Source organism: Blautia sp. 210820-DFI.6.14, assembly GCF_020558815.1.
GTDB lineage: Bacteria > Bacillota > Clostridia > Lachnospirales > Lachnospiraceae > Blautia_A > Blautia_A obeum.
Genome location: NZ_JAJCKS010000027.1, coordinates 1 through 46177, shown reverse-complemented (window position 1 = coordinate 46177; position 46177 = coordinate 1). Strand labels below are relative to the sequence as shown.

Below are 46177 nucleotides of genomic sequence, written 5' to 3'. Positions count from 1 at the left end.
TATGAGTCATTGGGACAGGTGGCTTAAAAGTTTCGTGAAGAAAAAGTGTAAAGGAATATTGACAATATCACACCTCATATCCGGCTTCCGTCAGCAGCTTTTCAGCCAGCGGATCGCTTTTATCCTCTCTTTCTCCTGCTGCGCCCTTGTCACTTAATGTAATCACAGCCGCCCGGAAAGGCTCTTTTCCTGTTTCTGGCAATACCTGGATTGTATCTCTCACGCTGATCTCTCCTTCCTGTAATACCCGGGCAAATATCCCATTGGACGGCATGATACATTTTCCCATCTGGTAATAGATCGTACAGTGGCTGTGACAGTCCTTGCCAATCTGTGTGACCTCCAGCAGCACGCTGCCACATTGCAGCCTTGTGCCTACCGGAAGTACTTTCAAAGGAATGCCCTGTACAGCCAGATTTTCTCCAAAGGCTCCCGGATAGACATCAGCGCCTTCAGCTCTGAATGCATCGATTTCTTCCTGCGACAGCAGACTTACCTGTCTGTGCCAGTGACCAGCATGCGCATCACCCTCGATTCCCTAGTCCGTACGCAGCCTTGCGGTATCCAACGTTTTTTTCTGCGTGCCTCTTTTTTCGCTGATACAGATGGCTGTAACTGTGCCTGCCTGTATTGTCTGTTCCATCACTATCCTCCGATCTGTACCATCTGTTTATTTTCTGTGATTTTTTCTCTTGTATCAAAGCAATGCATCTGTGGTTTTGCAAGAATCACACGCTGCAGTAGCTCACGGATCTGCTCATGATTTCCCGCCCGCAGGATCTCCCGCCCGTCTATACTCTCACCATAGCACAGGCAGGGCTTGAAATGACCGTCTGCTGTCATGCGGATCCGGTTGCAGGCCGCACAGAATTTCCCATGCACGGGGCTGATGAAACCGACATTTTTCCGGAAGCCCGGAATCTCGTAGTATACGGCCGGGCCATTGCCCTTTCGCTTCTGTACAGGCTGTAACTCAGGATACAGCTTACACAGCGCATCCAGTATATCCTTATTTGCTATCCCTTTATGTGATTTTCCCTCGCCTATCGGCATGAGTTCAATAAAGCGGACGTCTGCATAGCCTTTCTCTGCCAGAGAAAGTACCTGCTGCCATACGGCATCGTTGATGCTCTTCGGCAGCACTGTATTGGCATGAACGGGAATATCCAGTTTTTCTGCCTGCAGGATACCGGCCACTACCTTTTCCAGTGCATCCTGCCCGGTGATCTGCCGATACAGCCGGGGATCCAGCGTGTCCAGACTTACATTAATACAGTCGACACCTGCTCTTTTCAACGCCCCTGCCTGTTTCTCCAGCAGTACGCCATTCGTTGTCAGTGTCACCTGCTCCACACCGTTCAGAGATTTTATCTCGCTTATAAGCTGTACACAGTCCTTTCGTACCAGTGGCTCGCCACCGGTAATCTTGAACCGGGTAATACTAGATGGAAAAGAAGGAAAAGCAACAGAAACAAAGCTGGAGAAAGGTAGAAAGCTGATAAGGGAATTGCTTGATGATAAAAAAGAAATTTCCATCAGGGAATTAGATGAAAAAGCAAAAGAGCAGAGAATATCCGGACGAACAATGCGTGATGTGAGAAGCCGAATGAAGAATGAGTTGGAGTATCGAGTAAATGAAAAACAGGAAAACAGTATTCGATTAAAAGAATGATGGGTGGCAGAGTCATTGAAGAAAATATAAATTTTTATAGATACCCTATCTGCCACCTGCCGTCTGCCGATGTATGAAATTACGAAAATAGATTGCGAATCGCATGCAACTTGCAATCAAACAAGATATAATGAAGAAAAAAGAGGAGGCGATATTTATGGCCAGAACAGCAAATGTATTTGCACGTGTTGAGCCTGAAGTGAAAGAACGGGCAGAGCAGGTGCTTGATAGACTTGGAATTCCAATGTCCAATGCGGTAGGAATGTTTCTGAGACAGATTGTACTCCAGAGAGGAATTCCTTTTGAGATGAAACTTCCAGCTTATGAGGAGCCTGTGGCATATGGCTCTCTGACAAAGGAACAGTTCAATGCAGAAATAGAAAAAGGCATGGAAGATATTAAGGCTGGCAGAGTGTATTCAGCAGATGAAGTTGAAGCAGAAATGAAACAGGAATTTGGTATATGAAATATAAAGTGATGTATACAGCAGGAGCAAAGAAAGATCTGCGAAATATTTTCAGATATATTTCAGAGGAACTGTTAGCACCAGAGAACGCTGCCGGACAGACAGACCGAATTATGGCTGCTATTCGAAAGCTGGACACCATGCCGAATAGAAAAGGCGAAGGAAATCAGCGTGCATCTGTTGTGACAGATACACAAAAAGAAGCGATAAATTTGGGAAGAGAGATATCCAGAAATCAGAGAGGAGAATTATTTATCCATGGTGTAGATGGAAAAATTAGAGCACGTGATTCTCATGGGAATGATCCGTATCCACCAAGAGGGTAGGGAATGAAAGAAAAATGATTAAGATGCTGTTTGCGGAGAAAGTAAGTTTTCTGTAAGCAGCATTTTTAGATAACTTTACTATTGCGGTAGATTACGGTCAAAGTGACAGAGATGCTAAGTATTATAAGATGGCGGAATGTCATAAGCTTGTTAAAATTCATCAGTTAGGGCAAATGTTTCTTGCCAAAGCGTAATATTCAATATGCATAGATGTCACTTATCAATATATGATTTTTCTAAGCGTATAGGAATAAGTAAATTTGGATTGACAGAAAATATAGAAAAGCGTATTATAATAGCAAGAGGTGGGATTTCCCACGTAAATACTTGCATAGGAGGTGTTGGTAATGGAAGCAATGAAAGATTATGTTGCCCATCTGGATAACAAAAAAAGAATTACGCTCAGAGGAGCTGCTTATCAGTATTACAATGTAAAAGAATATGGAAATGGCTGCATTATTCTGGAACCTCGGGAACTGGCAGTGCCAGAGAGCATTTCAGCCAGAACCCTGGCAGATATGGATCGTGCAGTAAGTAACTTTAAAAGAGGAGATGTTTCTCCGGCTATTGACCTGTCAGATTTTTAAAAGGAACAAAGAATGAACTTTAATATACGAATGGGAATCCCTGAAATGCAGGAACTTTGGCTAGATCTGCAGGAGAAATATCGTTCTGGGAATATAAAAAAGAAGGAAGAACAGTTGTATAAAAAATGGGGAAAGGCTTTAAAGCTGTTATCGGCAGATCCAGGGTATCCAAGTCTTCAAACCCATGAGATAGAGCCATTGTCCAGACGTTATGGAATGAAAGTGTGGCAATCATATCTGGAAAATAAAACCAGTGGCGCAATGAGAATGTACTGGGTTTATGGACCAGACCAGAAAGATATTACAATTATCGGATTGGAGCCACATCCGGAAGATAAGAAAAATGGCGCATATGACCGAATTTCACTGTCGGATTTGTCGAAAAAATCTTATTGCATAAGCAGTGGTAGTAAGATTATAATAAATGTAAAGGAAACAAAAGATAAGCTATGGAGCTATAGATTATAACAAGTGAATGAAACATTGGATAATTTGAAAGGAGGAATTGTCGATGGGAGCAACAGCAACAGTGAGAAAATCAGATTTTATAGATGCAATGGAAGAAAATCAGAAAGATGTTCGTAAGATGGTAATGGACAGTTACCACGATATTGAAAAAGGCAAAGGCAGAGATTATAAAGAGTTTTTTGCAGAATTAGAAAGCAGGTATAGGAATGCGAATGTATAAAGTTCTGATTCTTCCTCTGGCAGAGGAAGATATCATGAATAATACGGATTATATTGCGTTCGAAAAAAAGGCACCTGAAACAGCGTTAGAATTGGCAATGGGTTTTCGTAACACCATTGCCAAAATTGAATTTATGCCTAAACAGCATGAATTAGATGAAGATGAAGAATTGGCAGCGCGAGAAATCCGAAAGTGTTATTATAAAAATTATAAGATTTATTTCTTTATAGATGAAAGAAGTAGTACGGTATATGTGCTGAGAGTTTTACATATGTTGGTAAATGCAAAACCGTTATTGCTGAATATGAGGTTGTGATTTTGTACCAATCATGTACCAATTTTGTACCAATCCATTAGAAATATCGTAGAAATACAAAGAGCTACATGGACTGAGAGAATCTAAAAAGTATAGAAAAACAGGCATTTGTAGGATATAGCAAGGATATATAAAGAGATGTTCTGACAATCCCGACAATGAAGTCCTTAGATGGTGTAAATAAGAAAAATGATGTAAATAATACAGCTTCTGAAGCACCTGAAAAAAATGTAAAAACTGAGTCTGAAAAGATTGATTTCTCTAATGTGAAGATTGAGCCAATCTTTGAAGAAATGGTAGATTTCGATACATTTGCAAAATCCGATTTCCGTGCAGTTAAGATTTTAGCTTGCGAAGCAGTACCGAAGTCAAAGAAGCTTCTGAAGTTTACATTAGATGACGGAGAACGCAAAGACCGTGTGATTTTAAGCGGTATTCACGACTATTACGAGCCGGAAGAACTGGTTGGAAAGACAGCAATCGCTATCGTAAATCTGCCACCGAGAAAGATGATGTAAAGATGTACCGTTTTACAAAATAGACGGGATGTACTTCATTTGATAAAAAACTAAAAAAACAGCGATTTACATCAAACTTACATCAATTGATGCAGAAATCGGTGCAAGCAAGAAAAAATCGCATAATTAGCAGAATGAATGGGCAGTCCTGAAATCGGGATTGCCCATTTTAAAACAAACAGGAAAAAAGGAGAAATAAACATGGCAAAGAAAGAAGAAAGATTTGAAGTTACATTTAGAGACGGAAGTCAGCTTAAGGATGAAGGAGTTCGCCAAATCCTTGTAGATAAGGAGACTGGGGTTAACTATCTTTGTTGGAAATCTGGATATGGAGCGGCTATTACACCTCTTCTGGATTCAGAAGGAAAAGTCATAGTGACAAAGTAAAAATCGCATTTGTTCATTTGTAAAGTAATTGTACACAATGGGGCTGTCCTGAAAACGTAGTTCAGCGATAACCTATGGTTATTGCTATAAGCCTCTATGCAGAAAGTTTGTCAGGGAATTGTGTTTATTTTTTGAAATGAAATATATTGCCTATTTTATTCCTGGAAATACCAAAAAAATGAGAATATAAGCACAAAGAAATATAATATAAATACATTTTATTTTTTATATTCAAAAAGTAAAATATATTTAACAAAATATTTTGGAGGTGTGAAACATGGCAAAATTTTTAAGTATGGTCAGTCCGGATGATGTTGAAACTCAAATATTAGATTGGGGACAATTTCAATGGCTAAATGAACCAAGAGTAACAGGAGCACAGAAGCAAATCCTTGGATTAGGACGTATAAAACCAGGAAAAGGACACACACGGCATAATCATGAAGATAGTGAAGAGTTCATTTATTTTCTTGAGGGAAAAGCCAACCAGACTATTGAAAATGAAGATGGCGTACAGGAAAAAGAATTAGGCCCCGGAGAAATGGTTTATATTCCTCAGGGAGCATATCATTCAACCATTAATGTGGGAGATGGAGATCTTGTATTCTTATGTTGTTATCTGAATGCCGGTTCAGAGCTTGCAATCGCTAAAGATGCAATAGAGATTTTACCTCCTAAGAATAACTGGAAAAAAGAAGAATAGTATGGATAGTAAAAAAGGGTAGGATTGTTGGAAAATCAACAGACTATCCTTTTTGACTATGCTTTTGTCAGAATTATTGATTCTTATAATTGAAATCAGGGAATTGAATGGATATAATAAAAAATAAAAAATGCGTGAGTCAAGAGAGAACAAGATATGGATAGAGAATATATTTTACGACTATTACATGCACAAGTAAATATTAATGGACATATTGTTGGAGCTGCTGTCGGGTCTGGAATGACTGCCAAATATGCAGTGATGGGTGGGTCTGATTTTGTGATGGCACTCAGTGCCGGTAAATATCGAGTCATGGGAAGAAGTTCTTATGCGAGCTATTTTTGTTATGGAAATAGTAATCAGACAGTGATGGAGCTTGGTACCAGGGAATTACTTCCGGTGATTCAAGAGGTTCCGGTGTTATTTGGTTTGTTTGCATCAGATCCGGAGATCCATTTATATGAATACTTGAAAATGATTAAAGAAAATGGTTTTTCGGGAATTGTAAATTATCCGACAATGTCTTTGATTGATGGAAAGTTTCGAATTGCGTTGGAAGAAGAGGGAAATACATATCAGAAGGAAGTAGAAGCAATCCGTCTGGCACATTATTATGATTTGTTTACGGTTGCATTTGTGACGAATGCAGAAGAGTCTGAACTGATGATAGAAGCCGGAGCGGACGTTATTTGTGCACATTTGGGATTAACAAAGGGTGGTTATCTTGGGGCCAAAAATGTTCTTTCTATTCAAGATGGAAAGAAATTGACTGATGAGATATTTGAGGTCTGTATGAAGAAAAATCCGGATGCTTTGCGCATGATCTATGCAGGACCGGCCAGCACTCCGATTGATATGCAGTATATGTATCAGAATACTGCATGTCAGGGATATATTGGAGGTTCAACCTTTGAAAGAATTCCCGTGGAGCGGGCAATTTACAATACGACAAAGGCTTTTAAAAGTTACGGCAGTCTGGATGAAAACGATCCAATGATGAAGATGATCAATGGAAACTGGAATCCCGGAGATTATACGGAATTTGTAAAAAAATATATCGAAGAACATTATATGAATGAAATAAAGTTAGCAGATCTTGCGTTAGTCGCACACGTTACTCCTTCGTATCTTAGTACAAAATTTAAAAAAGAAACAGGAATTTCTTTTACAGAATATCTGGTGAGACACCGGATACGGAAGGCGAAGAAATTAATAAAATCTGGAAATAGTTCGTTTAAAGAAGTGGCCGATGCAGTTGGGTATCATGACTATGTACAGTTTAGTAAGATGTTTAAAAAATACGCAGGTGTTGCTCCCAGTATTTATAGACAAGCTAGTTTTAAAACAGAATGAATAATATAAACACAAGAATACTTAATAAATAAAATAGAAAGTAATAATATAAACACAATAATAAGAAAGATAAACACATTTACTGTGTAATCAATAAGAGGTAGAATCTAAGCATAGACAAGAGGTTCTACCTCTTAATTGTATTCACTGGCCGGTGGAAAATGTAAAAGATGGAGGGAGTGGACAGATGAGCAAAACAATAGCAATTGCCGGTACCTTTGATACAAAAGGAAAAGAATTTTTGTATGTAAAAGGTCTGGCAGAAGAATTAGGAATTACTCCATATATGATACACACAGGCGTATTTGCACCAGCCTTTGAAGTAGATGTGACGAACATGGAAGTTGCAGAGGCAGCGGGATATGATATTGAAGATATTGTGAAAAAGAAAGACCGTGCATTGGCAACAGAAGCTCTGTCAAAAGGAATGGAGATTTTAATTCCGAGATTGTATCAGGAAGGTAAATTTGATGGAATCATTTCATTTGGTGGATCAGGGGGAACTTCTCTGGTTACACCGGCAATGCGTGCGTTGCCAATTGGTGTCCCAAAGGTCATGGTTTCCACGATGGCATCTGGAAATGTTTCGCAGTATGTGGGAACGAGTGATATCATTATGATTCCGTCAATCGTAGATGTAGCGGGACTCAATAAAGTATCAAAAACGATCTTCCGTAATGCGATTTTAACAATTGCAGGAATGATCGGCATGAAAGAAAAATTAGGGGATGAAAAAGAAGACAGTAAGCCGATGGTGGCAGCTACAATGTTTGGCGTGACAACACCTTGTGTGGATCGGGCAAAAGCTTATTTAGAAGAAAGTGGATATGAAGTTTTAGTATTTCATGCGACGGGAACCGGTGGAAAAACAATGGAAACATTGATAAGTGCGGGATTTTTCCAGGGAGTTCTGGATTTGACAACGACAGAATGGTGTGATGAGCTTGTTGGAGGTGTGCTCTCAGCAGGAAGTACAAGATGTGAAGCTGCAATCAAATGTAAAATACCACAAGTAGTTTCTGTAGGTGCCTGCGATATGGTAAATTTTGGACCAATGGATACAATTCCTGAACAGTTTTCATCGAGAAATCTGTACAAACACAATCCAACGGTTACATTGATGCGTACAACTGTACCGGAAAATCAGAAAATAGGTGCGATGCTGGCATCCAAATGGAATCAGACAGAAACAGATATGGCAATTTTACTTCCAGAAAAGGGTGTTTCCATGATCGATGCAGAAGGACAGCCGTTTGATGGAGTGGAAGAAAGAAAAGCATTATTCGATGCAATTGAAAATGGAATCGATAATGGACATGTAGAGATTATAAAATTGGACTGTAATATCAATGATAAATTGTTTGCAGAGACTGCAGCCCAGAAGCTGATTGATTTAATGGAAAAGAAATAAAATCATAAATATAAACAGGAGGATTTGATATGTTAAGAAAAACCAGAAGTGAAATTATGGACGATTTTAAGGCACAGGTAGCACAGGGTAAGATTTTAGTAGGTGTAGGTGCCGGAACAGGAATCACTGCAAAGTGTAGTGAAAAGGCGGATGTAGATATGTTAATCATCTATAACTCAGGCAGATTTAGAATGGCAGGACGTGGTTCTTTGTCAGGACTCTTATCCTATGGTGATGCAAATGCGATCGTTCAGGAGATGGGACAGGAAGTATTACCGATTGTAAAGAAGACACCAGTTCTTGCAGGAGTATGCGGTACAGATCCGTTCCGTGTAATGGATATTTTCTTAAAACAGTTAAAAGATCAGGGATTTAATGGAGTACAGAATTTCCCTACCGTAGGATTGATCGATGGTAAATTCCGTGCAAATCTTGAAGAGACCGGTATGGGATATGGATTAGAAGTAGATATGATCCGTGAAGCCCATAAATTAGATCTGCTTACATGCCCTTATGTATTTGATCCGGATCAGGCAAAAGCGATGGCAGAGGCAGGCGCGGATATCCTGGTTGCCCATATGGGACTTACTACAAAAGGAACGATCGGTGCAGAGACAGCGGTTACCTTAGATGATTGTTGCGTAAAGATCCGTGAGATTATCAAAGCGGGACGTGAAGTGAATCCGGATATTATGGTTATCTGCCATGGTGGACCGATCGCGGATCCGGAAGATGCAGCTTATGTGATTAAGAATGTACCGGAAATCGATGGATTCTTTGGAGCATCTTCTATTGAAAGACTTGCTTCAGAACGTGGAATGACTGCACAGGCAGCTGCATTCAAAGCAATTGAAAAATAGATATTCTGAAAATGAACAATAAAAAATATTAATAGAAGTGAGGGGCTATCGGGAAATAGATAGTTCTAAAACAGGGAGTGCATGACTCACAACGAGTCATACACTCCCTAAAATTTATCTGAAAAAAGAAAAAAAGATGGCTAACGACAACCATCTTTCTCTCCATTACATGTTATAATGTAACTATGCTAACAACTAATTATTATAACGATTTTTTTGAATTAGGGAAACAGAAAATTAACTTTAGTTTCTTCGAATTGAGTTTACCTGACGACGATCCAGTCTATACCCTTAAAAAAGTGATGGAGGAATTAGATTTTTCTGGGAACTTTTTATTGACGGTACAAAGATCGAGGCGAATGCGAACCGTTATACTTTTGTATGGCGCGGAAGCATCAATTACCATCTTGCAGGCCTCCTGGATTCTATCGACCAGCTTTTTGAAAAATATAATGCTTTTTTGCAGGAAAATGATTATGGGGCAAAGTATGGGCTGGGAAATGCACAGATGTTTGTGATCGAAGGAATGGACAAGGTCCGGGAAGTGATCGAAAAGAACAGAAAACGAAAGCTTGTAAAACATAAAAAGCTCTCCAATAACCGTATTATAGAGATCGATAACTGTTCTCCGCTTGAGATACGGAAACTTCAGGACAATCTCACGATGATCGCAGTCAGCGAAGGGATCAGATTCGTTTACGGAAAGGGGAAAAGAAAATCTGTGCTCCAGCAGCTGCATGAGGAACTGGAACAATGCGGAAAACGACTGATGGAATATAAAGAATGTTTTGAGATCATGGGAAAAATTTTATCGTACATGGATATGTAAGCAGCGACCGCACCGATTATAATACCCTGATCCCGGTCCTTGAAAAACATAAGAATGCTTTCGGGCGTATTCTGGAAGAAGTAACTGCAGACAGCGGGTACTGCAGTGAAAAAATCTGCTTTATTTAAAACAGAATGAAATATCCAGTTATATAAAGCTGCAGGATCACGAGAAGCGAAAAACACGCGCTTATTCAGAAGATATCAGTAAATATTACAACATGAGGACAGGGATCTTTGAAGATGAACAGTTCTATATCTGCCATGACGGACGTGAACTGCGGCATCTCAGGACAGAGACCAAAGAGCAGGATGGATATACACAGATCTTTGAGGTATATGGCTGCGCAGACTGCAGCGGATGTGAACACAAAGCCCGCTGTCTGTATAAGTATGATGCGGAGAAAGATGCCGAAAAGAACAAAGTCATGAAGATCAATGAACAATGGGAGGAACTGAAAGAAAGATCCCATGCCAATATCCAGAGCGAACGGGGAATCCTGAAACGCCAGACACGTTCCATTCAGACGGAAGGACATTTTGGAGATATCAAGGAAAATGAGAACTTCCGGCGTTTTAATTACCGCTCATCAGATAAGGTATATAAAGAATTCATGCTGTATGCCATTGGAAGAAATATAAATAAATATCATCGTTTTTTATACGAAAAACTGAGAAAATTTGAGGGAAAAACTGCCTAGAAAAAAATGCGGCCGTAAAAATCCAAACAAGGATTTTTTACGGCCAAAAATAGAAAGTATTTATCAAAGTAAAAATATCCTGAACAAGTTGCAGAGCCAGAATGCTCTGTAACTGTCAGGATATTTTTGTTTGGTATTGTCAGCTCTAAAAAACGTTATTTACCGACAGCCACATTGTAAATGGCGGTTTCTTGTTAAAAACTCGAAAATCGTTATAATGAGTTTACCAAATAATAAGGAGGACTCAAAAATGAATTTAGGAGAAAAAATCAAAGAATGCAGAAAGCAGGCAGGTTTTTCACAGGAGCAGCTTGCTGAAAGACTAAATGTATCAGGACGAGCAATTACAAAATGGGAAACTAATAAAGGTATAGCTTGTGCCGGTTCGATTGGAACCATGCAATGATTATGGGTAAAGAGTTTGCTGGAAAAGTAACTCCCAGGCGGGTATGGGATAGCATTACACTTTGGACATTTCAATCTAAATTTCTGAATAAGGAACGTAAATTGATGACCATGCTCAGTTGCCCGAAATGCGGGATACTCAAGCAGGGTGTTCCCGATGATATAGACAAATATGCGGATGAAATTTTAGATAAAATGTGACTTAAATGCTATAAGCATAGAAACACAGATATTCAAGCATTTGCTTTAGGGCTTCGATGGGAAGACACACATTTTGTACAAGGCTTTGTGAAAGAGAAACGAACTTGAAAATAATCCAGTCGATCATGGGGCATAAGGATATTCAGACCACTATGGATATCTATGCAGAAGCGACAGAGGAGAAAAAACAGGAAACATTTGAAGGCAAAATCACAATGAAAGAAGCACAGAGCCTTATTGATAGTTGCTATGAAGAAAGACCAGTGCATTTGTCTGATGATGAGCGTACCGAAGAAGCAGATAAGGTTTCGTCCCGTATTGTTGAAATTCTTTCTGAAACAGCGTTCTCATTTTCTCCGAATGAGTATATTGCTATCCACCGTAAACTATTTCAGGGGATTTATAAACACGCCGGAAAGATTCGAGATTACAACATTACAAAGAAAGAATGGGTTCTTGATGGGGCAACTGTTATGTACGGTAGTGCATCCGAATTGAGAGCCACACTTGAATATGTTTTTTCGCAGGAGAAGGATTTTAGTTATAAAGGACTGTCAATGGACGAGATTATCCATCATCTGGCGGTATTCATTTCAAGGCTATGGCAAATCCATATCTTCGGGGAAGGCAATACGAGAACAACGGCGGTGTTCTTCATCAAATATCTAAGGACACTTGGATTTTCTGCAACCAATGATATTTTTGCGGAAAATGCGTGGTATTTCCGAAATGCACTTGTCCGTGCAAACTATACGAACCTGCAAAAAGGTATTCACGAAACAACAGAGTATCTGGAAGCGTTTCTCAGAAATCTACTTTTGAACGAGAAAAATGAGCTTCATAATCGAAATCTTCATATAAGTGGACTTTTGAATGAAGAAAAAGTGGACATTGGAGATAGAAAAGTGGATATTGAGAATGAAAAAGTGGACATTCAAGACAAAAAAGTGGATATTGAAAGTGTACTTTCCCAAAAAGGTAGTGACTTCTCAGTAAAAACGACGGTTCATATCCATAGACTCTTTGAAAAGTTTGGCTTTGATGAGGTGTTTGGAAGAAGTGCAGTTATGGAGATTCTTGAGCTGAAAGGTTCAGGTGCTTCAAAACTTCTTTCCAATTTGGTACAGGCAGATATTATTGAACCAGTATCTGGTTATGGAAAAGGAAAATATAAATTTAAGAATTATCCGTGATTGCAATGATGAGCAGCTTTTGCAAGGGTATTATTCATGAAGAATGTACTGGGTTTATGGACCAGACCAGAAAGATATTACAATTATCGGACTGGAACCACATCCGGGAGATAAGAAAAATAGCGCATACGACCGAATTTCACTGTCGGATTTGTAGAATAAAACTGAATATGGAACTAAAACACGAGCAGTTAGTCTAGGAAAAATAGGTTAGCTGCTTTTTTTATGCAAAAAGGAGATGCCGTGTATGGGATATGCACGTAAAGATGTAGAGAAGACAAAGAAAATAGCAAAGAAGAATTGAATGTAAAACTCCGTACTGGTCTTGTAGAAAACTATGATGCAGTGTATGTGGAAAGAAAAAACCAGAATTGTCTTTGGCTGAAAGGATTTATCAGAGAAATGTCAAAAATTCAAATAAAAAAATATAGATTTTTTATCCGACATTATTGACGCATAAATAACTTTATGATATTTTATTTTTGGAAAAATGTAAATTATTTAAAGGCAAACCTGCTGAAAGGTAGGGACGCAAAGCGAGAAGGGGCACTGACATATTTTGGCAGGTGTCTTTTTTGTATGCAAAAATGAGTACGAAAACTGGCAGGGACAGGTTCTCTGTATACAAATAAAAGTAGGATGAAGAAGGCATAAGACGAAGAGAGGATTTTTACAAAATGGGAAATTATGAAGACAAAATATATTTTTTAGGTGATAATGAACCGGGACAGACACAGACCATGTCACAGGCCGTACAGAAAACACTGGAAAATAATGGCGGGGTAGGTATAATGACAGGATCTTATGACCAAAACCTGTCTATTTTGTCTGTGGATAATCTGCTGTTGCATAGTACAGGATATACATTCGATACTTTCATGGAACAGACAAAAGGCTCATTGAGAAACTTCTTTTATGACGAGGAAGATATACTGGAGCGAGACCGTTTTTTGCAGCTTCACGGAACAGGGGAAGCACAGATCCTTGCAGCAGACGGTACAGTGAATAATGTACGGCTTTGTAAAGAGGATGCGACAGATGAGGCGGGCAGACAGATCTGGGTTATGTCCGTACAGGTCAACTGGGATCATGTAAATCTGGCACTGCTCAATGAGGCTATCTATTCCGGCTTCTGGTATTTTGACTGTGACGAAAACAGTGAGATTGTGAATGCAAACTGGAGTCATGAATTCCGAAAAATGCTTGGCTATCATGACACTCTGGACTTTCCGAATAAACTGGAATCCTGGTCAGATCTTCTGCATCCACAGGATAAAGAAAGAGTAATGGTGCAGCTTCAGGCGGCAATTAAGGATAAGACGAACCAGATAAAATACCAGGTAGAGTATCGTATGAGAATGAAGGATAATCAATACCAGTGGTTTCGGGCATCGGCAGAAGTAATACGCCGTCTGGATGGTTCTGCCAGCAGGATTGCCGGGATTTTTATTAACATTGATGGGGAGAAAAAAGAAATCATGCAGGCACAAAAATCTGCTGCTTTCCACCGGGCTTTTACGAAAGCAGATTTGTGCGAGTATTATGTAAATCTGGAATCGAATACTTTTGATACCTTTAAGGTTGAACCGTCCCTGATGACCGTCTTTGAACAGAGTTATACGTGGGATGAATTGATTCGGCATTTTGTGGATTCCTATGTTGTGGAGACAGATAAGAAGGCGGTATCCTCTTTTTACGACCGTGGTTATATTGCACAAAGGCTGAAGGGTCTGGAAACCGAATTGGCTTTAGAGTGCCGTATCACTCTGAATGGAGAAGAACGATGGGTCCGCAATGTGATCATACGAGGCGAAATAGAGGATTCAGAATATGCCATGATCTTTCTGCGGGATGTCACGGAGGCAAAGGTAGAGAGCGCACGGCATCTACAGATGGCAGCGGACAATGCTTCCATGGAGCTGCTGATCCAGAGTATTGTGCGGCTGGTTGACCGTTTTGTTGTTTGTGATCTGGAAAATGACAGATATGAATTCTATAACCTGAATGGTCAGATGATATATAAACCTCTGGGATTCTATCATGATTTCCAGATGCAGGTTCTTGAAAAGTATAAGACACTGGAACCATTGGATGCTCTGGATATCCTGACAGCACCGGAAAATATCCGGAAGAATCTGAAAAGTGAAAATGATATTTATAAGTTTGAGTATTGCAGCCTGGATGAAAAGACTTATAAAATCGCTTCTTATATTCCCTTGGAATGGAAGAATGGAAAGCTGGAAAAGGTATTGCTGGCATCCATGGATGTGACACAGGAGAAGAAAGCAGAGATTGAATCCCGTGAGGCACTGAAAGAGGCTTACTGGTCCGCAGAAAATGCAAATCGTGCGAAAACAGAATTCCTTTCCAATATGTCCCATGATATCCGGACACCGATGAATGCCATTGTCGGTCTGACGGCAATCGCAGGAGCAAATATTGAGAGTCAGGACAGAGTCATTGAATGTCTCAGCAAGATTACAGAATCAAGCCGACACCTGTTGGGGCTGATCAATGAAGTGCTGGATATGGCACGTATTGAAAGTGGAAAAATGACGCTGGCACAGGAGGATTTCAATCTGCCGGATTTGGTGGATAATCTCATTACACTAACAAAACCGGTGCTTGATGAACATAAACACAATTTTGATATACGCATTAATCACATTGAACATGAGGATGTCTGTGGTGACAGCCTGAGGATCCAGCAGGTGTTTGTGAATCTGATGAGTAATGCAATCAAGTATACACCGGATGGTGGGAATATTACTTTTTCCATAGAGGAAAAGCCAAATGGATTTTCGGAACTTGGATGCTATGAATTTACGATTGAGGATAATGGGATCGGTATGTCACCGGAATTTCAGAAAATCATGTTTGATCCTTTCAGCCGTGCAGATGACCACCGGACAACTAAGGTTCAGGGAACTGGTCTGGGAATGGCAATCAGCAGAAATATTGTGAACCTGATGAATGGCAATATTAAAGTGGACAGCACCTTACACAAGGGAACTAAAATTACAGTAACCATTTATCTGGAGCTTCAGGAAAAAGAAAAAGAACAGGACAGAAATCTGATGAATCTGCCTGTTCTGGTTGTGGATGATGATAAGACATGCTGTGAAAGTACAGTTGCTACACTGAAAGAAATCGGTATTACAGGTGAATGGGTTCTCTCTGGCAGAGAAGCTGTTGAGCGCTGCTATGCACGTCATGAGCTAAAAAATGATTACTTTGCTGTCATCCTGGACTGGAAGATGCCGGACATGGATGGCATAGAAACAGCCAGACAGATCCGGAAACGGATAGGGAAAGAGATTACCATTATTGTACTGACATCTTATGAATTCAGTGAGATTGAAGAAGAAGCAAAGGCTGCAGGCGTAGATGCTTTTATTGCAAAACCGCTGTTCCGTTCTAGGCTGACGGCTACATTGCGGCAGTTTACTTCAGGAAGAAAAGAAAAAACAGCAAGAAATTATCTGGATGAACTGTCAGAATCAGACTACACGGGAAAAAGGATTCTGCTGGTTGATGATAATGAGTTGAACAGAGAAATTGCTGGTGAAATTTTGCAGATGACAGGGGCAGAAGTGGAAACAGCAGAAAATGGGAAAATCGCAGTTGAAAAAGTGGAAGCTTCTCCGGAAGGATTGTATGATCTTGTTTTTATGGATATCCAAATGCCTGTCATGAATGGTTATGAGGCAACTGCAGCAATCAGGAGCCTTCCGGGTGAAAAGGGAAAACTGCCTATTGTTGCCATGACTGCCAATGCTTTTGCAGAAGATGTACAGCTGGCCAAAAATACAGGCATGAATGGACATATCGCAAAACCGCTGGATATGAATAAGCTGAATGATGTTCTGGAAAGCTGGCTGTAATTGCTTTCCAGATGTATAAAAACTGGTGGAGAGGGGCACCGAAACGATTGTTTTATTGGATAAGGCAGAGATAATTGTGGAGGCAGGATTAAATATGCAGAAAAATGTTTGAAAGAACATAAGGAGAACGCAAAGAAAAGCTAAGTTTTGTGTAAAGAAAAAAAGTTTGCTGTTAATTGTCGGAATCGTGTGGATGATAGCGGGCGTTATGTTTACAAGAAATTATTTTTTATATAATCAATTGGTAGAAGAGGAGCAGAATTAAGAATGAAAGAGAATACGTATAAACCACAGATTCCGGACATGATGGAAGCAATATTTGATGCAGCGTATCTGACTTTTGATCTGGTAGCCGCAATTTTGTTTTTTATATATGCAAAAGGAAACACATTATTTGTACTTTATGGAATTCTGACATTGACGCTTTGTGGAGGAGATGCTTTCCATCTGGTGCCAAGAATTATCAGAGCAGTACGCGGAACCAGCGATAAGATAAAAAGACAGCTTGGTATAGGATTACAGGTATCGTCGATTACAATGACGGTGTTTTATATTATTCTGATGTATATCTGGAAGTTTACATTCCCGGAATTTACGCTACCGGTAACAATTGAGGCCATCGTCTGGATATCGGCGGTTGTCAGAATTGTGATATGTCTGTTCCCGCAGAATAACTGGTGCACAGATGAAGGAAACATGAAATTGTCGATCATCAGAAATACAGTCTTTGCAGTGACAGGGATCGGAGTCATTATTCTGTATGCGATTTCTGCAAATGCAAATGGATATCATATGACAAGGATGGTTGCAGCGATTATTATTTCATTTGGTTGTTATATTCCGGTAACGTTATTCAGCAAAACAAAACCGAAGGTTGGATTGTTGATGATTCCAAAGACATGCGCCTATATGTGGGTTATAGCGATGGGACTCCAGCTTTTGTTTTAAAGCGGTAAAATTATTTATTTGCGTTATCTGCATAATTTTCGCTTGGATCAACAGGAAACTATATGGTATTGAACAACTGTGCGTTGCATTCTCGTTACTTCAGTGATGAGTTAGACGCACTATTTTTTTGAAAAAAGGCAGAACAAATGTTTGCGAAATGTTCTTGCATATGGTATAATAAAAACATGGAGGAAAATATGTTTAATATCAATAATAATGAACTTTCATATGGTAGAGGATATGTGTATTCCCTGCAGTATCATCTGGTATGGTGTACAAAATACCGGAAAAAGGTTTTAAAAGATGGTATTGATACAGAATGCAAAGAAATGCTCTATGACCTTGCAGAAGAATATAAATTTCAGATTCTGGCAATGGAGGTTATGCCGGATCATATCCATCTGCTTGTAGATTGCAGACCACAGTTTTATATCTCTGATATGATCAAGATCATGAAGGGGAACATTGCCAGACAGATATTTCTTGCTCATCCAGAACTGAAGAAGGAACTTTGGGGAGGGCATCTGTGGAATCCATCTTATTGTGCAGTAACGGTGAGTGACAGGAACAGGGAACAGGTATGTTCTTATATCGAGGGGCAAAAAGAAAAGCAGTAACCTGAAAGAACCCGTATTTATATTTGTAAGAAAGAGGAAAAAGATGAGGACAGTATCCAGTTATGGTGTAGAACTGCGAAAACAGAATATTCCGATCCGCCAGACACTGGATATTTATCGTTCTGCGGTCAGTTGTCTGATTGAGATCTATGCCCAGACATGGGATGAACTGGCAGTGATCACGGAACCTAAAAAACGTTTCAACACGGCAGAACATCTGGTGCATACCACCAAAAAGAACCAGGCAAGGTTTGATTTTGACCTGCGATTTCCAAAGATGCCTTCTTATCTCAGAAGGGCAGCTATCCAGCATGCCCTGGGAAGTGTATCCTCATATAAGACAAGGCTGGAACTGTGGGAAAAAACGGATCAGAAAGGCGGCAGGCCGAAGCTGGTGTGTGATAATCATGCCATGCCGGTATTCTACCGTGATGTGATGTACCGTGAGGATACAGAAGAAAAAGATAGAGCGTGCCTGAAACTTTATGACGGTCATGACTGGAAATGGTTCCGGGTCAGCCTCAGCCATACAGATATGGAATATCTCAGAAAGAACTGGGCAGGAAAAAGAGCAACAGCTCCCGTGTTGGAAAAAAGGCATCGTAAATACTTTCTGCGTTTTTCTTATACAGAAGAGGTGCTGTTTACAAAGACACCTGTAAAAGAACAGGTCATCTGCAGTGTGGATTTAGGACTCAATACGGATGCAGTCTGTACCATTATGCGGTCAGATGGAACTGTCCTGGGAAGAAAGTTTATTGATTTTCCCAGTGAAAAAGACCGGATGTACCGTGTGCTGGGACGGATAAGCAGATTCCAGCGCGAGCATGGCTCCGCACAGGTGAAAAGCAGATGGGCCTACGCGAAGCGTCTTAACACAGAACTTGGAAGAAAGATTGCAGGAGCAGTCACAGGATATGCAGAAGAAAACCATGCGGATGTGATCGTGTTTGAGTATCTGGAAATAAAAGGAAAGATATCCGGAAGAAAGAAACAGAAGCTGTACCTGTGGAGAAAAAGGGATATCCAGAAAAGATGTGAACATCAGGCACATCGCAGAGGGATGCGGATTTCCAGGATCTGTGCGTGGAATACCAGCAGACTTGCCTGTGATGGGTCGGGAACGGTTGCCCGCGACCCGGGCAATCATAGTTTATGTACATTCCAGAATGGAAAAAGATATAACTGTGATCTTTCAGCGTCCTATAATATTGGAGCAAGATATTTTATACGGGAATTCTTAAAACCCCTTCCGGTAACGGAAAGGTCTTTGCTGGAGGCAAAAGTCCCTTCAGTAAAGCGTAGGATCTCATGTGTATATGCGGACTTAAGAGAACTATTTTCAGAAATGGAACTCTTAAGAGCAGCATAAACACAGGCAGATATACAGCGGATTACCTGTGGTGTGGGAACCTGCCATATCTGGCATGGAAAAAAGCGCATGACTGCGCATATCCTAAGTTACAGGCGTATCCGCCGATATTTAGCCTTGTCGCTTAAAGCGACAGAGGAGCATGTGACTTTAGTCATGTGGGATCCACAGAGAACGTAACACGACATTAAGTCATATTGATGGCAGTGGCATTGGAATGGGCATTACAAAAAAGCTTGTAGAGCTCATGGATGGCACAATAGAAGTGGAAAGTAAGCAGGGTGAGGGTTCCACATTTACAGTAACTATTCCTTGCCGAAAAGCGTCAGAAGACGATTCTCTGGTGAAGAAAAACAGTAATCTGTGCAATAAGGATTGCCTGAACGGTGTTCGGATTTTGTTGGTTGAAGATAATGAGATCAACACTGAAATCGCAACGGAGTTATTGACGGAAGAAGGATGTATTGTTGAGACTGCCAATGCTTTCGCAGAAGATATACAAAAGGTTCTTTCTGTTGGAATGAATGCTCATGTTGCAAAGCCTGTTGATATGAATATTCTTGTCCCAACAATGATGAAATGTTTAAAAGAATAAAACAATCTGGAGATATACATCAGACAGAGAACTAAATAGAAACAAAGGAGCAGATATTATGAAAGCATGGGAAAGACTGATCAACTATGTGACAGTGCGTACGCCGAGTGATGAAAAGAGTGAGACAGTTCCGTCTTCTGTGTGTCAGTTTGATCTGGCGAGGAAGCTGGAAAAAGAAATGAAGGAACTTGGCCTGACAGAGGTAGTCCTTGATGATAAGTGCTATCTGTATGGAAAACTTCCGGCGACGGAAGGAAAAAAAGAGATTCCGGCACTTGGATTTATCGCACATATGGATACAGTTTCTGATTTTTGTGATCATGAGATCCGACCGATGGTTACCGAAAATTATGATGGCGGGGATCTGGTACTTGGCACAAGCGGACTGGTATTGAGTCCGAAGGAATTTCCACATCTGACAGGGCTAAAAGGACGTACACTGCTCACTTCGGATGGAACAACGATTCTGGGAGCAGATGACAAAGCAGGAATTGCAGAGATTCTGACTATGATTGAAAGAATCCAGACAGAAAATCGGCCGCATGGCACGATTTGTGTAGCATTTACTCCGGATGAGGAAATTGGAATGGGAGCGGAACATTTCAATCTGGATCAGTTTGGCGCAGAGTATGCTTATACTCTGGATGGTGACAGTGAAGGGGAGATTCAGTACGAGAATTTTAATGCCTGCAAAGCAGAATTTGAAATCAGGGGATTTAATGTTCATCCGGGTGAAGGAAAAGATACGATGATCAATGCCAGTCTGGTTGCGATAGAGATCAACAACTGCCTGCCATCTATGGAGACACCGAGAGGAACCGAAGACTATGAGGGATTTTATCATCTGATCAGCATGCAGGGGGAAGTCGGTGAAGCGAAACTTAATTATATTGTCAGAGATCATGACAAAAACGGATTCGAAGAGCGGAAGAAGACTCTTCGACTGATAGAAAAGAACTTAAATGCAAAGTGGGGCGAAGGGACGGTAACGCTTAAGATTACTGACCAGTACCTCAATATGAAAGAAATTGTAGAAGAGCACATACATCTGATCGACCATGCGAAAAAGGCATGTGAGGCAGCAGGTGTGGCACCATTGATCCTTCCAATTCGTGGAGGAACCGATGGATGCCAGTTAAGCTTCAAAGGACTGCCGTGTCCAAATCTTGGAACAGGTGGACATGCTTTTCATGGACCATATGAGCATATCAGTGTGGAAGGAATGGAGAAGAGTGTGGAGCTCCTTCTTGCCCTGATTCAGGAATATACGAAATAATCTACGGAGTTGCAATAAAACGGTTAACATGCTCCATTGTGGCTTTTATAATCGAAAGATCTGCCTGTACATCGCCGGTCTCCAGAGAGTGATTGGCATTTGGCGTAAGAAAAAGAGGGACTTCTTTTTGTTCAGCCAGTGTACGGATAGAGTCTGTTTCTGCCCATGGATCTGCAGTACCGTGAAATGCAATGCTGCCGGGACGAGCAAAGGAAAAAGTGTCAGTCAGAGGTGTGAACAGGATGCTTTTTCCTTTTATATTATGTCTGGAAGCATAAGCGGAAGCGATAACTGTACCGATGCTTTTGGAAATAAAGAGAATGCTGCCATAGGAATTCCAGTCGATATCCTGCAGAGCCTGTTCTGTTTGTTCATAAGCAAGCTCAAAAGCCTGCTTCATTTTTGCGTGATCACCCTTGACATTCTCAGGGAGGGTTCCATAGGATACAGCGAGAATCTGATACCCATAATGTCTGGCAAGACGGCTTGCATAATACAGGAGTGGTTTGTCAGCAGTATAGCCGACTCCCGGGAAAATTACTGCCAGTTTTGGGGCGCTTTTATCAGAATCATAAGTATATGCAGATGCTTTGTCATAGAGCATTTGCTGATGAATTTTTTCCTGAAGGTCTTTTAAGGTCACAGAGATTGTATAAGGCTCTTCCGGGAGATAATCATAACCGGTGAGAACACCGTTTTCTTCCATGGCATAAACAATGTGCAATGCCCCCATAAGTTCCATATCGTCTTCAATATCAGAAAGTAATTCTTCGTATGTTTTCATCTTGATTTGTTCCTCGTATTTATATTTTATAAAATTCAGTCATGTGTATAAAAACAAAATAATTATTGCATGTTTTATTAAAACGGGCAAGGAAAATTGAAAAACTCCTGTCAGTTACCTGGTTAAGGTGTCAATAAAATTGGGGAATAGCTTGCAAATCACGATCAAATAAAATATGATATAGAGATATAAAATTATACAATGTAAGGAAAATATATGAAAAACAGAAACAAAGGTTTTACACTTGTGGAACTTGTGATCATCATTGCAATTCTTGCGATTCTTATAGGTGTTCTTGCACCGACTTATACCAAATATATAGAAAAAAGCAGGGAATCAACTGATCTTGCAAATGTCAGGACGGCGTATGACAAAGTGGTGATGGAAACGGGAATAGAGGGAAATGAAGATGTAAAGGAGATCGTTCATCTGAAGCAGAAAATAGACAAATGGCAGTCTTCAGATACGGTGACAATTGCGGGAATCTCTCATTCCAATGATGATCCTGATACTGTTAACTGGAAGGGATATCCCGTTGCGGACGGAATATGCGAAGTGTCCATGAATCCTGAAACCGGTATTTTATTTGACTGGAAAACCGGAAAAGGAGACAGTGTAGAAAACGATGAAGTAAAAGAATACTGGTTTAACCTGGAAGAAAACTTCGACAGAGTTCTTCAGGAAAGTAATGCATTGAACGGTGTAACTGGCATCTTTGAAATCGATTCCAGATGCCAAAAATCTACTATGGTTCCAAGGATAGAGACGAAGATGGCATCTGACAGTCTCCTTAAGAAAGGAACCTGGGCATATTATGGAAAGGCGAAGGATGCTAGAAAACGTGCTTTGCTCTGGACTTCTGTTAATACAGATGTTGTCGGTGCGAACCAGAAGATTCCTGTGATTGTCTGTACGGCAGATAATAAATATTATGTAGCAGAATCTACAACCGCCAAACGTACAGGATATGGCCCTGATTACGTTGCGATTGCAGCGCAGATGAGCACAGGCACTGCAAAAAAAGAGCTGGATGAGACCGCAGTAAAATATGACAGTCTTCAGGCCGCATACGACGCATATAAAAAACTACTCACAGATGGAAAATATAAGCAATATAAAAATTCGTTGGATTTTAATATTCATTGGTGAAGGTAACTGGTGAAGATGGTTATTCCTTTGCAGTTTACTGGTTGCTTTTATTTCTCCGACAAGCTATACTAATCTGAGCGACAAAGTATGGATTGGAGGATTTTTATAATGAAAATTGCAGTAACTTATGATAATGGAAATGTTTTTCAGCATTTTGGAAAAACAGAAAACTTTAAGGTTTATGAAGTAGAAGATAACAAAGTTGTTTCAAGTGAAGTGATCGGTTCTAACGGAACTGGACATGGTGCCCTGGCCGGACTTCTGGCAGAACAGGGGATTGATGTACTGATCTGCGGTGGTATTGGAGGAGGTGCACAGACTGCACTTGCGGAGGCAGGTATTCAGTTATGCTCCGGTGCACAGGGAAATACAGATGAAGTAGTAGAAGCTTATCTGAAGGGCGAACTGGAATCAGCAGGAACAACCTGTGACCATCATCATGAAGAAGGACATTCCTGTGGAAACCATGAGGAAGGGGAGTCCTGTGGAAGCAGCTGTGGCGGCTGTGGTTCACATAAACCGGCATTTTCCGGACCGAATGTAGGAAAGACATGCCGTACACATTACAAGGGAACATTCAACGATGGAACACAGTTTGATTCTTCCTATGATCGTGGACAGCCGCTGGAGTTTGTCTGCGGAGCAGGACAGATGATCAAAGGCTTTGATGCAGCTGTTGCAGACATGAAGGTCGGAGAAATCAAAGAAATCCATCTGATGCCGGAAGAGGCTTATGGACAGCCGAATCCGGATGCGATCTTTACTCTTGAGATTGAACAGCTTCCGGGTGCAGAGGACCTGACAGTAGGTCAGCAGGTATATTTGTCTAATCAGTATGGGCAGCCTTTCCCGGTCAAAGTTACAGCCAAAGATGAAAAGACAATTACATTTGATGCCAATCACGAGATGGCTGGTAAAGAGCTGAACTTTAAGATCGAGCTTGTAGAAGTAAAATAAATGTCGAAGAAGTGCGGAGTTTGTCAATAAGTTTCGAACTCTTTTGATGGACGTACACAGTGCGGCATGCTAGTATGGAAGAAAGAAAATTATGTAGCTGTCTGGCGGCATTAAAGGACAGTGATATGATTCGTTTCTGCTTTATTCTGTGCGGCATGCCGCTTCTTTTGTTCTAAGACCGTTCTGGTTGAGAAAGGGAAATCTCCATGTTTTACTTGCGTTGTCGGGCGAAATTTCCATGTGTAATGAATAGGATATGATGAAAAAAGACCGGAATGCGTTGTTTCGGTCTTTTTATGTGGTGGAAACTGATCTATCAGGGCATTCTTGAATTATCTGAATTCCACGGCATGTTTTCTTTTCCAGATGGGAAATAAATTTCGCTGGCAGACGTAATTCTTCCGTTGTTCAATGCTTATGGAATGGAAGAATGTTTTCCACATATCAGTATATTCATCTTCATAAGATTCTGTCTTTTGTAATACCGAAAATTCATCGTCCGTCAGATAGCGCAGATAATTTTCACCATCTTTTACATGTACACAGGCAGTTTTGCGGTTATCATCGATGATCATCCAGTGTTCGGAGGGCATACGGTTGGCAAAATGGTTGCCAACCAGCATGATTACATCATTCCGGGGCTCCAAATGACTGACATAGACCTGGTTTTCCAGACTTTGAAAACGGGCAAATTCCCGAAAATGATGCGCTTCATTTGATACCTGGCGCCGGAGTTCGAGAAGATTCATTACATGTGGATTCGTATATTGCTCGACTACAGTACTGCCAATAGCAAACCCCACCCGAAGAAAGTCATAGATTGCCTGCAGAGCGTTCTCATCCGCAGATAATGAGGCGTAGTAGATGTTCATGTATGCAGTTTCAGAGATGCTTCTCCGAATGGAGCGTATAACCTTTTCTGCTTTGGAAGGATCACCATCCACATGGATATATTCATCAAACATTGTTTGTTGAAAGATAGGTTCTTTCTTTAGTCCAATCTGGTTATGACCGACTTTCAGGGCTTCTGACCAGGCATCATAGATGCAGGTCATGATATCCGTTAAGCGGTCCTGGCAAGTATATATTTTCATATTTTTATTCCGTATTCTGATCCTATATGTAAAAGTGGCTGGAAACTGGCAGAGGGAAGTTTAGCCGATCCCAAAATCAGCGAGAGTCATCTGGGAATAAGATTCATTGGAATGTTGTACTTTCCAGGAATCTTTTGCATCTACCTGAACCAGCTGTCGGGTGATATAGGCTTCTTCAATGGGAGTACGATACATTTGTCTGCCACCGCAGGTGATAAAATAATGTGCGCGTTTCAAAACTACGCCCATTCTTTTCAGATTGTCAAAATTCAGACGGCCATATCGTCTGGCATAAGTGATCCGGCTGGCTGATTTTGGCCCGATTCCGGGAACCCGAAGCAACGTGGCATAAGATGCTTTTTCAACTTCCACTGGAAAGTGTTCCAGATGGCGCAGCGCCCAGTCGCATTTGGGATCCAGCAGTTCATTGAAGTTGGGCTGAGATTCGGATAACAGTTCATCTGCCTGGAAGCCATAGAAGCGTAGCAGCCAGTCTGCCTGATACAGGCGATGTTCCCGCAGAAGTGGAGGTGGAGTTCCAATCTGAGGGAGAATGGAGTCATCATTTAACGGAATATATGCCGAATAGAAGACTCGTTTCAGATCAAAGCCCTGGTACAGAGCCTGGCTCGTCTGTAACAGAGTATAGTCACTTTCGCCAGTGGCACCGATGATCATCTGGGTACTCTGCCCTGCCGGAGCGAAATTCCGTTTCAGATCGGACATGTCAAGAGGTGCCAGCTGACAGGCATTTTCCCATGTCAGGATATGTTTCGTGAATTTATTTTTATCACGGGAGATAAGATTCGGATCCTCTTTTTTGAGGGGAGGATTGTTCCCGGGTTTTGCATCGGTATTCTGCATATTGAGTTTTTCTCTGAAGGTTTTCTTGGAATCGTCTGAGAAAATACCATTTCTTAAAAACTGATTTCCCCGGCTTCGATCCATATATGCAGACTTTCCAGCAGCTATCCGGTGAGAGGCAATAGTACTTTGTACTTTTCCCATGGGCTTCAGGATATTCTGCATGGTTTTATTGGGGGCAAGAGAACGCAAAGCTGTTTCTGTCGGAAGTTCCAGATTGACACTGATGCGGTCTGCCAGATATCCGGCCGCGGCAAGCAGCTCGTCAGAGGCCCCGGGAATTGTTTTTACATGAATGTATCCGTTGAAATGGTACCGGGTACGGAGGAGCAGCAGTGTCTCACACATTTTTTCCATAGTATAGGTCGGATTTTTTAAGACACCGGAGCTTAAGAAGAGCCCTTCGATATAGTTCCGTTTGTAAAATTCAACGGTTAGTTCACAGATTTCCTGTGGCGTAAAGGTGGCGCGGCGTACATCATTGCTGGTACGGTTGATGCAATATTTACAGTCATAGGCACAATGATTTGTCATCAGGATCTTGAGAAGGGAAATACATCTTCCATCAGCGGCAAAACTGTGACAGATGCCACATGCCTCTGCATTGCCGAGCTCTCCTTTCTTTCCGCGTCGGCTGGAACCGCTTGAAGTACATGCGACATCATATTTGGCTGCATCTGCCAGAATCTGTAACTTTTCCTGCGTTGTGTAATTATTATTTGTAATCTGTGTGATCATATATCTATTATACAAACATATGTTCGAAAAAGCAAGAGGAACATTTGGGGAAATTGTTAAAATTATTAAGCCGTTGCTTGACCGACCAGAAGCAGGGTGCTATACTTGCCGCAAACAAAAGAAACCGCAAAGATTGTATTTTCCACATCCGTAGAACACAGAAATCTGCTTGTGAGTTGATTTTTATGGAGATACTGCAAATGAACAAAAATAAGATAAACGGAATATCCATGATTCCATTCGGGCTGCTGGCCGGTTTTGCAGATGATAAAGAAATCCGGCTCATTGAATTGGCAGAAAACGGGTTTAAATTCCGGCTGCAACAGGAGATTGCGGATGTCGGACAGTTTCGAATCTGTTTTTATAACAGTAATGATTCTGCGTATCGGGAGATTCAGGTAAAGGAATTTTGCATACAGAAAGAGCAGCAGGAACAATTTTATACGGTGTATTCTGCATTTACAGAGCAGGAAGATTTCAGAAAAGAAGTGCAGGGACTTGTCACCCGTTACAGCAGATATATTCGCCTGAAAACAGAATGTGATGATGCAGAACTGGCTGAAGAACTGACCGGTTATCCGGCAGAAAAAGATGAAATTTTTGCAGAAAGTCTGGATCAGCAGAAGAAAGAGTGGTTTCAGGATGTGCCGGTAAATAAACTGGCAGAAGCTATAAATTGTGTATCGGAAGTCGCGTTCGAGCTGGACCACCCGGAATTGTATCAGGCGTATCTGAAAGAAGATATTTCCGCATTCATGGAAAATTACTGGATTCAGAATGGATTTTCACAGGCAGTGTCAGATATCGCCCCAGACAGATTGTATATAGGAAATCAGTTCTGCCATCTGTTGTTTCCAGAGGAGAGATGTCTGTTTGAAATGATGGAAAAAGCACAGAGAGAAAATATTTCCATCACACTTGCATACACATATATCCGTGAGGATATGTTGAAAACAACGGACGAACTGCTGGCAAAAGTGGATAACTGGTGCAAAGAGCGACAGACCACAGTAGAGGTTGTTGTCAATGACTGGGCAATGGTGGGAATTCTGCGAAAGTATCCGAAACGAATGACACCACTTCTGGGAACGCTTCTTAATAAACGAAAAAAAGATCCACGGATGGGTTATAAAAAAGGCGGCCGGATTTTATATGAGCAGAACAGTCTGAATGCAGAATTTTACAGGAAATTTCTTGGAGAAGAATGTAATATTTGGCGTTATGAATGGGAATCCTGTGGATATGCACAAAACTTTCCGGGCACTTTGAATGAAAAAAACAGTCTGCATTTTCCTTTTTATCAGACCAATACCTCCCAGTACTGTCCATTGTACGCAATCTGTACGGATGGTGAGAGAGGAAAACAGAAACTGGTGACGAACTGTCCTTATTTCTGCGAACGGAATATGGTGCTGTACCCAAAACATCTGCATATGACGGGAAGATACAATTCACTGTTTGGAGTAGATACGGAAGTACTGAAACATCCTGAAAAACTGGAAGCATATGTAACAGCAGGAATCGACCGGCTGGTATTGGGACTGTCATAAGGGGTGTCAGACCAGATGGACAGGAACAATAAAATAAGATAACGATGAGGAAAATGCGAATGAAGATTACAGCGGGACTGGGATCGGTGGAAGAGTACGAGCGTTTTGTGAGGGCAGGAGCGGACGAATTTTTCAGTGGGTATGTGCCTTATGAGTGGGCAAAGAAATATGGGACAGTTATGCCGCTCAACAGAAGAGAGGTGCTGGCTTATAATGTACAGATTGGTTCATTCAGTGAAATGGAGATCCTTTCTGCTATGGTAAAAGAATACGGCAGGCCGGTACATCTGACGTTTAATTCTCTTTATTATATTCCAGAGCAGTATCCGGAGATTGCTGAGATCATAAAGAGGTGTATGGAGATTGGGTTTCATAGCTATATTATTGCGGATCCGGCGCTGATTCTGTATTTAAGACGGAACAATATCGACTGTGAAATTCATCTTAGCGGGGAAACAGCGGAAGTAAATCGGGGCATGGTGGATTTCTTTCAGAAGCTGAAACTGAAACGTGTGATCTTTCACAGAAAGAATACGATAAAAGATATGCAAAGTATTATCGCATATCAAAGAATAACAGAAACGGAGCAGTCAGGGCATGTACAAAATGTAATGCCGGAACAGAGCAGGGTGGAATTTGAAGCATTTATTTTAAACGAGCTCTGCCAGTTTACCGGAGCATTCTGCAATTCCCTTCATTGCGATGAGATGGGATATCTGTGTCGTGTACCGTATCGACTGGGAGCTATGAGTACGAGAAAAGTACAAGAATCGACAAAATTCGACAAGTGGAAACAAGAAAAAAACCAAGAAACAATTGATTTTACCGGAGAGGAGCTGCCGGAAAGTATTTCACAGGACACCAACGGTTATCTCTGCGGCGAGACGGGCTGCGGACTGTGTGCGTTATATCAGTTGCAGGAAGCAGGGATCACACACCTCAAACTGGTTGGCAGAGGAAACTATACAGACTTTATGGAAAAAGATATTCGGAATCTTCGGAGAGCTCTGAGTATTCTGGAAGTATCTGACTCGAATGTTATCTACTGGCAGAATCTGAAAGAAGAACTTTTTCCATATGGATGCAGCGAAAACTGCTATTATAAAGAAAATTTCAAATATAAATAGGAAATAACTGAACTGCGGCAGAAGTCGAAAAAATTAGTGTTGCACTCGTAAAAATACAATATATTGATAAATAGTTTCAAAAAACAACTATAAATTGTACAAAATTAAAAGCATGCGTTAATTAATTGACAAGGGTACTTCCTATAGTGTACACTAGCAGCGTGAGAGAGGGAGATCTCACGTTACTATTAATAAGATTTCGGTCTTATTTTTCTTTTAGGAGAAAAGTTAGACGGGACATACGCGGAATAAATTCTATTTTAGAGAGGTGCAAAAATGAAAAACTTTTCACAGTGGGAAGGTTTCAAAGGAAACCGTTGGAAGGAAAAAATCGACGTTCGTAACTTTATTTCAATGAACTACACACCATATGACGGAGATGCTTCCTTCCTGGAAGAACCTACAGAGGCTACAAACAAACTGTGGGGAAAACTTCAGGAACTTCAGAAAGAAGAGCGTGCAAAAGGCGGCGTTCTGGATATGGAGACAGAGGTTGTTACATCTCTGACAGCATATGGCCCGGGATACATCGATGAAGACCTCAAAGATCTTGAAAAAGTTGTTGGTCTGCAGACAGACAAACCGCTGAAACGTGCATTCATGCCATACGGTGGTATCAAAATGGCAGAGCAGGCATGTGAGACTTACGGATACAAAGTAAGCGACAAGATCAAAGACGTTTTCCATAACTACGAATTCAAAACACACAACCAGGGTGTATTTGATATCTACACACCAGAAATGAAAGCAGCCCGTCACAACAAGATCCTGACAGGTCTTCCGGATACTTATGGACGTGGACGTATCGTTGGTGACTACAGACGAGTAGCACTGTACGGTATCGACGCTCTGATCGAAGGAAAACAGAAAGACTTCGCAGCTTGCGACCGTCAGGGTATGAGACGTTATGACTTCCAGCTTCGTGAGGAAATCGCAGATCAGATCCGCGCACTCAAAGGCATGAAAGTTATGGCTGAAGCTTACGGATATGATATTTCACAGCCGGCTAAAGATGCAAGAGAAGCATTCCAGTGGCTGTACTTCGGATATCTTGCAGCAATCAAGACTCAGAACGGTGCTGCAATGAGTGTTGGACGTATCTCTACATTCCTTGATATCTATATTGAAAGAGACCTTGAGAACGGAACTCTTACAGAGAAAGAAGCTCAGGAGCTTGTTGACCACATGGTAATGAAATTCCGTATGGTTAAATTTGCACGTATTCCTTCTTACAACCAGCTGTTCTCCGGTGACCCGGTATGGGCAACTCTGGAAGTTGCAGGTATGGGACAGGATGGACGTACAATGGTAACAAAGAACGACTTCCGTTTCCTGCACACTCTGGAAGACATGGGACCGGCTCCGGAACCGAACCTTACTGTTCTGTATTCTTCAAGACTGCCGGAAAACTTCAAGAAATATGCAGCTGACATCTCCGTACTGACAAGCTCTATCCAGTATGAGAACGATGATGTTATGCGTCCGGTATGGGGCGATGACTACAGCATCTGCTGCTGTGTATCTGCTACTGAGACAGGTAAAGAAATGCAGTTCTTCGGAGCTCGTGCAAACCTTGCAAAATGTCTTCTGTACGCTATCAACGGTGGTGTTGATGAGAAGACAAAACAGCAGGTAGGACCTCAGTATCAGCCAATTACTTCTGAATACCTTGACTATGACGAAGTAATCGCAAAATATGACAAGATGATGGACTGGCTGGCTCATCTGTATGTTGGAACACTGAACATGATCCACTACATGCATGACAAATACTACTATGAAGCAGCAGAAATGGCTCTGATCGATACAAAGGTTGACCGTTCCTTCGCAACTGGTATCGCAGGATTCTCTCACGTAGTAGACTCCCTGTCCGCTATCAAATATGCAAAAGTTAAAGCAATCCGTGACGAAGACGGAATCACAACAGATTTCGTAGTAGAAGGTGACTTCCCACGTTATGGTAACGATGATGACAGAGCAGATGAGATCGCAACAACACTGCTTTCTACATTCCTTGAGAAACTGAAACATATCCATACCTATCGTGATTCCAAACCTACTACTTCTATCCTTACCATCACATCCAACGTTGTTTATGGTAAAGCTACAGGATCCCTTCCGGATGGAAGAAAAGCAGGCGAGCCGCTGGCACCTGGAGCTAACCCGTCCTACGGCGCAGAGCAGAACGGACTTCTTGCTTCCCTCAACTCTGTTGCAAAACTGGACTATGAAGATGCCCTTGATGGAATCTCCAATACTCAGACCATCAACCCGGATGCTCTGGGACATACAGAAGAAGAACGTACAGAGAACCTTGTTCATGTACTTGACGGATACTTTGACCAGGGTGCTCATCACCTCAATGTTAACGTATTTGGTAAAGAAAAACTGATCGATGCTATGGAACATCCGGAAAAAGAAGAGTACGCAAACTTCACAATCCGTGTATCCGGATATGCAGTTAAATTCATCGACCTTACAAGAGAGCAGCAGCTGGATGTTATCGCCAGAACCTGCCACGACAGAATGTAATAATGAGTGAAGAAATCAAAGGATATGTCCATTCTCTGGAAAGCTTCGGATCAGTAGACGGACCGGGCGTCAGATATGTGATATTCCTGAGTGGATGTGCAATGCGCTGCCAGTTCTGCCATAATCCGGACACCTGGAAAATGGGAGAGGGGCAGCAGTACACCCCGTCTCAGCTTCTGAAACAGGCTCTTCGCTATAAGAATTACTGGGGTAACAAAGGCGGGATCACTGTGAGTGGAGGAGAACCTCTTCTCCAGATTGATTTCCTGATTGAATTTTTCCGTCAGGCAAAGGCAGCAGGAGTTCATACAACTCTTGATACCAGCGCCAATCCTTATACAGAAAAAGAACCTTTTTATTCCAAATGGCTGGAGCTTATGAAGTATACTGATCTTGTTCTTCTCGACATCAAGCAGATTGATGAAGAAGAACATATCAAGCTTACAGGACAGTCCAACAAAAATATCCTGGCAATGGCACGGAAATTGTCAGATATAGGAAAACCGATGTGGATCCGCCATGTACTTGTTCCCGGAGGCAGCGATAAAGATGAGTATCTCCACAGGCTTGCAGATTTTATCCATACTTTAAAAACAGTGGAGAGAGTCGAAGTGCTTCCGTACCACACCCTTGGGGTATTTAAATGGGAACAGCTGGGAATTTCTTATCCGCTGGAAGGCGTCAGACCGCCATCCGAAGAACGGATCAATAACGCCAGAGAAATTCTGGGAGCGATATAAACCGGTCAGAAGACTGGAAATAAAAAAGATCTCAATGCCAGTGATGGCAGGGGGATCTTTTTTATGAATATAGTGGTCGGAAATGCTTTTTCTACTTGACAATCCATGCAGTTCATCATACTCTTTTGTAAGATGTTTTGTTATGTAAATTCATAAGTTACAAAGGTCAAGGGAAAATACACAGGAAGGGAAAAGATACAGATGAAAAACTGGGACAATGTAGTTTTGGTGCCGGAGTTCGATGAGCAGGGTGTTGCCTGCTATCGTCTGGAAGGCGGAGATTATGAAAATGAGTATTATGTTATTTCTGAAGCAGAATCAAGAAAGCTTCTGAATACACCGGAAATAGTAGGTTATGAGGTATACAACTGCCTTGTTTCTTCGACTTCTCAGATGCTTTATTATCTGAAGGAACAGAAGAAGGTTACGACAGCAAATATTCTTTCTATTCTTAGAGGCGCGCTGAACTATCCTCTGGAAGAGGCATGCTACAGAGAGCATATCCGTGTTCATGATATCAGCTTTCTTTCCAGTGAGCGTGTATTTGAAAAAGAAGAGATCGCAGGTCTGGAGATCAAGTACAGCAAACTTACTATGGTGCCGGACAGCACACTGATGATCGGTGACATCATTGCAAGTGGAGAGACTCTGATCCACTGCCTTCGCTATGTGACTGATTTTTACAGAGATCATGGCGCAAGACTCCGTAATATCATTATTTTTACAATCGGCGGAACCAAGGGAATCGATATCCTTGAGAAGCTTACTGCAGAGATCCGTGAATTCTGGCCGGAGTTCGAAGGCTTTATCACTGTTTATTATGAAGGAATCTTCAGTACCTATCAGGACAAGGGTGTTTCCGGGATCAACCTTCCGGACGTGGATTTCTACTGGAAGGGTGGTATCGTTGCGCCTGAATTCAGAAGAGAGACACTTTCCATGTGCAGCCCTCTTTTTGAAAAATGTATCATCTACGATGGTGGTGCAAGACGTTATGAGATCCATGAGCATGTAGAAGAGGTTCTGGAATTTTGGGAAGGAATCAAAGAAAGAGCTGACAAGATCGATTTCAAAGAGCTTCTGGATGAGAAACTTGGTTATCCTACTCCGATCAGCTATGAAGACTGGATCAAGGCAAACCACTATCAGAAGGTTCGCCCGGCAGATGCAAAATGGCTGTATCGTCAGGAACTTGGATACATCGAAAGTATGAAAGATATCACATTAAAAGAACTCGCAGAGCAACGTATCGGTGAATTTACGGGCGCACTGCGAAAATATATTTTAGATTAAGGAAAAACGGGGAGAACAAATGAGTGAAAAAATGACAACAGCAAACAGCGCAGAGCAGGGAAAGGTGGATATTGACTTTGCAGAGTGCGCGGTTCCGAAGTGGAGCAGACGCCGATTTGTGACAATGTTTATGATCATGCTTGGATTTACTTTCTTTTCTGCAAGTATGTGGGTAGGCCAGGAAATGGCAGCAGGACTGGACTTCTGGGGATTTATCAAAGCCCTCCTTCTGGGTGGTGCGATCCTTGGTATTTACACAGGTCTGCTTGGTTATGTAGGTGCAGAGACAGGCTTAAGCCTTGACCTGCTTTCCAAGAGAGCGTTTGGAGAAAAAGGTTCTTATATTTCTTCTGCGCTGACAAGTTTTACACAGATCGGATGGTTTGGCGTAGGTATTGCAATGTTTGCAATTCCGGTAGCACGTGAACTTTTTGGCGGAAGCACTGCGGTAGAATGGGTGCTGATCCTGATCGCAGGAGCATGTATGACTGCATCTGCATATTTTGGAATTAAGTCTCTTACCGTGATCAGTTATATTGCCGTACCGCTTGTTGCAATTCTTGGAACAGTGGCAATGATCATGGCAGTTAAGCAGGGAGATGGAACGATCGTTGATCAGTTTGCTAAATCCAGCGGCTCTCTGAGTGTCATCGGCGGTGCAGGACTTGCAATTGGTTCTTTTGTATCAGGAGGAACTGCAACACCGAACTTCACACGATTTGCAAAAAATGGTAAACAGGGAACGATCGCAACAGTAGTTGCCTTCTTTATCGGAAACTCCCTGATGTTCTTCTTCGGAGCAATTTCTTATATTTTTGTTGGCGGAAATGATATTTTTGAAGTAATGATTCGTCTGAATTTGTTCTATCTTGCAATCCTGGTTTTGGGATTAAATATCTGGACAACAAATGACAATGCTCTGTATACAGCAGGACTTGGTCTTGCAAACATTTTCAATAAGAGAAAGAAACCGATGGTTCTGATCTCCGGTGTTATCGGAACACTGCTTTCTGTATGGCTATACTACAATTTCTGCGGATGGCTGAACATCCTGAACTGTACACTGCCGCCGGTTGGTATCATCCTGGTAATCTCTTATTTCATGAACAAAAAGGCTTACGATACAGATACCATTAAGATTGTAACAGTCAACTGGTTTGCAGTTGCCGGAGTTATTCTTGGTGCGATCGTGGCAAACGTAGTGACATGGGGAATTGCATCCATCAATGGTATGGTTGTTGCAGCTCTGTGCTATGTGGTCGGAGAAATGGTTAATAAAAATAAATAATAATTAAAATATAATGACAGAAAAAGATTACCGAAATTGTAAAAGGTAATCTTTTTTTGTTGGAAAATATATAGTACAATAAACAGATAGATGTTCGACTTGAATTGAAACGGAGAGCTCAAATGGCAAAAAAAAGAAGAAAACCGAAGATGGAGTTCCGATATTACCAGATGTCAGCGGGAAGTCCGATCCTGGCACTTCTTGGACAGAAGTGGGTCCAGAATTACGGGAATGATGTGGATTATCTTCATTTTCATAATTATCTTGAGATTGGATACTGCTATGGTGGTGACGGATTTATGGTGCTGGGTGAAGAGGAAAAGCGCTTCTATGGAGGTATCGTTACAGTGATTCCGCCGAACTATCCACACACAACAAACAGCGATATCGGGACGGTCAGTAAATGGGAATACCTTTTCATAGATGTAGAAGGTTTTATGAAAAAATTCCTGGATAATCCGGTTAAGGCAGAAAAGGTGATTCAGCGAATCTATTCCAGGGCTTTGTTTTTTGAAGAGAAGGAGAATTTGTCTATCTCGAAAAAAATCCACAAGATTCTGGATATCATGAGAGATGGTGAAGAATTTTTTCTGGAGGAAGCAAAGGGAGTGCTTGCGGCACTTCTGGTAGAAATTGCCCGGTTAAACAGAGATTCAGGAGAGGATAAGGTTGCGGAAAATGCCGGTAAGCTTACCAATATGATCACCAGTGTGCTGGATTATGTATCATATCACTACATGGAGGATATCAAAGTAGAGGATCTGGCGAATATCTGTCATATCAGTGAGACACATTTCCGGAGAGTTTTTACTTCCTACATGAAGATGAGCCCATTGGAATATATTAATACCGTACGTGTCTACACGGCATGTGAACTTCTGGAGACCACAGATGCCCCGGTTGCGGATGTTGCTCACAAATGTGGGTTTACGACAAATTCGACATTCAACAGAAACTTTAAACAGCTGATGGGAGTCACTCCTCTCGAATGGCGGAAACGTCCGGAAAGCTATGAACAGCAGCTTCTGCGATTTGATATTCATTCAGAAAAAGGATGGTAGAAAAACAGAAAGGAATCATTTATATGTACGACTATAAGATTGTGGAGCAGATCTCCCGAAAGAAAAAAAGCATGTCCGGAGTTCTCCGGAAAGTAATGGTTTTGTTTGCAGTGATCTTTGTGATCCTGGGAATTACAATATCCCAGTCCTTTATGCTGGCAGGATTTCTTCTTGCAGCGCTTTATTTTGTGTTTGATATTTTCAGCCAGAAGGATTATGAGTATACCCTGGAAAATGATCAGCTCAGCATTGATGTGATCTATGGCAAAAAGTATCGTAAGACTGCCCATGTACTGGAGCTGAAGGAGCTGGAAGTCGTTGCGCCGCACTGGCACGAAAGTGTTGCTAAATATAAAAAAAACGGTGGTACGGAGCAGCTGAAAAAATATGATTATACCTCTTATGATGACAATACTCCGTATTACACGATGATCATCAAAGAAGATGGACGAAAGATCAAATTGCTTCTCGATCTCACAGAGGAGATGCTGCACACAATAAAGACACAGCATCCGGAAAAAGTCTATTTTGCATAAAAACAGCAAAATTCTGTGAAATATGTACAAAAAATGAATAGAAAATTTATGAAATAAGAACAAACACCTCTCTTGAAGATAAGAAAAATATACATTCTGTCAAAAAGAGAGGATTTTTTTCATCAAAATAATACGACAAAAATCGTGAGAATGCGAAAAACGAACAAAAAATACAATTTTATGTACGTGTAATAGTGTAAAATATATAAAATGGTCGAAAATGCATATTATATGTGCGGTTATGCAAACTATATCAAAAAACGGGATGCTATAATTGGTTCATAAGCAATTCGGAAAAGAGAATACGCTTAATAAAAGGAGGACACATTCATGAAGAAAAAATTACTTGCAGTATTAATGACAGGTATCATGGCTGCATCTTTTGCAGGAACAGCAACCGTTGTTTCCGCTGATTCTGGAGATGACAACACATTGACAGTATGGGCATGGGACCAGAACTTCAATATCAAATCTATGCAGATGGCTGGTGAGCAGTATGCAAAAGATCACGAAGGATTCGCAGTAGACGTTATCGAAACATCTTCTGATGACTGCCAGACAAAACTTACAACAGCAGCTAACGCTGGTGACTACAGCACACTTCCGGACATCGTTCTGATGCAGGACAACAGCTATCAGAAATATCTGAAGAGCTATCCGGATGCATTTACAGATCTCAAAGATATGGATATCAACTGGGATGATTTCGGAAAACTGAAACAGTCCTACTCCATGGTAGATGACACACATTATGGTGTTCCGTTTGATAACGGTGCTGTTATTGCATGCTATCGTACAGATATCCTTGAAGAAGCTGGATATACACTGGATGATCTGACAGACATCACATGGTCCAAATTCATGGAAATCGGTAAAGACCTTCATGAAAAAACAGGTAAATACCTCCTTACAAGCGAAGCTACAGGCGGCGATACTCTGATGATGATGATGCAGTCTTGTGGAGCTAACTTCGTAAATGAAGACGGCGAAGCTTATATCGTTGGAAACGATGTTGCAGAAAAATGCATCAACCTTTATGTAGACCTTGTTAAAAACGATGTTGTTAAACTTGTAAACAACTGGGATGAATATATCGCAACAATCACAGGCGGCGAGGCTGCTGGTATCGTAAATGGTAACTGGATCACAGCTACTCTGATGTCTACAGAAGATCAGAAAGGTCTCTGGGAAATCACAACAATGCCTAAGGTTGACGACGTTGATACAGCTACAAACTATGCAAACAATGGTGGTTCTTCCTGGTATATCACATCCAACTGCAAGAACGTAGAGCTCGCAGAAGATTTCCTTGCAAGCACATTTGGTTCCAGCACAGACTTCTATGATGCAATCCTTCCGGCATCAGGTGCAATCTCCTGTTATCTGCCGGCTGGTGAATCTGAAGTTTACAATGAGCCAAACGAATTCTTTAACGGACAGCCAATCTTCTCCACAATCGTAGAATACTCTTCTCATATTCCGGAGTTCACAAAAACACCGTATCACTATGAAGCAAGAGAATGTGTCAACACAGCAGTTGTTAATATCGTAAATGGTACATCTGTAGAAGACGCTCTTCAGGAAGCACAGGATACACTGGCATTCAAGATGACTGAATAGTCCTCTGGATATTAAGTGAAACTGAAATAAGAAAATTTACGTGAGCGCGGGGGACTGCTTGCAGTCCCCTGTCTTATGTTAAGAGTTACAGTTGCCGGAAACGGCAGCAAGTTTTGAAAGGGGGAGTTCATATGAATTCCAGGAAAAAAGGTATGACTCTGGTTGCAAAACAGAGAACTGCAGGATGGCTTTTCCTTGCACCTGCATCCATTATGATCGCAGTCATGAGTTTCTATCCAATGATCCGTGCATTCATTATTTCACTGCAGACCGGAGCAGGCGCAAACATGAGATTTGCAGATCCGATCTTCAGTAACTACAAGCGTATTCTTGCAGACAAAGTATTCCAGCAGTCTATTGTAAATACGTTCCTTTATCTGATCATTCAGGTGCCGATCATGCTGATACTGGCAATTCTTCTGGCACAGCTTTTAAATAACAAAGATCTGAAACTCAGAGGATTTTTCCGTACATGTGTATTTCTTCCATGTGCAACATCCCTGGTTTCCTACTCACTGATTTTCCGTTCCATGTTTGCAACAGATGGTCTGATCAACAGTATCCTGATCAAACTTGGAATCTTATCAACCGGCTACAACTTCCTGGGAAATTCCACCAGTGCCAAGATTGTGATCATCCTGGCTCTGATCTGGAGATGGACAGGCTACAACATGGTATTCTATCTTGCTGGTCTTCAGAATATTGAATATTCTGTATATGAAGCAGCAAAGATCGATGGTGCCAACGGCTGGAAGACTTTCTGGAAGATCACTGTTCCGCTTCTGAAACCGACAATTATCATGACCTTCATCATGTCAATCAATGGTACACTGCAATTGTTTGATGAGTCTGTCAACCTGACAAAAGGTGGCCCGGCAAACTCCACAATCACAATGTCCCACTATATTTACAACACATGCTTTATTAACGTACCGAACTTTGGATATGCATCAGCGATGTCATTTATCATATTCATCATGGTAGCTGTGCTTGCATTTATCAACTTGAAAGTAGGTGATACACGTGACTAAGAAAAACAAATCAGCCATTCAGAGAAGATTGATTCCTACTTATATTTTTCTGATCATCGTGTCATTTATTTCTGTATTCCCGTTATACTGGATGATCTCAGCTGCGACAAATACATCAACAGATGTATCCCGTGGACGTATCCTTCCGGGAAGTCATTTTATGGAAAACTTCCACAATCTGACAGCTCAGCAGCCACTGTGGAGAGCACTTGGAAACTCGTTTTTCTATGCAATCCTTACCACAGTGATCTGTCTTCTGATCTGCTCTATCGCAGGATATGGATTTGAAGTTTATCATGACAAAGGAAAAGACAGACTGTTCTCCGTGCTGCTTCTTGCAATGATGGTTCCGCAGGTTGCAACCATGGTTCCGTTGTTCAAAATGTTCTCCAAAGCAGGACTTCTGAATACAGCAGTTGGTTTTATCCTTCCAATCATTTCTACACCATTTATGATCATGATGTTCCGTCAGAACGCAAGATCATTCCCGGTAGATATTATCGAAGCAGCTCGTATTGATGGACTGAGCGAAGTAAGGATCTTCTTCCAGATGTTCATTCCTACAATGAAATCTACATATGCAGCTGCAGCTGTTATTACCTTCATGAACGCATGGAACTCTTACCTGTGGCCGAAGGTAATCATGACAGATAATAAGGCAATGACAATGCCAATGTTGATCGCCAACCTGATCACAGGTTATGTAACAGACTATGGTATGCTGATGTGCGGCGTATTGTTCTGTTCCATCCCGACCATGATCGTCTTCTTCGTACTGCAGAAACAGTTCGCAGAAGGTATTACCGGTGCTGTCAAGTAAACAATGAATTTAATAAAAGGATGCTGCTTGGGCCTGTGGGTATATTGCGTAATATGTCCCAGACAGATTATGCGGCATCCTTTTTTGCTTAAAAATAATAACGCAGGAGGATAAGAATGAAAACTTTTGATTATTCTTTAGTAAAGGATCCACAGTATTTTAAGGACAGAAGAATGGATGCGCATTCTGACCATACATATTACAGAGATGGAGAGGAAGCGCAGGAAAAAGCAACGTCTTTCCGTTACGATCTCAATGGAATCTGGAAATTCCACTATGCCCGCAACTACGGAAGTGCAATCCCGGGATTTGAAAAAGCAGACTATTGCTGCAAGGACTGGGATGATATCCGCGTGCCGGCACATATCCAGATGGAAGGATATGATGCACCTCAGTATGCCAACGTACAGTATCCGTGGGAAGGTCACGAAGACATTCATCCGGGTGAGATTCCGGAGCACTTTAACCCGGTTGCAAGCTATGTGAAATACTTCGAAGTGCCGGAAGAAATGCAGGGAAAACGTCTCTTTATTTCTTTTCAGGGAGCAGAGAGCGGCATTGCATTATGGCTCAACGGACAGTTTGTAGGATATAGTGAAGACTCCTTTACACCGTCAGAATTTGAACTGACAGAGTATGTAAAAGAAGGCGAAAACAAACTCGCAGCACAGGTATTCAAATGGACTGCAAGCAGTTGGTGCGAGGATCAGGATTTCTATCGTTTCTCTGGAGTTTACAGAGATGTTTATCTTTATACCGTGCCGGAGGTTCATGTTTATGACCTTCAGATCCGTGCAATCCCGGACGAAACTTTAAGTACAGCGGCACTTGAGATCGGAACAGATACCTGGGGCAAAGGTACAGTAAAGATCACTCTTTCCAAAGATGGAGAGACCGTGATCGAAGATAAAAAAGCACTCGACGGAGAGGAAATTTATTCCTGGAAAGTAGAAGATCCGGTACTCTGGAGTGCAGAAGATCCGCAGCTTTATGACCTTGTTTTAGAGGTTTATAACGAGGCAGGAGAACTTCAGGAAGTAGTTCCGCAGAAGGTTGGATTCCGTCGTTTTGAGATGAAAGACGGTATCATGACACTGAACGGAAAACGTATCGTATTCAAGGGCGTAAACCGTCATGAATTCAGCTCTGTGAGTGGAAGACACGTGTCCGAAGAAGAGCTTCGTAAAGACCTTAAGATCATGAAACAGAACAACATCAATGCAATCCGTACCTGCCATTATCCGGATGCATCCCTGATCTATCAGCTCTGCGATGAATACGGAATCTATATGATCGATGAGACAAACCTTGAATCTCATGGTTCCTGGGATGTTGCTGAATTTACGAAGGATTACACCTATGTTGTGCCGCATGACAAACCGGAATGGCTGGATATGATGCTTGATCGTGCAAATTCCATGTACCAGAGAGACAAAAACCACGCTGCGATCCTGATCTGGTCCTGCGGAAATGAGTCCTTCGGAGGCAAGGATATTTTTGAAATGTCACAGTTCTTCCATAAGGCAGATCCGACTCGTCTGGTTCATTATGAAGGTCTCTGCCACGACCGCAGATATAACGATACCAGCGACATGGAAAGCCAGATGTATCCGTCTGTAGAAGCAATCAAGGAGTTCCTTGCAAAAGACAGTTCCAAGCCGTTTATCTGCTGTGAATATACCCACGCAATGGGAAATTCCTGCGGTGCAATGCACAAATATACAGATCTGACAGACACAGAACCGAAGTATCAGGGCGGATTTATCTGGGACTATATTGACCAGTCTATCTACAAAAAAGACCGCTACGGCAAAGAATTCCAGGCATACGGCGGTGACTTCGGAGAACGTCCGACAGATTACAACTTCAGTGGAAATGGTATCGCATATGGCGGAAACAGAGATGCTTCTCCAAAGATGCAGGAAGTCAAATTCAACTACCAGAATATCACTGCAGAAGTCAGTGCAGACAGCGTAAAAGTCATCAACAAAAACCTGTTTGTAAGCACAGATATTTTTGATTGCAAAGTAACTGTTGCAAAGAATGGCAAAGTGATCCACAAGGCTTCTCTTGCAACTGCAGTTGCTCCATTAAGCGAAGAAACTTATGTACTTCCGCTTGCAAAAGAAGAGAAACCAGGCGAATATACGGTGACTGTTTCCTTCCATCTGAAAGAAGATAAAGCATGGGCAGAAGCAGGACATGAGGTGGCTTTTGGACAGTATGTATACCAGGTTGAAGAACCGAAAAAGACCTGCCCGGAAGGTGTAAAAGTGATCCACAGCACACACAATATCGGTGTCAGAGGCGCACACTTTGAAGTACTTTTCTCTGTGTTAAACGGTGGTCTGGTATCTTATAAATATGCCGGAAAAGAGATGATCGAGGCAATCCCGAAACCGAATTTCTGGCGTGCACCAACCGACAATGACTGTGGAAATCTTATGGGAATGCGCTACGGACAGTGGAAACTTGCCAGCATGTACTTAAGTCACAAAGACTTCCGCAAGGGACCGTATGGCCCGTCAAATATGCCAGAAGTAGAAGTGAATGAGAAGTCTGTAAAAGTAGCTTATACCTACATCATGCCGACTACACCGACCAGCGAATGCAAGCTTTCTTATGAAGTTTTCGGTGATGGAAGAGTGAAAACAACTCTTACGTATGACCCTGTTAAAGAACTCGGTGATATGCCGGAATTCGGTGTAATCTTCAAATTCAACGCAGATTATGACCGTGTAGAATGGTATGGACTTGGCGAGGCAGAAACTTATGCAGACCGTAAGAAAGGTGCAAAACTTGGCATTTATGCAAACAAAGTTGCAGACAATATCGCAAGATATATGGTACCGCAGGAATGTGGTGCAAAAGAAGAAGTACGCTGGGCAAAAGTAACTGACCGCAAGGGTAGAGGAATGCTCTTTGAGATGGATGAAAACAATGGGCCGATGATGTTCTCTGCACTTCCATACACACCTCATGAGATGGAAAATGCAATGCATCCATATGAACTTCCAGAGGTTCATTACACTGTTGTACGTGTGGCAAAAGACCAGATGGGAATCGGTGGTGATGACAGCTGGGGTGCTCGCACACACGAAGAATATTTGCTGAAAACTGACAAAAAGATGGAATTTTCCTTTGTTTTTAAAGGACTTTAAGAGGAGAAAAAATGGCAAAACAGATCAAATACGGACATTATCTTCATGGTGGAGATTACAATCCGGAGCAGTGGCTTGACCGCCCGGATATTCTCCAAAAGGACATCGAATATTTCAAAAAAGCACACATCAATACTGTATCTGTAGGGATTTTTTCCTGGGCAGTTCTTGAACCAGAAGAGGGAAAATATAACTTTGACTGGTTAGAGGAAATTATCAATAATCTCTACAAAGAGGGCATCCATACTATTCTTGCAACACCGTCAGGAGCAAGACCAAAATGGATGGCAGACAAGTACGAAGAAGTTCTTCGTATGGATCCGGACAGAACAAGAAGATTCTTCGGAGGCAGACATAATCACTGCTTTACCTCTCCGGTATACAGAGAAAAAGTACATGCGATTGATAAGAAATTAGCTGAAAGATTTGGCAGACATCCGGCAGTTATGCTGTGGCATATCTCTAACGAGTTTGGAGGAGAATGCCACTGCCCGCTGTGCCAGGCGAAGTTCCGTGAATGGCTGAAAGAAAAATACGGCACGATCGAGAACCTTAATAAACGCTGGTGTACTACTTTCTGGAGCCATAGATATAATAGCTTTGATCAGATTGAAAGTCCGTCAACTAAAGGCGAAAATGAACTTCATGCACTGAAGCTTGACTGGAAGAGATTTGTGACATACCAGACGATCGACTTCATTAAAAATGAGGTTGATGCGATCCGCGAGGGTGGTTCTGAACTGCCTGTAACAGCAAATCTGATGTATGATTATGACGGTCTGGATTACAAAAAATTTAAGGATGTTCTGGACGTGGTATCTTGGGATAATTATCCAAGCTGGCACAAAAAAGAAGAATATCTTACTGCAGTTGATGCGGAAATGCAGCATGATCTGATGCGCAGTATCAGGAAGGAACCATTCCTTCTTATGGAATCCTGTCCGTCTGCAACGAACTGGAAACCGATCAACAAACTTAAAAAACCGGGAATGCATCTGGCTGCATCTCTCCAGGCTGTAGCACATGGTTCTGACAGCGTGCTGTATTTCCAGCTTCGCCAGAGCCAGGGAGCTTCGGAGAAGTTCCATGGTGCAGTGATCGATCATTATGGCGGAGATGATACCCGCGTTTTCCGCGAAGTAACAGAGGTTGGCGAGGCTCTTGAGCAGATCCAGGAGACGGTTGGAACCAGCATGAGATCGCAGGCGGCTGTTCTCTATGACCGTGAGAACGACTGGGCGATCGCTGATGTGCAGGGACCACGAAATGTAGATATGCACTACCGCGAAGCAGTCCAGAAAAACTACCGTGCTCTGAGAGAACAGGGGCTGAATGTGGATGTGATCGCAATGGAACATTCCCTTTCCGATTATAAAGTTCTGGCGGCTCCGATGGCATATATGTTCAAAGATGGATACGAAGAAAAGCTTCGTGCTTATGTGGAAAACGGTGGAACTCTGGTGCTTTCTTACTGGTCAGGACTGGTTGATGGTACTGACAGATGCTTCCTTGGCGGAACTCCATATGGGCTTATGGATGTGGCGGGACTCCGCAGCACAGAGACAGATGCGCTCTATGACTGGGAAGAAAATCATGCGATCCCGGAGGCGGGAAGTCATCTTGGAATCAGCAATGTATATACTTGCAAAAACCTTTGCGAACTGGTCAAGGTTTCGGATGCAGAAGTGCTGATGCGTTATGGCGAAGACTTCTATCAGGGATATCCGGTGCTGACACACAAGGCATTTGGCAAAGGCCATGTATATTATGTATGCGCGGACATGGAGCTTGGATTCTACCAGGATTTCTATGGCAGAGTAGCAGCAGAAGCAGGTCTGAAATCTCCAATAGAGATTATTCCGGAAGGAGTTTCTGTAACAGTAAGAGAAAACGAGGATACCGAATATCTCTTCATCCAGAACTATGCGCGTAAGCCACAGGCTGTTCCGGTTCCGGCAGAGTATGAATTGCTTTATGGAACAGAGAGTGAAGTCATGGCTCCGTTGCAGACAAGGATTCTGAAGAAAAGTAAATAAAACAAAAACGAAGGGGCTGTCGAGAACAGCCCCTTCGTTATATAGAAGTTATTTTAAATTTAATTCTTTATAGTCATTACCGCTGGGTCTTAAGCTTTCTCTTAGCGCCAGCTCCTGCAGCAGCACCTATTGAAACGAGCATAAGAATCACATATAACTGCACATCTGTACTGTCACCAGTTTTTGGAGAGGACTTCGTTGTTTTATCCGTTGTACTGGTCACCTTTGTTGCGTTAGCTGTCTTTGCTGAAGATGCCTCTGTTTCCTTTTTGTTTACTGTAGAAAGTTTTGCAAGCACTGTGTCTTCCTTTTTTATTTCAGTTTCTGCTTTTGCATCACTAAAATACTTATTACATTTATCGCAGAACCAGTATGTGCTGTTTCCTTCCTCTGTAGCAGTAGCATCCTTCTTCTCTACCTTTTTCAGATTATGGCCAGTTGCTTTAATCGCTGTCGGATTGCTGATTTCCACGGTTCCTGCTTCGTCTG

Annotated in this window: 43 protein-coding genes, 1 pseudogene and 1 riboswitch; of the genes and pseudogenes, 38 read left to right on the top strand and 6 right to left on the bottom strand. The window is 41.7% G+C overall.

The window, feature by feature from the left end; translation table 11 throughout:
• Positions 1–67: 67 nt before the first annotated feature.
• Positions 68–535, bottom strand: a complete 468-nt coding sequence (locus LI112_RS14965) for an MOSC domain-containing protein (RefSeq protein WP_227190966.1) — start codon at positions 533–535, stop codon at positions 68–70.
• Positions 536–645: 110 nt separating this feature from the next.
• Positions 646–1536 carry a GTP 3',8-cyclase MoaA gene (locus tag LI112_RS14960; protein ID WP_081019412.1) on the bottom strand — a complete coding sequence of 297 codons (891 nt, stop codon included), beginning with the start codon at positions 1534–1536 and terminating at the stop codon, positions 646–648.
• Between LI112_RS14960 and LI112_RS14955 the strand changes: the two genes are divergently transcribed.
• The 23 genes and pseudogenes from LI112_RS14955 to pepT all read left to right on the top strand — a co-directional run bounded on the left by LI112_RS14955 (position 1427) and on the right by pepT (position 21307).
• A complete protein-coding gene (locus LI112_RS14955; RefSeq protein ID WP_055055874.1) occupies positions 1427–1672 on the top strand; it encodes a hypothetical protein in 246 nt (81 codons plus the stop codon). The genes LI112_RS14960 and LI112_RS14955 overlap by 110 nt on opposite strands.
• A gap of 157 nt (positions 1673–1829) precedes the next feature.
• Complete coding sequence (locus LI112_RS14950) at positions 1830–2138, top strand: type II toxin-antitoxin system RelB/DinJ family antitoxin (protein ID WP_055055875.1); 309 nt, start codon at positions 1830–1832, stop codon at positions 2136–2138.
• Complete coding sequence (locus LI112_RS18410; protein ID WP_117628815.1) at positions 2135–2464, top strand: DUF2188 domain-containing protein; 330 nt, start codon at positions 2135–2137, stop codon at positions 2462–2464. The genes LI112_RS14950 and LI112_RS18410 overlap by 4 nt, the downstream gene beginning before the upstream one ends.
• A gap of 347 nt (positions 2465–2811) precedes the next feature.
• Positions 2812–3051 carry a hypothetical protein gene (locus LI112_RS14940; RefSeq protein WP_005609451.1) on the top strand — a complete coding sequence of 80 codons (240 nt, stop codon included), beginning with the start codon at positions 2812–2814 and terminating at the stop codon, positions 3049–3051.
• Between the two features lie 12 nt (positions 3052–3063).
• The gene (locus tag LI112_RS14935; RefSeq protein ID WP_227190964.1) at positions 3064–3519 is read left to right on the top strand and encodes a hypothetical protein; all 456 of its coding nucleotides are present in this window, start codon (positions 3064–3066) and stop codon (positions 3517–3519) included.
• Positions 3520–3562: 43 nt separating this feature from the next.
• Positions 3563–3739 (top strand): hypothetical protein, encoded by a 177-nt coding sequence (locus LI112_RS14930; protein WP_155512658.1) that lies wholly within the window; start codon positions 3563–3565, stop codon positions 3737–3739.
• Positions 3726–4055 carry a type II toxin-antitoxin system RelE/ParE family toxin gene (locus tag LI112_RS14925; RefSeq protein ID WP_055055876.1) on the top strand — a complete coding sequence of 110 codons (330 nt, stop codon included), beginning with the start codon at positions 3726–3728 and terminating at the stop codon, positions 4053–4055. Before LI112_RS14930 ends, LI112_RS14925 begins: the two co-directional genes overlap by 14 nt.
• Positions 4056–4189: 134 nt before the next feature.
• Positions 4190–4570 (top strand): annotated as a pseudogene (locus LI112_RS14920) (lysine--tRNA ligase); the annotation flags it as partial.
• A gap of 204 nt (positions 4571–4774) precedes the next feature.
• Complete coding sequence (locus tag LI112_RS14915; protein WP_005342831.1) at positions 4775–4960, top strand: DUF6440 family protein; 186 nt, start codon at positions 4775–4777, stop codon at positions 4958–4960.
• Between the two features lie 277 nt (positions 4961–5237).
• Positions 5238–5663, top strand: coding sequence for a cupin domain-containing protein (locus tag LI112_RS14910; RefSeq protein ID WP_055055878.1), 426 nt, complete (start codon positions 5238–5240; stop codon positions 5661–5663).
• 156 nt (positions 5664–5819) lie between these two features.
• Complete coding sequence (locus LI112_RS14905; RefSeq protein WP_055055879.1) at positions 5820–7016, top strand: phosphoenolpyruvate hydrolase family protein; 1197 nt, start codon at positions 5820–5822, stop codon at positions 7014–7016.
• Between the two features lie 187 nt (positions 7017–7203).
• Positions 7204–8427 carry a Tm-1-like ATP-binding domain-containing protein gene (locus LI112_RS14900; RefSeq protein ID WP_055055951.1) on the top strand — a complete coding sequence of 408 codons (1224 nt, stop codon included), beginning with the start codon at positions 7204–7206 and terminating at the stop codon, positions 8425–8427.
• A 29-nt stretch (positions 8428–8456) separates the two neighbouring features.
• Positions 8457–9287, top strand: coding sequence for a phosphoenolpyruvate hydrolase family protein (locus LI112_RS14895; RefSeq protein WP_055055880.1), 831 nt, complete (start codon positions 8457–8459; stop codon positions 9285–9287).
• 460 nt (positions 9288–9747) lie between these two features.
• On the top strand, positions 9748–10116 hold the full coding sequence (locus tag LI112_RS14890; RefSeq protein WP_155512659.1) for a hypothetical protein: 369 nt from the start codon (positions 9748–9750) through the stop codon (positions 10114–10116).
• Positions 10117–10336: 220 nt separating this feature from the next.
• Positions 10337–10816 (top strand): transposase, encoded by a 480-nt coding sequence (locus LI112_RS14885; protein WP_227190963.1) that lies wholly within the window; start codon positions 10337–10339, stop codon positions 10814–10816.
• A 250-nt stretch (positions 10817–11066) separates the two neighbouring features.
• Positions 11067–11222 (top strand): helix-turn-helix domain-containing protein, encoded by a 156-nt coding sequence (locus tag LI112_RS14880; RefSeq protein WP_055055881.1) that lies wholly within the window; start codon positions 11067–11069, stop codon positions 11220–11222.
• A gap of 256 nt (positions 11223–11478) precedes the next feature.
• Positions 11479–12615, top strand: a complete 1137-nt coding sequence (locus LI112_RS14875) for a Fic family protein (RefSeq protein ID WP_227190962.1) — start codon at positions 11479–11481, stop codon at positions 12613–12615.
• A gap of 496 nt (positions 12616–13111) precedes the next feature.
• Positions 13112–13172, top strand: a riboswitch (cyclic di-GMP riboswitch).
• Between the two features lie 120 nt (positions 13173–13292).
• On the top strand, positions 13293–16499 hold the full coding sequence (locus LI112_RS14870) for a response regulator (protein ID WP_118044930.1): 3207 nt from the start codon (positions 13293–13295) through the stop codon (positions 16497–16499).
• Positions 16500–16766: 267 nt separating this feature from the next.
• Positions 16767–17447, top strand: a complete 681-nt coding sequence (locus tag LI112_RS14865; RefSeq protein ID WP_173899176.1) for a hypothetical protein — start codon at positions 16767–16769, stop codon at positions 17445–17447.
• 197 nt (positions 17448–17644) lie between these two features.
• Positions 17645–18064, top strand: a complete 420-nt coding sequence (tnpA, locus tag LI112_RS14860; protein WP_173909180.1) for an IS200/IS605 family transposase — start codon at positions 17645–17647, stop codon at positions 18062–18064.
• Between the two features lie 43 nt (positions 18065–18107).
• Positions 18108–19436, top strand: a complete 1329-nt coding sequence (locus LI112_RS14855; protein WP_227190961.1) for a transposase — start codon at positions 18108–18110, stop codon at positions 19434–19436.
• 163 nt (positions 19437–19599) lie between these two features.
• Positions 19600–20031, top strand: a complete 432-nt coding sequence (locus tag LI112_RS14850) for an ATP-binding protein (protein WP_227190965.1) — start codon at positions 19600–19602, stop codon at positions 20029–20031.
• Positions 20032–20089: 58 nt separating this feature from the next.
• A complete protein-coding gene (pepT, locus tag LI112_RS14845) occupies positions 20090–21307 on the top strand; it encodes a peptidase T (protein ID WP_227190959.1) in 1218 nt (405 codons plus the stop codon).
• Between the two features lies 1 nt (position 21308).
• On the opposite strand, the gene LI112_RS14840 is transcribed toward pepT, so the two are convergent.
• A complete protein-coding gene (locus tag LI112_RS14840; protein ID WP_118013129.1) occupies positions 21309–22091 on the bottom strand; it encodes an alpha/beta hydrolase in 783 nt (260 codons plus the stop codon).
• 216 nt (positions 22092–22307) lie between these two features.
• On the opposite strand from LI112_RS14840, the gene LI112_RS14835 reads away from it, so the two are divergent.
• Positions 22308–23240 carry a prepilin-type N-terminal cleavage/methylation domain-containing protein gene (locus tag LI112_RS14835; protein WP_118013128.1) on the top strand — a complete coding sequence of 311 codons (933 nt, stop codon included), beginning with the start codon at positions 22308–22310 and terminating at the stop codon, positions 23238–23240.
• Positions 23241–23348: 108 nt separating this feature from the next.
• Positions 23349–24197 carry an FKBP-type peptidyl-prolyl cis-trans isomerase gene (locus LI112_RS14830; protein WP_022388071.1) on the top strand — a complete coding sequence of 283 codons (849 nt, stop codon included), beginning with the start codon at positions 23349–23351 and terminating at the stop codon, positions 24195–24197.
• A gap of 332 nt (positions 24198–24529) precedes the next feature.
• Here the strand turns inward: LI112_RS14830 and LI112_RS14825 are convergent, their stop codons facing one another.
• Both LI112_RS14825 and LI112_RS14820 read right to left on the bottom strand, forming a co-directional pair.
• On the bottom strand, positions 24530–25291 hold the full coding sequence (locus LI112_RS14825; protein WP_005421744.1) for a TIGR03915 family putative DNA repair protein: 762 nt from the start codon (positions 25289–25291) through the stop codon (positions 24530–24532).
• Between the two features lie 60 nt (positions 25292–25351).
• Positions 25352–26893 carry a putative DNA modification/repair radical SAM protein gene (locus tag LI112_RS14820; RefSeq protein WP_227190958.1) on the bottom strand — a complete coding sequence of 514 codons (1542 nt, stop codon included), beginning with the start codon at positions 26891–26893 and terminating at the stop codon, positions 25352–25354.
• Between the two features lie 200 nt (positions 26894–27093).
• Between LI112_RS14820 and LI112_RS14815 the strand changes: the two genes are divergently transcribed.
• The 13 genes from LI112_RS14815 to LI112_RS14755 all read left to right on the top strand — a co-directional run bounded on the left by LI112_RS14815 (position 27094) and on the right by LI112_RS14755 (position 45688).
• The gene (locus tag LI112_RS14815; RefSeq protein WP_227190957.1) at positions 27094–28443 is read left to right on the top strand and encodes a hypothetical protein; all 1350 of its coding nucleotides are present in this window, start codon (positions 27094–27096) and stop codon (positions 28441–28443) included.
• 59 nt (positions 28444–28502) lie between these two features.
• Positions 28503–29570 carry a U32 family peptidase gene (locus tag LI112_RS14810; RefSeq protein ID WP_227190956.1) on the top strand — a complete coding sequence of 356 codons (1068 nt, stop codon included), beginning with the start codon at positions 28503–28505 and terminating at the stop codon, positions 29568–29570.
• Positions 29571–29846: 276 nt separating this feature from the next.
• Entirely contained in the window at positions 29847–32102 is a 2256-nt protein-coding gene (pflB, locus tag LI112_RS14805) for a formate C-acetyltransferase (RefSeq protein ID WP_005421747.1), read from the top strand.
• Between the two features lie 2 nt (positions 32103–32104).
• Positions 32105–32842, top strand: a complete 738-nt coding sequence (gene pflA / locus LI112_RS14800; RefSeq protein ID WP_227190955.1) for a pyruvate formate-lyase-activating protein — start codon at positions 32105–32107, stop codon at positions 32840–32842.
• A gap of 201 nt (positions 32843–33043) precedes the next feature.
• Positions 33044–34135 (top strand): hypothetical protein, encoded by a 1092-nt coding sequence (locus LI112_RS14795; RefSeq protein WP_005421753.1) that lies wholly within the window; start codon positions 33044–33046, stop codon positions 34133–34135.
• Between the two features lie 19 nt (positions 34136–34154).
• On the top strand, positions 34155–35423 hold the full coding sequence (gene codB, locus LI112_RS14790) for a cytosine permease (protein WP_005421754.1): 1269 nt from the start codon (positions 34155–34157) through the stop codon (positions 35421–35423).
• 122 nt (positions 35424–35545) lie between these two features.
• Complete coding sequence (locus LI112_RS14785) at positions 35546–36484, top strand: helix-turn-helix transcriptional regulator (RefSeq protein ID WP_117628774.1); 939 nt, start codon at positions 35546–35548, stop codon at positions 36482–36484.
• Between the two features lie 23 nt (positions 36485–36507).
• Complete coding sequence (locus LI112_RS14780; protein ID WP_044924651.1) at positions 36508–37020, top strand: hypothetical protein; 513 nt, start codon at positions 36508–36510, stop codon at positions 37018–37020.
• A gap of 330 nt (positions 37021–37350) precedes the next feature.
• Entirely contained in the window at positions 37351–38640 is a 1290-nt protein-coding gene (locus tag LI112_RS14775) for an ABC transporter substrate-binding protein (protein ID WP_005421763.1), read from the top strand.
• Between the two features lie 131 nt (positions 38641–38771).
• Positions 38772–39671, top strand: coding sequence for a carbohydrate ABC transporter permease (locus tag LI112_RS14770; RefSeq protein ID WP_005421765.1), 900 nt, complete (start codon positions 38772–38774; stop codon positions 39669–39671).
• Positions 39664–40491, top strand: a complete 828-nt coding sequence (locus LI112_RS14765) for a carbohydrate ABC transporter permease (protein ID WP_171030269.1) — start codon at positions 39664–39666, stop codon at positions 40489–40491. Before LI112_RS14770 ends, LI112_RS14765 begins: the two co-directional genes overlap by 8 nt.
• A gap of 116 nt (positions 40492–40607) precedes the next feature.
• On the top strand, positions 40608–43652 hold the full coding sequence (locus tag LI112_RS14760) for a glycoside hydrolase family 2 TIM barrel-domain containing protein (RefSeq protein ID WP_227190954.1): 3045 nt from the start codon (positions 40608–40610) through the stop codon (positions 43650–43652).
• 11 nt (positions 43653–43663) lie between these two features.
• Positions 43664–45688, top strand: coding sequence for a beta-galactosidase (locus tag LI112_RS14755; RefSeq protein WP_005421770.1), 2025 nt, complete (start codon positions 43664–43666; stop codon positions 45686–45688).
• Positions 45689–45764: 76 nt separating this feature from the next.
• Here LI112_RS14755 and LI112_RS14750 read toward each other — a convergent pair.
• Positions 45765–46177: LPXTG cell wall anchor domain-containing protein (locus LI112_RS14750; protein ID WP_227190953.1), on the bottom strand; the 413-nt coding region annotated here is incomplete at its 5' end.

What these genes read in the sequence shown, in the direction of transcription:
- LI112_RS14960 (WP_081019412.1), bottom strand. Translation starts at nt 1,536, where the DNA reads ATGGAAATTTCTTTTTTATCATCAAGCAATTCCCTTATCAGCTTTCTA.
- LI112_RS14950 (WP_055055875.1), top strand. Translation starts at nt 1,830, where the DNA reads ATGGCCAGAACAGCAAATGTATTTGCACGTGTTGAGCCTGAAGTGAAA.
- LI112_RS18410 (WP_117628815.1), top strand. Translation starts at nt 2,135, where the DNA reads ATGAAATATAAAGTGATGTATACAGCAGGAGCAAAGAAAGATCTGCGA.
- LI112_RS14940 (WP_005609451.1), top strand. Translation starts at nt 2,812, where the DNA reads ATGGAAGCAATGAAAGATTATGTTGCCCATCTGGATAACAAAAAAAGA.
- LI112_RS14935 (WP_227190964.1), top strand. Translation starts at nt 3,064, where the DNA reads ATGAACTTTAATATACGAATGGGAATCCCTGAAATGCAGGAACTTTGG.
- LI112_RS14930 (WP_155512658.1), top strand. Translation starts at nt 3,563, where the DNA reads ATGGGAGCAACAGCAACAGTGAGAAAATCAGATTTTATAGATGCAATG.
- LI112_RS14925 (WP_055055876.1), top strand. Translation starts at nt 3,726, where the DNA reads ATGCGAATGTATAAAGTTCTGATTCTTCCTCTGGCAGAGGAAGATATC.
- LI112_RS14915 (WP_005342831.1), top strand. Translation starts at nt 4,775, where the DNA reads ATGGCAAAGAAAGAAGAAAGATTTGAAGTTACATTTAGAGACGGAAGT.
- LI112_RS14910 (WP_055055878.1), top strand. Translation starts at nt 5,238, where the DNA reads ATGGCAAAATTTTTAAGTATGGTCAGTCCGGATGATGTTGAAACTCAA.
- LI112_RS14905 (WP_055055879.1), top strand. Translation starts at nt 5,820, where the DNA reads ATGGATAGAGAATATATTTTACGACTATTACATGCACAAGTAAATATT.
- LI112_RS14900 (WP_055055951.1), top strand. Translation starts at nt 7,204, where the DNA reads ATGAGCAAAACAATAGCAATTGCCGGTACCTTTGATACAAAAGGAAAA.
- LI112_RS14895 (WP_055055880.1), top strand. Translation starts at nt 8,457, where the DNA reads ATGTTAAGAAAAACCAGAAGTGAAATTATGGACGATTTTAAGGCACAG.
- LI112_RS14885 (WP_227190963.1), top strand. Translation starts at nt 10,337, where the DNA reads ATGAGGACAGGGATCTTTGAAGATGAACAGTTCTATATCTGCCATGAC.
- LI112_RS14880 (WP_055055881.1), top strand. Translation starts at nt 11,067, where the DNA reads ATGAATTTAGGAGAAAAAATCAAAGAATGCAGAAAGCAGGCAGGTTTT.
- LI112_RS14875 (WP_227190962.1), top strand. Translation starts at nt 11,479, where the DNA reads ATGGGAAGACACACATTTTGTACAAGGCTTTGTGAAAGAGAAACGAAC.
- LI112_RS14870 (WP_118044930.1), top strand. Translation starts at nt 13,293, where the DNA reads ATGGGAAATTATGAAGACAAAATATATTTTTTAGGTGATAATGAACCG.
- LI112_RS14865 (WP_173899176.1), top strand. Translation starts at nt 16,767, where the DNA reads ATGAAAGAGAATACGTATAAACCACAGATTCCGGACATGATGGAAGCA.
- tnpA (WP_173909180.1), top strand. Translation starts at nt 17,645, where the DNA reads ATGTTTAATATCAATAATAATGAACTTTCATATGGTAGAGGATATGTG.
- LI112_RS14855 (WP_227190961.1), top strand. Translation starts at nt 18,108, where the DNA reads ATGAGGACAGTATCCAGTTATGGTGTAGAACTGCGAAAACAGAATATT.
- pepT (WP_227190959.1), top strand. Translation starts at nt 20,090, where the DNA reads ATGAAAGCATGGGAAAGACTGATCAACTATGTGACAGTGCGTACGCCG.
- LI112_RS14840 (WP_118013129.1), bottom strand. Translation starts at nt 22,091, where the DNA reads ATGAAAACATACGAAGAATTACTTTCTGATATTGAAGACGATATGGAA.
- LI112_RS14835 (WP_118013128.1), top strand. Translation starts at nt 22,308, where the DNA reads ATGAAAAACAGAAACAAAGGTTTTACACTTGTGGAACTTGTGATCATC.
- LI112_RS14830 (WP_022388071.1), top strand. Translation starts at nt 23,349, where the DNA reads ATGAAAATTGCAGTAACTTATGATAATGGAAATGTTTTTCAGCATTTT.
- LI112_RS14825 (WP_005421744.1), bottom strand. Translation starts at nt 25,291, where the DNA reads ATGAAAATATATACTTGCCAGGACCGCTTAACGGATATCATGACCTGC.
- LI112_RS14820 (WP_227190958.1), bottom strand. Translation starts at nt 26,893, where the DNA reads ATGATCACACAGATTACAAATAATAATTACACAACGCAGGAAAAGTTA.
- LI112_RS14815 (WP_227190957.1), top strand. Translation starts at nt 27,094, where the DNA reads ATGAACAAAAATAAGATAAACGGAATATCCATGATTCCATTCGGGCTG.
- LI112_RS14810 (WP_227190956.1), top strand. Translation starts at nt 28,503, where the DNA reads ATGAAGATTACAGCGGGACTGGGATCGGTGGAAGAGTACGAGCGTTTT.
- pflB (WP_005421747.1), top strand. Translation starts at nt 29,847, where the DNA reads ATGAAAAACTTTTCACAGTGGGAAGGTTTCAAAGGAAACCGTTGGAAG.
- pflA (WP_227190955.1), top strand. Translation starts at nt 32,105, where the DNA reads ATGAGTGAAGAAATCAAAGGATATGTCCATTCTCTGGAAAGCTTCGGA.
- LI112_RS14795 (WP_005421753.1), top strand. Translation starts at nt 33,044, where the DNA reads ATGAAAAACTGGGACAATGTAGTTTTGGTGCCGGAGTTCGATGAGCAG.
- codB (WP_005421754.1), top strand. Translation starts at nt 34,155, where the DNA reads ATGAGTGAAAAAATGACAACAGCAAACAGCGCAGAGCAGGGAAAGGTG.
- LI112_RS14785 (WP_117628774.1), top strand. Translation starts at nt 35,546, where the DNA reads ATGGCAAAAAAAAGAAGAAAACCGAAGATGGAGTTCCGATATTACCAG.
- LI112_RS14780 (WP_044924651.1), top strand. Translation starts at nt 36,508, where the DNA reads ATGTACGACTATAAGATTGTGGAGCAGATCTCCCGAAAGAAAAAAAGC.
- LI112_RS14775 (WP_005421763.1), top strand. Translation starts at nt 37,351, where the DNA reads ATGAAGAAAAAATTACTTGCAGTATTAATGACAGGTATCATGGCTGCA.
- LI112_RS14770 (WP_005421765.1), top strand. Translation starts at nt 38,772, where the DNA reads ATGAATTCCAGGAAAAAAGGTATGACTCTGGTTGCAAAACAGAGAACT.
- LI112_RS14760 (WP_227190954.1), top strand. Translation starts at nt 40,608, where the DNA reads ATGAAAACTTTTGATTATTCTTTAGTAAAGGATCCACAGTATTTTAAG.
- LI112_RS14755 (WP_005421770.1), top strand. Translation starts at nt 43,664, where the DNA reads ATGGCAAAACAGATCAAATACGGACATTATCTTCATGGTGGAGATTAC.